Source organism: Streptomyces viridochromogenes (genome assembly GCF_001270495.1).
GTDB lineage: Bacteria > Actinomycetota > Actinomycetes > Streptomycetales > Streptomycetaceae > Streptomyces > Streptomyces viridochromogenes_A.
Genome location: NZ_LGUR01000061.1, coordinates 1 through 55834 on the forward strand (window position 1 = coordinate 1; position 55834 = coordinate 55834).

General features: G+C 71.1%; 55 protein-coding genes and 4 pseudogenes (1 of these 59 cut by a window edge). 36 read left to right on the forward strand and 23 right to left on the reverse strand.

Annotated features, from left to right (window positions below; translation table 11 throughout):
- The 10 genes from ADK36_RS08130 to ADK36_RS08175 form a co-directional block, all read left to right on the forward strand.
- The coding region (locus tag ADK36_RS08130) for a beta-ketoacyl reductase (RefSeq protein ID WP_159391094.1) at positions 1-658 on the forward strand (658 nt) is incomplete at its 5' end.
- Between the two features lie 53 nt (positions 659-711).
- Positions 712-1449, forward strand: coding sequence for an arylamine N-acetyltransferase family protein (locus ADK36_RS08135; RefSeq protein WP_048582763.1), 738 nt, complete (start codon positions 712-714; stop codon positions 1447-1449).
- A 130-nt stretch (positions 1450-1579) separates the two neighbouring features.
- Positions 1580-3160 (forward strand): FAD-dependent oxidoreductase, encoded by a 1581-nt coding sequence (locus ADK36_RS08140; RefSeq protein WP_078942749.1) that lies wholly within the window; start codon positions 1580-1582, stop codon positions 3158-3160.
- A 76-nt stretch (positions 3161-3236) separates the two neighbouring features.
- On the forward strand, positions 3237-5342 hold the full coding sequence (locus ADK36_RS45960; protein WP_078916329.1) for a thiamine pyrophosphate-dependent enzyme: 2106 nt from the start codon (positions 3237-3239) through the stop codon (positions 5340-5342).
- Positions 5342-6322: an alpha-ketoacid dehydrogenase subunit beta gene (locus ADK36_RS08150; protein WP_048582764.1), complete on the forward strand. Its 981-nt coding sequence runs from the start codon at positions 5342-5344 to the stop codon at positions 6320-6322. Before ADK36_RS45960 ends, ADK36_RS08150 begins: the two co-directional genes overlap by 1 nt.
- On the forward strand, positions 6319-6567 hold the full coding sequence (locus tag ADK36_RS08155) for a lipoyl domain-containing protein (RefSeq protein ID WP_048582765.1): 249 nt from the start codon (positions 6319-6321) through the stop codon (positions 6565-6567). Before ADK36_RS08150 ends, ADK36_RS08155 begins: the two co-directional genes overlap by 4 nt.
- A gap of 60 nt (positions 6568-6627) precedes the next feature.
- Positions 6628-6873 carry a phosphopantetheine-binding protein gene (locus tag ADK36_RS08160; protein WP_053196860.1) on the forward strand — a complete coding sequence of 82 codons (246 nt, stop codon included), beginning with the start codon at positions 6628-6630 and terminating at the stop codon, positions 6871-6873.
- Positions 6870-7802, forward strand: a complete 933-nt coding sequence (locus tag ADK36_RS08165) for a 3-oxoacyl-ACP synthase III family protein (protein WP_053196862.1) — start codon at positions 6870-6872, stop codon at positions 7800-7802. The genes ADK36_RS08160 and ADK36_RS08165 overlap by 4 nt, the downstream gene beginning before the upstream one ends.
- A gap of 93 nt (positions 7803-7895) precedes the next feature.
- Positions 7896-9026, forward strand: a complete 1131-nt coding sequence (locus ADK36_RS08170; RefSeq protein ID WP_234329716.1) for a zinc-binding dehydrogenase — start codon at positions 7896-7898, stop codon at positions 9024-9026.
- Between the two features lie 162 nt (positions 9027-9188).
- Positions 9189-9575, forward strand: a complete 387-nt coding sequence (locus ADK36_RS08175; protein WP_048582769.1) for a ribonuclease domain-containing protein — start codon at positions 9189-9191, stop codon at positions 9573-9575.
- Between the two features lie 159 nt (positions 9576-9734).
- On the opposite strand, the gene ADK36_RS08180 is transcribed toward ADK36_RS08175, so the two are convergent.
- Positions 9735-10361 (reverse strand): dihydrofolate reductase family protein, encoded by a 627-nt coding sequence (locus ADK36_RS08180; protein WP_053196864.1) that lies wholly within the window; start codon positions 10359-10361, stop codon positions 9735-9737.
- A gap of 156 nt (positions 10362-10517) precedes the next feature.
- Here ADK36_RS08180 and ADK36_RS08185 point away from each other — a divergent pair, with 156 nt between their 5' ends.
- Positions 10518-11306: an SDR family oxidoreductase gene (locus ADK36_RS08185; protein ID WP_078916331.1), complete on the forward strand. Its 789-nt coding sequence runs from the start codon at positions 10518-10520 to the stop codon at positions 11304-11306.
- Positions 11307-11472: 166 nt separating this feature from the next.
- On the opposite strand, the gene alc is transcribed toward ADK36_RS08185, so the two are convergent.
- Together alc and allB are read right to left on the reverse strand one after the other, a co-directional pair.
- Positions 11473-12588 (reverse strand): allantoicase, encoded by a 1116-nt coding sequence (gene alc, locus ADK36_RS08190; protein ID WP_048582771.1) that lies wholly within the window; start codon positions 12586-12588, stop codon positions 11473-11475.
- 48 nt (positions 12589-12636) lie between these two features.
- Positions 12637-13980 (reverse strand): allantoinase AllB, encoded by a 1344-nt coding sequence (allB, locus tag ADK36_RS08195; RefSeq protein WP_053196865.1) that lies wholly within the window; start codon positions 13978-13980, stop codon positions 12637-12639.
- A gap of 250 nt (positions 13981-14230) precedes the next feature.
- Here allB and ADK36_RS08200 point away from each other — a divergent pair, with 250 nt between their 5' ends.
- Together ADK36_RS08200 and ADK36_RS08205 are read left to right on the forward strand one after the other, a co-directional pair.
- On the forward strand, positions 14231-15031 hold the full coding sequence (locus ADK36_RS08200) for an IclR family transcriptional regulator (RefSeq protein WP_048582773.1): 801 nt from the start codon (positions 14231-14233) through the stop codon (positions 15029-15031).
- A 106-nt stretch (positions 15032-15137) separates the two neighbouring features.
- A complete protein-coding gene (locus ADK36_RS08205; RefSeq protein WP_053196867.1) occupies positions 15138-15446 on the forward strand; it encodes an antibiotic biosynthesis monooxygenase family protein in 309 nt (102 codons plus the stop codon).
- 18 nt (positions 15447-15464) lie between these two features.
- Here ADK36_RS08205 and ADK36_RS08210 read toward each other — a convergent pair whose 3' ends face one another.
- Positions 15465-15752: a DUF5955 family protein gene (locus ADK36_RS08210; protein WP_234329721.1), complete on the reverse strand. Its 288-nt coding sequence runs from the start codon at positions 15750-15752 to the stop codon at positions 15465-15467.
- Between the two features lie 212 nt (positions 15753-15964).
- Here ADK36_RS08210 and ADK36_RS08215 point away from each other — a divergent pair, with 212 nt between their 5' ends.
- Positions 15965-16567: a nucleotidyltransferase family protein gene (locus ADK36_RS08215; RefSeq protein WP_048582776.1), complete on the forward strand. Its 603-nt coding sequence runs from the start codon at positions 15965-15967 to the stop codon at positions 16565-16567.
- Between the two features lie 210 nt (positions 16568-16777).
- A complete protein-coding gene (gene aceB / locus ADK36_RS08220; protein ID WP_048582777.1) occupies positions 16778-18400 on the forward strand; it encodes a malate synthase A in 1623 nt (540 codons plus the stop codon).
- 21 nt (positions 18401-18421) lie between these two features.
- Here the strand turns inward: aceB and ADK36_RS08225 are convergent, their stop codons facing one another.
- The 3 genes from ADK36_RS08225 to ADK36_RS08235 all read right to left on the reverse strand — a co-directional run bounded on the left by ADK36_RS08225 (position 18422) and on the right by ADK36_RS08235 (position 19949).
- Positions 18422-18721, reverse strand: coding sequence for a SelT/SelW/SelH family protein (locus tag ADK36_RS08225; protein WP_048582778.1), 300 nt, complete (start codon positions 18719-18721; stop codon positions 18422-18424).
- Complete coding sequence (locus ADK36_RS08230) at positions 18718-19623, reverse strand: HipA family kinase (RefSeq protein ID WP_048582779.1); 906 nt, start codon at positions 19621-19623, stop codon at positions 18718-18720. The genes ADK36_RS08225 and ADK36_RS08230 overlap by 4 nt, the downstream gene beginning before the upstream one ends.
- 116 nt (positions 19624-19739) lie before the next feature.
- Positions 19740-19949 carry an integrase gene (locus tag ADK36_RS08235; protein WP_234329717.1) on the reverse strand — a complete coding sequence of 70 codons (210 nt, stop codon included), beginning with the start codon at positions 19947-19949 and terminating at the stop codon, positions 19740-19742.
- Between the two features lie 244 nt (positions 19950-20193).
- Between ADK36_RS08235 and ADK36_RS45965 the strand changes: the two are divergent.
- Positions 20194-20466: pseudogene (locus ADK36_RS45965) on the forward strand (Rieske 2Fe-2S domain-containing protein); the annotation flags it as partial.
- A 324-nt stretch (positions 20467-20790) separates the two neighbouring features.
- On the opposite strand, the gene ADK36_RS45970 reads toward ADK36_RS45965, so the two are convergent.
- Together ADK36_RS45970 and ADK36_RS08240 are read right to left on the reverse strand one after the other, a co-directional pair.
- Positions 20791-20991 (reverse strand): hypothetical protein, encoded by a 201-nt coding sequence (locus tag ADK36_RS45970; RefSeq protein WP_078916332.1) that lies wholly within the window; start codon positions 20989-20991, stop codon positions 20791-20793.
- Between the two features lie 52 nt (positions 20992-21043).
- Positions 21044-22108, reverse strand: coding sequence for a TerC family protein (locus tag ADK36_RS08240; RefSeq protein ID WP_048582869.1), 1065 nt, complete (start codon positions 22106-22108; stop codon positions 21044-21046).
- A 409-nt stretch (positions 22109-22517) separates the two neighbouring features.
- Here ADK36_RS08240 and ADK36_RS08245 point away from each other — a divergent pair, with 409 nt between their 5' ends.
- Entirely contained in the window at positions 22518-23504 is a 987-nt protein-coding gene (locus ADK36_RS08245) for an NAD-dependent epimerase/dehydratase family protein (RefSeq protein ID WP_048582780.1), read from the forward strand.
- Positions 23505-23506: 2 nt separating this feature from the next.
- Here the strand turns inward: ADK36_RS08245 and ADK36_RS08250 are convergent, their stop codons facing one another.
- Entirely contained in the window at positions 23507-24619 is a 1113-nt protein-coding gene (locus ADK36_RS08250; protein WP_048582781.1) for a sensor histidine kinase, read from the reverse strand.
- A 2-nt stretch (positions 24620-24621) separates the two neighbouring features.
- The gene (locus tag ADK36_RS08255; protein ID WP_048582782.1) at positions 24622-25347 is read right to left on the reverse strand and encodes a response regulator transcription factor; all 726 of its coding nucleotides are present in this window, start codon (positions 25345-25347) and stop codon (positions 24622-24624) included.
- Positions 25348-25461: 114 nt separating this feature from the next.
- Between ADK36_RS08255 and ADK36_RS08260 the strand changes: the two genes are divergently transcribed.
- Genes ADK36_RS08260 through ADK36_RS08270 form a run of 3 tightly spaced genes read left to right on the forward strand, consistent with a single transcriptional unit; the run spans position 25462 to position 27523 of the window.
- Entirely contained in the window at positions 25462-26160 is a 699-nt protein-coding gene (locus tag ADK36_RS08260; protein WP_048582783.1) for a glycosyltransferase family 2 protein, read from the forward strand.
- Positions 26157-26774 carry a TIGR04282 family arsenosugar biosynthesis glycosyltransferase gene (locus ADK36_RS08265; protein WP_048582784.1) on the forward strand — a complete coding sequence of 206 codons (618 nt, stop codon included), beginning with the start codon at positions 26157-26159 and terminating at the stop codon, positions 26772-26774. Before ADK36_RS08260 ends, ADK36_RS08265 begins: the two co-directional genes overlap by 4 nt.
- Positions 26771-27523 carry a class I SAM-dependent methyltransferase gene (locus tag ADK36_RS08270; protein ID WP_053196869.1) on the forward strand — a complete coding sequence of 251 codons (753 nt, stop codon included), beginning with the start codon at positions 26771-26773 and terminating at the stop codon, positions 27521-27523. Before ADK36_RS08265 ends, ADK36_RS08270 begins: the two co-directional genes overlap by 4 nt.
- Before the next feature lie 316 nt (positions 27524-27839).
- Here ADK36_RS08270 and ADK36_RS08275 read toward each other — a convergent pair whose 3' ends face one another.
- Positions 27840-29114, reverse strand: coding sequence for a molybdopterin-dependent oxidoreductase (locus ADK36_RS08275; protein ID WP_078916333.1), 1275 nt, complete (start codon positions 29112-29114; stop codon positions 27840-27842).
- Positions 29115-29179: 65 nt separating this feature from the next.
- Between ADK36_RS08275 and ADK36_RS08280 the strand changes: the two genes are divergently transcribed.
- Positions 29180-30511 (forward strand): glycosyltransferase family 39 protein, encoded by a 1332-nt coding sequence (locus ADK36_RS08280; RefSeq protein WP_048582787.1) that lies wholly within the window; start codon positions 29180-29182, stop codon positions 30509-30511.
- Between the two features lie 19 nt (positions 30512-30530).
- On the opposite strand, the gene ADK36_RS08285 is transcribed toward ADK36_RS08280, so the two are convergent.
- Complete coding sequence (locus ADK36_RS08285; RefSeq protein WP_053196871.1) at positions 30531-32036, reverse strand: IucA/IucC family protein; 1506 nt, start codon at positions 32034-32036, stop codon at positions 30531-30533.
- A 139-nt stretch (positions 32037-32175) separates the two neighbouring features.
- On the opposite strand from ADK36_RS08285, the gene ADK36_RS08290 reads away from it, so the two are divergent.
- The 3 genes from ADK36_RS08290 (at position 32176) to ADK36_RS08300 (ending at position 35818) form a co-directional block, all read left to right on the forward strand.
- Positions 32176-33681, forward strand: a complete 1506-nt coding sequence (locus tag ADK36_RS08290) for an IucA/IucC family protein (protein ID WP_053196873.1) — start codon at positions 32176-32178, stop codon at positions 33679-33681.
- Between the two features lie 86 nt (positions 33682-33767).
- Positions 33768-35027 carry a VWA domain-containing protein gene (locus tag ADK36_RS08295; protein WP_048582790.1) on the forward strand — a complete coding sequence of 420 codons (1260 nt, stop codon included), beginning with the start codon at positions 33768-33770 and terminating at the stop codon, positions 35025-35027.
- The gene (locus tag ADK36_RS08300) at positions 35027-35818 is read left to right on the forward strand and encodes a hypothetical protein (protein WP_053196875.1); all 792 of its coding nucleotides are present in this window, start codon (positions 35027-35029) and stop codon (positions 35816-35818) included. Before ADK36_RS08295 ends, ADK36_RS08300 begins: the two co-directional genes overlap by 1 nt.
- Positions 35819-35867: 49 nt before the next feature.
- Here the strand turns inward: ADK36_RS08300 and ADK36_RS08305 are convergent, their stop codons facing one another.
- Entirely contained in the window at positions 35868-36494 is a 627-nt protein-coding gene (locus ADK36_RS08305; RefSeq protein WP_048582792.1) for a winged helix-turn-helix transcriptional regulator, read from the reverse strand.
- Between the two features lie 87 nt (positions 36495-36581).
- Between ADK36_RS08305 and ADK36_RS08310 the strand changes: the two genes are divergently transcribed.
- The 6 genes from ADK36_RS08310 (at position 36582) to ADK36_RS08335 (ending at position 42566) form a co-directional block, all read left to right on the forward strand.
- Positions 36582-37790 carry a pyridoxal phosphate-dependent aminotransferase gene (locus tag ADK36_RS08310; RefSeq protein WP_048582793.1) on the forward strand — a complete coding sequence of 403 codons (1209 nt, stop codon included), beginning with the start codon at positions 36582-36584 and terminating at the stop codon, positions 37788-37790.
- A gap of 118 nt (positions 37791-37908) precedes the next feature.
- Positions 37909-40227, forward strand: a complete 2319-nt coding sequence (locus ADK36_RS08315) for a hypothetical protein (RefSeq protein WP_053196877.1) — start codon at positions 37909-37911, stop codon at positions 40225-40227.
- 10 nt (positions 40228-40237) lie between these two features.
- A complete protein-coding gene (locus tag ADK36_RS08320; protein ID WP_048582795.1) occupies positions 40238-40639 on the forward strand; it encodes a DUF5955 family protein in 402 nt (133 codons plus the stop codon).
- A 126-nt stretch (positions 40640-40765) separates the two neighbouring features.
- Positions 40766-41374, forward strand: a complete 609-nt coding sequence (locus ADK36_RS08325; RefSeq protein WP_053196879.1) for a histidine phosphatase family protein — start codon at positions 40766-40768, stop codon at positions 41372-41374.
- An 88-nt stretch (positions 41375-41462) separates the two neighbouring features.
- Positions 41463-42092: a hypothetical protein gene (locus ADK36_RS08330; protein ID WP_048582797.1), complete on the forward strand. Its 630-nt coding sequence runs from the start codon at positions 41463-41465 to the stop codon at positions 42090-42092.
- A gap of 51 nt (positions 42093-42143) precedes the next feature.
- Complete coding sequence (locus ADK36_RS08335) at positions 42144-42566, forward strand: acyl-CoA thioesterase (RefSeq protein ID WP_048582798.1); 423 nt, start codon at positions 42144-42146, stop codon at positions 42564-42566.
- Here ADK36_RS08335 and ADK36_RS50005 read toward each other — a convergent pair.
- Positions 42567-42668: pseudogene (locus ADK36_RS50005) on the reverse strand (winged helix-turn-helix transcriptional regulator); the annotation flags it as partial.
- Here ADK36_RS50005 and ADK36_RS08340 point away from each other — a divergent pair.
- Together ADK36_RS08340 and ADK36_RS08345 are read left to right on the forward strand one after the other, a co-directional pair.
- Positions 42663-43700 (forward strand): annotated as a pseudogene (locus ADK36_RS08340) (MFS transporter); the annotation flags it as partial. The pseudogenes ADK36_RS50005 and ADK36_RS08340 sit on opposite strands and share 6 nt — an antisense overlap.
- A 73-nt stretch (positions 43701-43773) precedes the next feature.
- Positions 43774-44223 (forward strand): hypothetical protein, encoded by a 450-nt coding sequence (locus ADK36_RS08345; protein WP_048582799.1) that lies wholly within the window; start codon positions 43774-43776, stop codon positions 44221-44223.
- 91 nt (positions 44224-44314) lie between these two features.
- On the opposite strand, the pseudogene ADK36_RS08350 reads toward ADK36_RS08345, so the two are convergent.
- A pseudogene (locus ADK36_RS08350) lies at positions 44315-45934 on the reverse strand (serine/threonine-protein kinase).
- A 124-nt stretch (positions 45935-46058) separates the two neighbouring features.
- Here ADK36_RS08350 and ADK36_RS08355 point away from each other — a divergent pair.
- On the forward strand, positions 46059-46664 hold the full coding sequence (locus ADK36_RS08355) for a 3'-5' exoribonuclease domain-containing protein (protein ID WP_053196881.1): 606 nt from the start codon (positions 46059-46061) through the stop codon (positions 46662-46664).
- Here the strand turns inward: ADK36_RS08355 and ADK36_RS08360 are convergent.
- The 7 genes from ADK36_RS08360 to ADK36_RS08390 all read right to left on the reverse strand — a co-directional run bounded on the left by ADK36_RS08360 (position 46627) and on the right by ADK36_RS08390 (position 52472).
- A complete protein-coding gene (locus ADK36_RS08360) occupies positions 46627-48027 on the reverse strand; it encodes a nucleobase:cation symporter-2 family protein (RefSeq protein WP_267887392.1) in 1401 nt (466 codons plus the stop codon). The two genes, ADK36_RS08355 and ADK36_RS08360, sit on opposite strands and share 38 nt — an antisense overlap.
- A 234-nt stretch (positions 48028-48261) precedes the next feature.
- Positions 48262-49641, reverse strand: coding sequence for an 8-oxoguanine deaminase (locus tag ADK36_RS08365; protein WP_048582803.1), 1380 nt, complete (start codon positions 49639-49641; stop codon positions 48262-48264).
- A gap of 138 nt (positions 49642-49779) precedes the next feature.
- The gene (gene pucL, locus ADK36_RS08370) at positions 49780-50703 is read right to left on the reverse strand and encodes a factor-independent urate hydroxylase (protein ID WP_048582804.1); all 924 of its coding nucleotides are present in this window, start codon (positions 50701-50703) and stop codon (positions 49780-49782) included.
- A gap of 7 nt (positions 50704-50710) precedes the next feature.
- Positions 50711-51103: a hydroxyisourate hydrolase gene (gene uraH / locus ADK36_RS08375; RefSeq protein WP_048582805.1), complete on the reverse strand. Its 393-nt coding sequence runs from the start codon at positions 51101-51103 to the stop codon at positions 50711-50713.
- Between the two features lie 7 nt (positions 51104-51110).
- A complete protein-coding gene (gene uraD, locus ADK36_RS08380; protein WP_048582806.1) occupies positions 51111-51620 on the reverse strand; it encodes a 2-oxo-4-hydroxy-4-carboxy-5-ureidoimidazoline decarboxylase in 510 nt (169 codons plus the stop codon).
- 193 nt (positions 51621-51813) lie between these two features.
- Positions 51814-52224 carry a helix-turn-helix domain-containing protein gene (locus ADK36_RS08385; RefSeq protein ID WP_053196885.1) on the reverse strand — a complete coding sequence of 137 codons (411 nt, stop codon included), beginning with the start codon at positions 52222-52224 and terminating at the stop codon, positions 51814-51816.
- The gene (locus ADK36_RS08390; protein ID WP_053196887.1) at positions 52221-52472 is read right to left on the reverse strand and encodes a hypothetical protein; all 252 of its coding nucleotides are present in this window, start codon (positions 52470-52472) and stop codon (positions 52221-52223) included. Before ADK36_RS08390 ends, ADK36_RS08385 begins: the two co-directional genes overlap by 4 nt.
- A 133-nt stretch (positions 52473-52605) precedes the next feature.
- Between ADK36_RS08390 and ADK36_RS08395 the strand changes: the two genes are divergently transcribed.
- The 3 genes from ADK36_RS08395 to ADK36_RS08405 all read left to right on the forward strand — a co-directional run.
- Positions 52606-53445: a TIM barrel protein gene (locus ADK36_RS08395; RefSeq protein ID WP_048582809.1), complete on the forward strand. Its 840-nt coding sequence runs from the start codon at positions 52606-52608 to the stop codon at positions 53443-53445.
- Positions 53446-53589: 144 nt separating this feature from the next.
- On the forward strand, positions 53590-54480 hold the full coding sequence (locus tag ADK36_RS08400) for a 2-hydroxy-3-oxopropionate reductase (protein WP_048582810.1): 891 nt from the start codon (positions 53590-53592) through the stop codon (positions 54478-54480).
- 210 nt (positions 54481-54690) lie between these two features.
- A protein-coding gene (locus ADK36_RS08405) for a catalase (protein WP_048582811.1) crosses the window boundary here: on the forward strand, positions 54691-55834 show its 5' portion. The gene runs 314 nt beyond the window's last position; only the first 1144 of its 1458 coding nucleotides appear in the window; it begins with the start codon at positions 54691-54693; its stop codon lies off the right edge, out of view.

A 55834-nucleotide genomic window follows, 5' to 3' on the forward strand; every position in this document is an offset into this window, starting at 1 on the left:
CAACTACGCCGCCGCCAACGCCTTCCTCGACGCCCTCGCCCACCACCGCCACACCCACCACCAACCCGCCACCTCCCTCGCCTGGGGCTGGTGGGGACAAAACTCCGAGATGACGCAGCATCTGGGCGACGCCGATCTCCAGCGGATCGACCGGCTCGGCATCCTGGCCTTCACAGCGCAGGAGGGCATGGAGCTGTTCGATGTGGCGCTGGGGGCGAAGGATCCGGTGCTGGCGCCGGCGAAGTTCGACTTCGAGGCGATGCGGGCGCAGTTGGAGCCCGGGCACATGCCGCTGATGTTCCGCGGTCTGCTGCGGGTGGCCCGGCCGTCCGCCCATGGCGGCAAGGACGGTGCGAGTCGGCTCATGGAGGATCTGGCGGCCATGTCCGCCGAGGAGCGGGAGGGGACCCTGCTCGACCTGGTGCTGCGTGACGCGGCGGCGGTGCTGGGCTTCGCCGAGGGGGACGAACTGGGCCCGGAGACCGTGCTGTTCGACATCGGGTACGACTCGCTGACCGCGGTGGAGCTGAGGAACCGGCTGTCGGCGCTGACCGGGCTGCGCATCCCGCCGGGGTTCGTCTTCGAGTACCCCACCCCGCAGCTGATCGTCGAGGAGCTGTGCGCCCTCATGGACGGCACCTCGACCGCGGCCGCCTGAGGTCCGCGGTGGTCCGCCGCGGCGGACCGGAACAGAGAAGAAGGAGAGCGAACGTGTTCGACAAAGAGCGGTATCTGGAGCACATCGGGTTCAGCGGCACCCCCGACGCCACTTTGGCGACCCTGCGGGAGCTGCACCGCAAGCACCAGTTGACGCTGTACTACGACAACGGCTACGTCCAGACGACGAACTTCCTGGACTTCGACCTGGACGCGCTGTTCGAGACGATCGTCGTGGGGCGGCGGGGCGGTATCTGCACCGACCTGAACTTCCTGTTCGACCGGCTGCTGAGGGAGCTGGGCTTCGAGGTGAAGCTGCTGGCCGCGGGCATCCTGCTGCCCTCCGGCAAGTGGGGGCCCGATGTCGAGCACGCGGTGATGGTGGTGACCCTGGACGGCGAGGACTGGCTGGTGGACGTCGGCAACGGCGGTGTCTGCATCCTGGATCCGCTGCCCTTCTCGGGGGAGACCGTGGAGCAGGAGGGGATCGGGTTCCGGCTGGTCCGCGAGGGCGAGTACCACATCCTCCAGTACCGGACGCGGAACAAGGACTGGCGGATCGCGTACCGGTTCACGATGCGGGTCCACGAGATGTCCGCGTGGAGCATCCTTTCCGAGCTCAACACCCTTCACAAGGACGTCCTGGTCCGCCGTCGCAGGCGGGTCACGGACCGCGGCCAGATCATGCTCACCGCCAATTACGTCGTGACCATCGAGGACGGCGTGGAGCGTCCGAGCCTGGTCCGCGACCCGGCGGAGCTGGAGAAGCTCGTCGCCGAGCACTGGGGCTGAGGGGGGCGTGCCCGGCATCGGCCGGGCGTGCCGGGTTCCTCGTTGTGACCGGGTTCTCCGACCGGGTTCGTGACCAGGTTTGTGGCCATGTTTGACCAGTTGTGACCATCAGATTAGGGGCTTCAGGGAAATGGTTCAGTCTTCGCGCGGCTCGGTCGTCCAGGACGGCTCCGGCATACCGTCGGCCGTCCCGTCGGTGCCGAAGCCGGGTCCGGTCGAGGTGACCGCGAATGATCCGCGCTACGCCGACTTCCAGATGCGCGGCTACAACCGTCGTTTCATCGGTGCGCCCGAGAGCGTGGTCGTCGTGCACGACACCGGGCAGGTGGTGGACGTCGTGGCCGCCGCGGTCCGGGACGGCCGGCGTATCGCGGTGCGCAGCGGGGGGCACTGCGCGGAGGGTCTCGTCGACGATCCGGCCGTACAGGTCGTCGTCGACCTCTCGCGCCTGGACGCGGTGTACTACGACCCGCGGATGCGGGCCTTCGCGGCGGAGGCCGGGGTGACCCTGGGCCGGCTGTACGAGGTTCTGGACCTGGGCTGGGGGGTCACCCTGCCCGGTGGCACCTGCCCGGAGGTGGGCCTGGGCGGCCATGTGACAGGGGGTGGCAACGGTGTGCTGTCCCGGCTGTACGGCCATATCTCCGACCATCTGTTCGCCGTCGAGGTCGTGGTCGTCGACGAGGACGGTACGGCCCGGTCCGTGATCGCGACGCGGGAGGAGGACGATCCGCACCGCGATCTGTGGTGGGCGCACACCGGGGGCGGCGGGGGGAACTTCGGCGTCGTCACCCGGTTCTGGTTCCGTGACCCGGACGCCGAGGGCGACGACCCCGCGGCGCTGCTGCCGCGACGGCCGACCCGCTATGTGGCCGCCCAGGTGGGGTGGGAGTGGTCGAAGTTCGACGAGGAGTCCTTCTCCCTGTTCCTGCGGAACTTCATGGGCTGGTGCGAGCGCAACAGCGCGCCGGGCACGCCGACGGCCGCGCTGCACGGGGAGATCGCGGTGCTTCAGCAGTCGGCCGGAACCATGATCCTGATGGGCCGTCTGGACCCCTCGCTGCCCGGCAGCGAGGAGGTGCTGGAGGCGTACCTGAGCGAGGTGACGGCCGGCCTGCCGGAGCCGTCGTTCACGGTCAGGCAGGACGAGCCCTGGCTGTACAAGGTGGTGAACGTGCCGGACGCCGCCGAGGCGTTCGGCCTGGAGTCGTCGAAGCTGCGCACGAAGATCAAGGCCGCGTATCTGCGCAGGCCGTTGCGTGACGAGCAGCTGAAGACGGTCTTCCGGTGCCTGACGGACGGGTCGTACGGCCATCCCGCCTCCGGGATCATGATCACCACCTGGGGTGGCCGGATGAACGTGCCGGACCCCTCGGACACCGCGCTCCCGCAGCGGGACTCCGTGATGCAGATGTCGGTGGTCACCTCCTGGAACGACCCGGCGGAGGACGACAAGCACCTGGCGTGGATCCGGGCGTTCTACGCCGACCTGTTCGCCGGGACGGGCGGGGTGCCGGTGTCCGACGAGTGGACCGACGGGTCGTACATCAACTGGCCCGACCCCGATCTCGCCGACCCGGCCCTGAACACCTCCGGTGTGCCCTGGTCGACTCTCTACTACGGCGACAACTACGCCCGGTTGCAGCGGATCAAGGCGCACTGGGATCCGCGGAACGTCTTCTCGCACGCGCTCTCCATCGAGCGGCCGTAACCAGGACCCGGAGGCCGCCGCGGCGCTTTTCCCGCGCGGCGGCCCGGCACGGACGAGGGCAGGGGAATCGGGAGTGATGAACGCATCCGTGGACGCGGAGCCGGTGGCGGGCCGGGAGGCGGGGCAGCCGGTCCTGCCGTCCCCGCGCGCCCGCGACGCCGCACGGGACCGCGGGACGGCGCCGGCCGTCGTCGCCGCGGAGTGCGAGTCGCTGCGTCGCCGTACGGCGGCCGTGGCCCGCGGGGAGGCGCTCCTGGTCCTGGCGGGCGGCCACGTCCCGGAGCCCCTGGCCGAGGCGTCGGTCACCGACCGGCTGGCCGTGCTGTCACGGATGGCGCTCGTGCTGGGCTACGCCGCCGGGCTGCCGGTCGTCAAGGTCGGCTGGACGGTGGGGGGTTCGGCGGGGCAGGCCGGGTCCGGGGGCGGTCCGGGCGGGCCCGGGGCGCGGGCGGCTCGCGAGCGGGCGGCGGTGGCGATGAATCTCGTACGCGCCTGCTCGGCGGGCGAGTTCACGGACGGGCATCAGGTGCGGGCCTGGCTGCGAGAGGTCGCCGGCGAGCCGGGGGGCGGGGCGCGGCGTGCGCTGGCGGCCGAGATCGACCGTGCTCTCGCTTTCCTGGGGGCGTGCGGGGTCGACACCCGCGGGCTCGGGGCAGGCGACTGCTTCGTGGCGTACGAGGCCGGTGTCCCGGAGGGTGCGGCGTCCCGTTCCGCGGCGGGTCGCCTGTGCCGTTCGTATGCGGCCGACGGGCATCTGCTGTGGGCGGGCGGGGTGCCGGACGGGCGTCTCGCCCGGGTCGGCAACTCGCTGGCGGTCGCTATCGATCCGGTCGCCGACCTCGACCGGGTGCCGGGGCTGCTGGACCGCCTCGACCCACGCCGTGAGCCCGGACGGCTGACGTTGGTGGTGCGGTCGGGTGCGGACCGGATCCACGACACCCTGCCGGCGCTGGTGGAGAAGGTCGCGGCCGAGGGCGCGGACGTGTGCTGGGTGAGTGACCCGCCGGCCGACGGCGGCCGTCCGGGGCCGCGCTCGCGGGTGCACGACGAGGTGAGCGGCTTCGTGGCGGTCCATCGGGCGCTGGGCACCCACCCGGGCGGCGTCCGTGTCGACGTCGGCGCCGTCGGCGCCGCCCGCTGTCTCGAAGTGGCGTTCGCGCTGGCCGACGCCTACCGCGGGCACCCGCCGCCGGTTCCCCGACGGGACCCGACCGCGGGGCCCGTCGTCATCGAGCACCGGAACAACTCGCAACGTACGAAGGGAAACGGGGGCGAACACATGCCGAAGACGGAGTCGGGGCGGGCAGTCACCGACGACACGAAACGGTCCCTGCTGCGCCACATGCTGGTGGCCAGAGGGGTCGACGAGGAGGCGCGTCAGCTCCAGAAGCAGGGTGCGCTCGATCTGTGGCTGTCGTGCCAGGGCCAGGAGGCGGCGCAGGTGGGGTCCGCCCTGGCGGTGGGGGCCGGTCCCGCGATCTTCCCCAGTTACCGTGAGCACGCCGTCGCCCTGGTCCGGGGCGTGGCACCGGAGGAGCTGCTCGCGCAGTGGGCCGGCCGGACGTACTGCGGCTGGGATCCATGGCTGCGGGGGTTCTTCCCCTACACGTTGGTGCTGGCGGCCCAGACGCTGCACGGCGTCGGCTACTCGATCGGGCGGCGGCTGCGGGGCCAGGACGATTTCGTCGTGGTGTACGTCGGCGACGGCGCGACCAGTGAGGGCGACATGTCGGAGGCCATGAACCTGGCCGCCGTCGAGTCCGCCGCCGTGCTGTTCATCTGCCAGAACAACGGCTGGGCGATCTCCAAGCCCGCCGCCGAGCAGATGCGCACCTCGGTGGCCGAGCGGGCCCGCGGCTTCGGCATCGAGGCGTCGCTGATCCCAGGTCAGGACCCCGACCTGGTCTACGCCGAGTGCGCACGGGCCGCCGCTCAGGTGCGCGAGGCGAAGGCGCCGTACCTGATCGAGATGAAGGTGGGGCGCGTCAACGGCCATTCGACGTCGGACGCCCAGGAGCTGTACCGCGGCCGCGAGGACATCGAGCGGACCGCGGCGGCCGACCCGGTGGTGGCCTACGTGGAACGGCTGACGGGGGCGGGCGTGGTGGATTCCGAGTGGCTTCGCACGGTCGACGCGGACGTGCGGGAGATACGGCAGCAGCTGATGAAGAGGTACACGTGATGAGCCCGGGACGGCCCGCGAGCCTTGCGGAGACGATCAACGCGACCCTTGCCGATCTGCTGGAGCACGACCCGAGGGTGGTCCTGATCGGGGAGGACATCGGGCGTCTGGGGGGCGTGTTCCGGGTCACCCGGGGCCTCCAGCAGCGCTTCGGCAAGGACCGGGTGCGCGACTCGGTGCTGGCGGAGTCCACGATCATCGGCCAGGCCGTCGGCATGGCCATCAGCGGTCTGGTTCCCGTCTGCGAGATCCAGTTCGACGGCTTCGTCTATCCGGCGGTCAACCAGTTGGTGACGCAGGCGGCCCGGATCGGCCATCGCTGGAACGGGCAGGTCGAGCCGAGCCTGGTGGTGCGGATTCCGTCCGGCGGCGGGGTCCGCGGGGTCGAGCACCACAGCGAGTCCAACGAGGCGCTGTTCGCCCGGGCGCCGGGCATCTCGGTCGCGTGCCCGTCCACGGGCGACGACGCGGACCAGATCCTGCGGCACGCGATGGGACTCGGTTCCCCCGTGGTGATGTACGAGCCCATCCGGCTGTACTGGCGGCGGAACCTGCCCGCGAGGAGCACCGAGCCGGCGTCGGCGCCGACCGCGGCCCGGGTCGTGCGGCGGGGCTCGGACGTGACCGTGGCCACCTTCGGGGCCGTCACCAACGAGGTGCTGGAGGCCGCGCAGGCGCTCAGCCCCGACGTGGACGTCGAGGTGGTGGACCTGCGCTGGGTGGCTCCCTTCGATCTGGACACGGTGCTGACGTCCGTCGCCCGCACCGGGCGGCTGCTGATCGTGCACGAGGCCGCGAAGTACGCGGGCATCGGCGGGGAGGTGGCGGCATCGGTGGCCGAGGACGGATTCCACCTGCTCAAGGGCCCGGTCCGGCGGCTGGCCCCGGACCGCCGCGCCTATCCGCCGGCCGACTTCGAGGACGACTACCTGATCAGCGTGCGACAGATCATGAACGAGGTTCTGGAGATGACGAAATGAGCGCCGAGCACGTCGACATGCACGTTCCCTCCTTCGGACACGGGCTCGGTGAGGCGTTGCTCGTCGAGTGGGTCGCCGGTGTCGGTGACCGTGTCGAACGGGGAGATGTGATCGCCGTCGTCGAGACCGACAAGGCGAGCACGGAGATCGTGGCCGAGCGCGACGGCCGTATCGCCGAGCGGTCGGCGGCCACCGGCACGATCCTCAAGTCCGGTGACGTTCTCTACCGGTTGACGGCCGACTAGGGCCCGTCCGCGCACCCCTCCACAAGCCACCCCGGATCCGGGAAGTACAGGAAGAGAGACATGAACGACATCGAACGCCGCATCACCGACGTCATGCTGGCCAAGCTCCAGGTGCGCGACCCGTCGCTGACCCGCGAGGACCTCGACCGGCCGGTGGCCGACCTCGATCTCGACTCGCTGGACGTCGTCGAGCTGACCCAGCTGCTGGAGCGGGAGCTGCGCGTCAAGGCCGACCTGAAGGAGACGGCGGGCTTCGCCTTCCTGCACGAGTTCAGCGCCTACTTCGTCACCCTGGCGAAGGCATGAGCGCGGGCATAGTCGGCCTCCACGCCGCCAAGTCGGGCGATGTGGTGGACAATTCACACTTCGAGTCGATCGGCCTGACCGACGAGTGGATCAGGCGGCGCAGCGGTATCGCCTCGCGCACCTGGTTCCCGGACGGGGCGGAGCTCGCCGACGTGGCGGCCGAGGCTTGCGCGCCGCTCGTCGGCCGGGCCGGTGACCCGTCGGCCATCGGTGCCCTGATCGTCGTCAGCACCTCCGTGCGGCAGCGCGTCCCGGCGATCGCCCAGAAGGTGGCGGAACTCGCCGGTCTGCCGTCCTCGGTGCTGGCGTTCGACATGAACGCGGCCTGCTGCGGCTTCGTCTACGGGCTCGTCAACGGGCTGTCCCTGATCGACGCCGGGCAGACGAGGTCGGCCCTGGTGTGCACGGTCGAGGCCATGTCGAGGATGGTGGACCGCTCGGACCGGCAGACCGCGTGTCTGTTCGCGGACGGCGCCGCAGCGGTCCTGCTGGAGGACCGCGCGGAGTTCCCTCGGTTCGTGCACGTCGCCGGGGGCGACGGCGGCCGGGAACAGCTCATGCGGGAGACCGACGCCGGCGGCATCCATCTCGACGGGGCGCAGGTGTACGACCGCGCGGTGCGCCGTATGTCGGACACGGCGCGGCAGCTGTTCGCCCATGATCCGGCGCCTTCCGTCCTGGTCGGCCATCAGGCGAACGGACGCATCCTGGAGCAGATCCGGACCTTCACCTCGGAGCTCGGGGTGCCGTTCGTGAACCGGATCGAGCATTTCGGCAACACCTCGTCCGCCTCGATCCCGCTGGCCCTCGCCGACGAGCTGAGCACGGGATCACTGTCCGCCGAGGGCCGTCTGGGGGCCGTCGCCTACGGCGCCGGCGAGGCGTGGGGCGGTGTCTCGGTGAGCTACCGGATACCGGCCGCCGCCTGACCGGCCGGCGGCACAGCAGCACAGCAAGATCGCACATGACCACAGGAGGTTGTCATCTACTCGCCAGACGCCTGGGTGCTTCACTCTGGTTCGGTGGCCGGCGCGCAGGCCGGCCAGGCGGCCGCACTGCGACGTGGCCCGTTCACCTTCGGCCCGCTGGAGGAGGGTGAGGCCCTGGTGGAGCCGATCCTCGGCTCCTGGGAGGCCAACATCGACCACGCGCTGGCACGTTCGCCCATCGACGTGTGCAGCAGCCGCGGCGAGGACGCCGTGGTCCTCGGCAACCTGGGCGTGGTGCGCGTTCTCCAGGTCAACACCGCCGGCCGGGATGCCGCGGTCCGCGAGGGCGACCTGTGCCTGCTCCTGCCGTTCGGCCTGCTCGACCGCTACGGCTACGCCGAGCTGGCGTACGCCTACGACGCCCCGCACACCATCGGGCTGCTGGCGAAGCGGTCGAAGATGGACGTGCGCCTGCTGCTGCCGATCCCGGCGGACACGTCCTACACGCTGCCCCAGTGGGCCACGTACGGCAGGTATTTCACGGCCTGGGACAACTGGCACAAGGCGCTCGGCTGCTGGCGGACCCAGGTGGGCGACGACGATCCCGCCGAGCACCTGGTGTTCGGCTGGGGCGGGGGCGTGGCGTTCGCCGAGCTGCTGCTGGCCAAACGCGCGGGGTTCCGGGTGGCGATGACCGCGGGCTCCGACGAACGTCTCGCGTTCCTGCGGGAGAACGGCATCGAGCCCGTGGACCGCCGTCTCTTCCCCGACCTCTCCCTGTCCCCACGGCAGGCGGGCGCGGACCGCGAACGTCTCGCCCGCCACCGCGGCTCCCTCGCCGACTTCCTCAAACTGACCGACGAGCTCAGCGACGGCCGCGGGGTCGCGATCTTCGTGGACAACATCGGCGAGCCCCTGTACGAGGCGACCGTGAAGTCCCTCGCCCGCGAAGGCGTCATCACCACCTGCGGCTGGAAGGCGGGCATGCGCCTGTCCCACCTGCGAGGCGCCGAGTGCATCAGCCGCCACATCCACGTCAACACCCATGTCTGGCGGCTGCCCGACTCCGCGGAGATCCGGGACTTCCAGGAGGCCAGCGGCTGGATGGCCCCGAACGGTTCGACCACGCTGTACGACTTCGATCAGGTGCCGCAGCTGGCCGAGGACTACGCGCAGGGGAGGATCGGATCGTACTTCCCGCTGTATAGCGTCAATCCGCTCTAGGGGCAGGGTGCCGGTGAGTCCTGGTGCGGTCACCCCGGACGTGCAGTCCTCATGGAGCTGTCGCGCACCAGGTTAACTTCCCGAAAACTCATCGGACTTGACGGGAAAATCTGCGAGGTTGTCATTGACATGCCAGCGTCTACGCGCGTCATCATGGGGGGCATGAGATTCCCCCCACGAATCACCCGTATCGGCGCCGCAGCCGCCGTCCTGTCCGCCCTCCTCGTCGGCGGCACCGTCACCGCCACGCCGGCGGCCGCCGCGGTCGGCAGCATCTGCTACAGCGATCTGCCCTCCCAGGCACACGACACGCTCGACCTGATCGAGCAGGGCGGCCCCTTCCCGTTCGAGCAGGACGGCACGGTCTTCCAGAACCGGGAAGGCATCCTGCCCGGCCAGTCGTCCGGGTACTACCACGAGTACACGGTCATCACGCCTGGTTCCGACACGCGCGGAGCTCGCCGCATCGTCACCGGCGAGGAGAACCAGGAGGACTACTACACGGCCGACCACTACGAGTCCTTCGACCTGGTCAACTACGGCTGCTGAGTCCCCGACCCGAGGTCGCCACCACGGAACGGCGCGACCAGCTGGAGGTCCGGTCCACGTTCAGCCGGACCTCCGGCTCCCGGCTCCTCGCCCCGCGTACCCCCCACAGATCTCGGACGCGGGGTGAGGCGAATTACGCGCGCAACGCCGAACGGCTGGTCAGGCATCTTCCGGGAGTGCGAACGAGCCGTACTGGGGGCTGCCCGCCAGGTCGTACGAGTTGATGGCGACGCCGGTGCTGGTGACGCTGCCGCCGGTGTGCCGGAACGCGGTGGGCGCGGCCCCCTCCGTGAACAGCCGGTGGCCCGTGCCGAGCACGACCGGGAAGGTCAGCAGGTGCAGGGTGTCGACGAGGCCGAGGTCCAGCAGCGACCTGACGAGGGCGCCGCTGCCGTGCACCTGGAGCTCGCCGTCGGTGCGCTCCTTGAGGGCCGTGACCTCCTTGGCCAGATCGCCGCCGAGCACGGTGGTGCCGGCCCACTCGGGGTCCGCCAGGGTCGAGGAGGGGACGTACTTCGGCAACGCGTTCAGCTTCGAGGCGACCGGGTCCCCGGGGTCGGTCACCTTGGGCCAGTACGCCGCGAAGATGTCGTACGTACGGCGTCCGAGGAGGAAGGCGCCCGGGCGCCCGAAGACGTCGTTGATGAACTGGCCGAAGTCGTCGTCGGCGTACGGAAAGCTCCAGCCGCCGTGCTCGAAGCCGCCGCGGGTGTCCTCCTCCGGACCGCCGGGCGCCTGGTAGACACCGTCGAGCGTGACGAAGAGGGTGGAGACGAGCTTGCCCATGAGAGGTGCCTCTTTTCCGGGGTGGGTCTGTTGTCATCACCTCAGACCCCACCGGCACCCGCAACTCATCGCCGGGACTTCCGCCGGGTTGCACCCTCGGATCTCGGTGTCCGTCCGCCGCCAGCACTTCCGCTCGCGCGGCGCTGGGATGGACGCATGACAACCACTTACGGACCCACGACAGGCACTGCCGCAAGCACGACTGACACGCGCGGACCCCTGCACGGCAAGGTGGCCCTGGTCACCGGTGGCAGTCGCGGCATCGGCGCGGCGACGGCACTGCGGCTCGCGCGGGAGGGCGCGGACGTCGCCGTGACCCACGTGAACGGCAAGGAGGCGGCCGAGGAGGTCGTACGGGCCGTGGAGGCGCTGGGCCGGCGGGCCGTGGCCCTGCGGGCGGACTCCGCGGACGCGGACGAGGCGGCAGGCGCGGTGGAACGTACCGCGGAGGCGCTCGGCGGCCTGGACGTGCTGGTGAACAACGCCGGTATCGGCGTTCTGGGCCCGTTGGACGGCCTGACGCTCGGGGACGTGGACCGCGTCCTCGCGGTGAACGTCCGGGGCGTCTTCCTGGCCTCCCAGGCGGCGGCCTCCCGGATGACCGAGGGCGGCAGGATCATCACGATCGGCAGCTGCATGGCCCAGCGGGTGCCGGGCCCCGGCGGAACCCTCTACGCGACCAGCAAGTCGGCCCTGACCGGCCTGACGAAGGCCCTGGCGCGTGAACTGGGCCCGCGCGGCATCACGGCGAACATCGTCCACCCCGGCCCCGTCGACACCGACATGAACCCGGCGGACGGCCCGTACGCGGCCGGTCAGGCGGCGATGACCGCGCTGGGGCGCTTCGGTACGGCCGACGAGGTGGCGTCGACGGTCGCGTACCTGGCCGTGGCGGACTACGTCACGGGCGCCGAGTTCGCGGTGGACGGCGGGCACGCCGCGTAGGCCTCCGGCGGTCGAGCCGACTCACGGTGCGGGTACCTGGGAGTGACCGTCCCTGGGGCTACCGGTCCCAGGCCCCCGCTTCGGCCCTGAAGGGGCCGTGCCCCTCAAACGCCGGACAGGCTGAATGATGCCGACCGGCGTTTGAGGGGCACGGCCCCTTCCGCTCTCAGCCGCCCAGCTCCTGATGCCGTGCCGCCAGAGCCGCCGCTCCCTGCTCCGTCAGCGAGCCGTGCAGCCGCAGGCGGGAGATGCCGCCGTCCGGGAAGATGTCCACGCGTGCGTGCGTGCCCACCGCAGGGGTCGGCAGGACGAAGCGGTGGTTGGTGTCGGGCTGCAGGCGGGTGCGCGGGAGGATCTCGGTCCACTCGCCGTCCTCGCCGTCCTTCACCGACACCGACGCCCAGCCCGCGCTGTTGCCCTTGAGGTACGCCGTGTCGATCTCGACCGCCCGGATCTGGGACTGCGCCACCAGCTGGTAGCGGATCCAGTCGTTGCCCTGGTCCCGGCGTCGACGCGTCTCCCAGCCGTCGTCCATCTTGCGGGAGCGGCCCGGCTGGATGGTGTTCGTGGCGGGCGAGTAGAAGAGGTTGGAGGCGTCCTCGGCCCGGCCGCCGTTCTCCAGGGCGACCACGTCGAAGGTGCCCAGCACCGACAGCCACGCGGGGTCGGGTACGACCTCGCCGTACACGCGCAGGCGCGCGATGCCGCCGTCGGGGTGCTGGTTGACCCGCAGGTGGGTGAAGCGCTGCTCGACGGCGATGGCGAAACCATTCGCCGCATGCCCGCCGACCGGCGTGCGCGGCACCAACGTCGTCCACTTCACGTCGTCCGCGAGCAGTTCCTCCGGCGACGGAGAGCCCGGCACGGACGCGCCCTCGACGGACACGGCCTGCGGGTAGTTGCCTCGGAAGTGGGCCGTGTCGACGACGATCCCGCGGATCACCCCGGGCGCGCCGAGGCGGACCAGCGCCCAGTCGTGGTCCTCGGCCGTCGGCCACGGGTGCTCGGCGGAGGCACCGCGCCGCCGGCGCGTCTCCCAGCCGTCCATGATCTTGCCCTTGTGCCCGAAGTGCTCGGGGTCGAACTCGGCCGGCTCGGGCACCAGCAGGTTCTCGCGCTGGGCGAAGAACTCGTCGTTGGCGGCGATGACACCGGCGCCCAGCCGACGGTCGGCGAGGTTGGCGTACTGGGTGAAGGGGAAGTCGGCGGTGCGGTAGTCCGCGTACGGGTCGCCGCCTCCATAGGGGTTCGCGTCGCCGGTGAAGCTCGGTATCGCCGTCACGGTGGTGGTTCTGCCTTTCTGGAGTCGGCCGGTGCGGGTGCGGGTGGGTCAGTGGGCGGCGCGGGTGAGCAGCTGCCCCTTCGGGTCGGTGAACTCGCCGGCCGCGACGATGCGTTGGCCGCGCAGCCAGGTGGACTTCACGACGCCGTGCAGGGTCTTGCCCGCGTACGCCGTCACGCGGTTGCGGTGCTGGAGCGCGGCCGGGTCCACGGTGAAGGTCTCGTCGGGCGCGAGGACGGCGAAGTCGGCGTCCCGGCCCGCCGCGATGGCGCCCTTGCGGTCGTCGAGCCCGACCAGTTCGGCCGTCCGCGCGGACATCCAGCGGACCACGTCCTCCAGGCCGTGCCCGCGCTTGCGGGCCTCCGTCCACACGGCCGCGAGGCTCAGCTGGAGTCCGGAGATGCCGCCCCAGGCCGTGGCGAAGTCGTCGGTCTTCAGGTCGGCCGTGGACGGCGAGTGGTCGGTCACCACGCAGTCGATCGTGCCGTCGGCCAGCGCCTGCCACAGCAGGTCCTGGTTGGCGGACTCGCGGATCGGCGGGCAGCACTTGAACTCGCTGGCGCCGTCGGGGACTTCCTCGGCGGTGAGCGTCAGATAGTGCGGGCAGGTCTCGACGGTGATCCGTACGCCTTCCCGCTTGGCCTCGGCGATCAGCGGCAGCGCGTCGCTGGACGAGAGGTGCAGGACGTGCACGCGCGCGTGGAGGCGTTTCGCCTGGGCGATCAACTGGGCGATCGCCGTGTCCTCCGCGTCGCGCGGGCGCGAGGCCAGGAAGTCGGCGTACTTGGGGCCGCCCTGTTGCGGGGCGGCGTCGAGGTGGTGGGGGTCCTCGGCGTGCACGATCAGCAGTCCGCCGAAGGAGGTGATCTCGGCCAGGGACTGGGCGAGCCGGTCCTGGTCGAGGTGCGGGAACTCGTCCACGCCGGACGGCGACAGGAAGGCCTTGAAGCCGAAGACGCCGGACTCGTGCAGCGGGCGCAGGTCCTTGACGTTGTCGGGCAGGGCGCCGCCCCAGAAGCCGACGTCGATGTGGGCCTTCTCGCGGGCCACGTCCTGCTTGGTACGCAGGTTGTCGACCGTCGTGGTGGGCGGGAGGGAGTTGAGCGGCATGTCGACGAGGGTGGTGATGCCGCCGGCCGCCGCGGCGCGGGTGGCGGTCCAGAAGCCCTCCCACTCGGTGCGGCCCGGGTCGTTGACGTGCACGTGCGTGTCGACCAGGCCGGGCAGCAGGACGTCGTCGCCGAGGTCCTCCAGCCGGGCGCCGGACGGGACTTCGGCGTCGTGGCCGAGTACGGCCGTGATCCTTCCGGCGGAGACCAGGACCGAGGCGGCCCGTGTCCCCTCCGGGGTGATGACTCGCGTCGAGCGCAGCACCAGTTCAGCGTCGGACACCCGGACCCCTCTCTGCCGCCCTTGACTTCCGTGGAGCGGAATTCAACTTTCTGTTGAAGGAGTCTTCACTCCCGTTCGTGCGCCGTCAAGGGCACACTTCTCCACAGTGCACCCACCCCATACTCTCTGTACGTTTCCACAAAGTGGAATTACAATTTCGGCAAGCAGAACGTAGCTACGCACAAGCGGGGAGTCAACCGACTGGCGGGTAGGCTTCTGCCCTTCCCACCGGTCCCGAAAGGAACGCGCCGTGCCGACGTCCAACGCCAGCACCACCGACCCCGCCAAAGCCAGCAACGGTGGCGGTGTCCAGTCCCTCGAGCGCGCCTTCGACCTGCTGGAGCGGATGGCGGACGCAGGCGGCGAGGTCGGCCTGAGCGAGCTGTCCGCGAGCAGCGGGCTGCCGCTGCCCACCATCCACCGCCTCATGCGGACGCTCGTGGTGTGCGGATACGTACGCCAGCAGCCCAACCGCCGCTACGCCCTCGGCCCGCGCCTGATCCGCCTCGGCGAGTCCGCGTCCCGGCTGCTGGGCACCTGGGCCCGTCCCTACCTGGCCCGGCTGGTCGAGGAGACCGGCGAGACCGCGAACATGGCGCTGCTCGACGGCGACGAGATCGTCTACGTCGCCCAGGTGCCGTCCAAGCACTCGATGCGCATGTTCACCGAGGTGGGCCGGCGGGTGCTCCCGCACTCCACGGGGGTCGGCAAGGCGCTGCTCGCGAACACCCCGGACCACGAGGTGCGCGCGCTGCTGTCCCGCACCGGCATGCCCGCCGCGACGGAGAAGACGATCACCACGCCGGAGGGCTTCCTGGCCGCCCTGGAGGACGTGCGCCGGGCCGGCTACGCGGTCGACGACAACGAGCAGGAGATCGGCGTCCGCTGCCTCGCCGTCTCGGTGCCCGACTCCCCCACCGCCGCCGCCATCTCGATCTCGGGCCCCGCGGGCCGCGTCACGGAGGCCGCGACGGACAAGATCGTGCCCGTCCTCCAGCAGGTGGCCTCGGAGCTGTCGGAGGCACTGGCGAGCTCGGGGCCGGCGGCCTAGGCCTGCCGTCCCGGCGAGACCCGGGCCGGTCCGCACCGGACGCGATGCGGACCCGCCGGGCCTAGCCTGGGAGCAGGGGGACCGGTAGCGGATCGAGGTGTCCACCATGCTGCAGGAGAGCAAGCACTGGTCCTCGGGGAAGTGGCAGGTCAAAGAGGGCAAGGCCGACGAGTTCGTCGACCGTTGGCGGGAGTTCCTCACCTGGACCAAGGAGGCGAACGAGGGGTTCCTCGGGGCGCGTCTGATCCGGGACCTCCGGAACCCGGACTCCTTCGTGTCCTTCGCCGCCTGGCGGGACCTCGACTCGATGCGGGCCTGGCAGGGTTCCGCCGAGTTCGGCAAACGCTTCGACGCCGTCCACGCCCTGTGCGAGGACATGCAGAGCGGCGGCTACGAACTGGTCGCCGACATCTGACCGGGCCCGGACGGCGAGTCAGCGGCCCGGTGGTTCCCCGAACAGGTCCACCGCGTTGCGTACGTCCGACAGTCCCCGGGCCAGCGCGCTCACGGACCCGATCGCCCCGGCGATCAACAGCAACGACCGGCGCAGACGCGGGACTTCGGGGGCGCCGTCGATCGTCATCGCGGCGAGCGCGGCGAGTTCGTCCTCGGCGATTCCGCGGTCGGAGAACTCGGCCGGATGCGCGGCGAGTTCGCGGCGCAGGCGGGCCACCGCCGTCCGCAGTTCCACCACCCTCACGTCCTCGTCGCTGCCCGTCACCGGCCTCTGCCCCAAGCTCCGCAACAAAGCACTCCCCCTCGCACGCCGTTGTGCGCCAGCAGTACGTATCCCCCCGCGAGCCCCCCTGACGGTGGTCGGGCGCCGGGGACGCGGGTCAGTAAACGCCACCGATGCCGGGCGCGCCACCGTGCGGACCGAAATTCAGCCCAAGGAGACCGGGCGTCCTTGCGGGCGTCAGGTATGCAGTACCCATGACGGAGAAACAAGCCCCCCTCGTCGCCGGTCTGCTGCTCGCCGCCGGAGGTGGACGACGGCTCGGCGGACGCCCCAAGGCACTGCTCCGGCATCGCGGCCGGCCCCTCGTCGAGCACGCCGTCGGGGTGCTGCGCACGGCCGGCTGCACCCGCGTGCACGTGGTGCTGGGCGCGCGGGCCGCCGCCGTACGGGAGCGGGCCGAGCTCGGTGACTGCGTCCTGGTGGAGAACCCGGACTGGGCCGAGGGGATGGGCTCCTCGCTGCGCGCCGGACTCGACTCGCTCGCCGGTACGGGGGCGAGGGCGGCGCTCGTCTCGCTCGTCGACCAGCCCGGCATCGGACCGGAGGCGGTCGCACGCGTCCTCGCCGCCTACGAGGACGAGACGTCGCTCGTCGCGGCCGCCTACGACGGCGTACGCGGCCATCCCGTGCTCTTCGGCGCCGCCCACTGGGCGGGCATCGCGGCGACTGCGACCGGCGATCGAGGGGCACGCGCCTATCTGAAGGAGCGGGAGGAGGCGATCAGGCTCGTCGAATGCGGGGACGTGGCACGGCCGTACGACATCGACACGGAGGCCGATCTCGCCCACCTTGAGTAAGTGCGGTGGCACCCAGAGCCACGTTGCCTCGACTCAGAGAATCTCGATATCAACAAACGATTGAACTTCCACCATGAGGAAACTAGTATCCACTGTTCAGAAGCGCCCGCCTGCTCCGCGGGCGCCGCTAGCCGTATCCGGGAAGACTGGCACCCGGTGCCAGAAGCTCGACAGCTCGTCCACGTAGCTCGCTGAAGGAAGTGACAGCTCATGTCCGCACCAGCGCCGTCCCCGCTGGCCATCGTCGACGCCGAGCCCCTGCCCCGGCAGGAGGAGGTCCTCACGGACGCGGCCCTCGCCTTCGTGGCCGAGCTGCACCGCCGGTTCACGCCCCGGCGTGACGAACTCCTCGCCCGCCGTGCGGAGCGCCGCGCCGAGATCGCCCGCACCTCCACCCTCGACTTCCTCCCGGAGACCGCCGCGATCCGCGCGGACGACTCCTGGCGGGTGGCCCCGTGCCCGCCCGCGCTCCAGGACCGCCGGGTCGAGATCACCGGCCCCACCGACCGCAAGATGACCATCAACGCCCTCAACTCGGGCGCGAAGATCTGGCTCGCGGACTTCGAGGACGCCTCGGCGCCGACCTGGGAGAACGTCGTCCTGGGTCAGGTCAACCTGGCCGACGCCTACACCCGCAACATCGACTTCACCGACCCGAAGTCCGGCAAGTCGTACGCGCTCAAGGCCGACGAGGAGCTCGCCACGGTCGTCATGCGCCCGCGCGGCTGGCACCTCGACGAGCGTCACCTCCAGGTCGACGGCCGGCCGGTGCCGGGCGCCTTCGTCGACTTCGGCCTGTACTTCTTCCACAACGCCCAGCGCCTGCTCGACCTCGGCAAGGGCCCGTACTTCTACCTCCCGAAGACGGAGTCGCACCTGGAGGCCCGCCTCTGGAACGACGTGTTCGTCTTCGCGCAGGACTACGTCGGCATCCCGCAGGGCACCGTCCGGGCGACCGTCCTGATCGAGACGATCACGGCGGCGTACGAGATGGAGGAGATCCTCTACGAACTCCGCGACCACGCCTCCGGGTTGAACGCCGGCCGCTGGGACTACCTGTTCTCCATCGTCAAGAACTTCCGTGACGGCGGCGCCAAGTTCGTCCTGCCGGACCGCAACGCGGTGACGATGACGGCCCCGTTCATGCGCGCGTACACCGAACTCCTCGTCCGCACCTGCCACAAGCGCGGAGCGCACGCGATCGGCGGCATGGCGGCCTTCATCCCGTCCCGCCGCGACGCCGAGGTCAACAAGGTGGCCTTCGAGAAGGTCCGCGCCGACAAGGACCGCGAGGCGAACGACGGCTTCGACGGCTCCTGGGTCGCCCACCCCGACCTGGTCCCGATCGCCATGGAGTCCTTCGACAAGGTCCTCGGCGACAAGCCGAACCAGAAGGACCGCCTCCGCGAGGACGTCCACGTCGAGGCGGCCGACCTGATCGCCGTCGACTCGCTGGACGCCAAGCCGACGTACCCGGGCCTGGTCAACGCCGTCCAGGTCGGCATCCGCTACATCGAGGCCTGGCTGCGCGGCCTCGGCGCGGTCGCCATCTTCAACCTCATGGAGGACGCGGCCACCGCCGAGATCTCCCGCTCCCAGATCTGGCAGTGGATCAACGCGGGCGTCGAGTTCGAGAACGGCGAGAAGGCCACCCCGGAGCTGGCCCGCAAGGTCGCCGCCGAGGAACTGGCGAACATCCGCGCCGAGATCGGCGAGGACGCCTTCGCGGCCGGCCACTGGCAGCAGGCCCACGACCTGCTCCTGGAGGTCTCCCTCGACGAGAACTACGCGGACTTCCTGACGCTGCCGGCGTACGAGCAGCTCAAGGGCTGAGCCCGCAGAGCCGACAGGCTCTCAGGAAGCCGGTGTGTCCGAGTGGCCCAGGGGCTTTCCCGGGGCCACTCGGTCGCGTACGACCCTCTTCACCGCCGTGGGCTCGGGGAAACCCTGCTCACGGCGGTCCCATACGACCTCGTCGTCGACGCGGACGACGAAGACGCCGCCCTTGCCGGGCTTCAGCGCCAGCTCGGTCAGCTCCGCCTCGAAGGTCGTGAGCAGTTCCTGTGCCAGCCAGGCCGCGCGGGGCAGCCAGCGGCACTGGGTGCAGTACTCGATCTCGACCCGGCCCGACCCGCCCGAAGAAGCCTCCGTCATTGCAGGTGCACCGACCAATCCTGTTCCGCGGCCGGCTTGCCGTGCAGGTCGGGGACCCGCTGCAGCCACTTGGGCCGGCCTTGCTGTGTCCTCGCCGCCCGGAGGGCCTCCTCGGCGGCGAGTTCCTCCCGGCTGGGGAAGTCCGTGGGCAGCCACTGCCGCGAGGCGCGCACGCGCGCGTGGAGGTAGGTCACGTAGGCCGCACGTGCCTCGCCGGGCGAGTCGAAGTCGGTGAGCCAGGCGTCCGGCACCTCCGCGAGGATCTCGCGCAGCAGTTCCTCCGTCACCTTGGGCGCCAGTTCCGCGTCGGCGGCGCGCACGTCGGGCCCGTAGTGGCCGAGGGCGTGGTGGCGGAAGTCGTACGCCTTCTGCGGATCCGAGCCGTCCCAGCGGTGATGGAAGACGAGCGCGGCCCCGTGGTCGATCAGCCACAGGCGGGGCGGCACGGTGCCGAGCGTCGGCCAGACCATCAGGTTGGAGCTGTGGACCGTACGGTCGACGTTCGCGGTCAGGGCGTCCAGCCAGACGATCCGGCCGGCCTCCAGCGGGTCCACCCGGAAGACCTTGGCGACCTCCGGGGTGAAGTCCCGCGCGCCCGGCAGATAGTCCATGCCGAGATTGACCCCGGCGCTGGACGCGTGCAGGTCCCGCACCTCCTGGTGGGGCTCGCCGTCCGCGATCGCCGGGTCGAAGTGGACCAGGACCAGCTCGGGGAAGCGCAGCCCGAGAGCGCGGGCCAGCTCCCCGACGATCACCTCGGCGACCAGCGCCTTGCGGCCCTGCGCGGAGCCGGTGAACTTGACGACATAGGTGCCCAGGTCGTCGGCCTCGACGACGCCGGGGACGGAGCCGCCGGAGCGCAGGGGCTCGATGTAGCGGGTTGCGGCAACCTCTCTCAGCATTTCCTCAGGCCATCCACTTCATTGACCTTGCAATCCATGGCCGGCCTCGGGAGCACGGGGGAACCGCCCGTCATCAGCCCAGGGGAGAATCTGGGGAGTTCCGACTGACATACAGATCACCCTGCCTTCCCCAGCAGTCCGTCGATGGCCGTCCACCCCTTGCTTCCGGCCTCCGGCATGAAGTGTGCATAGTAACCGGGGGTGATCGCCGGCGAGGAGTGCCCAAGCCACCGCGCCACGGGCACTACGGACTCTCCCGCCTTGAGCGTGATCGAGCCATAGGCGTGCCGCAGCACGTGGAAGCCGTCCTTCGGAACCGCCCTCACCCCTCCCCGAGTCAGCCGCTTCCCTGCTGAACTACTGGCTGTTCCCCGGACGCCGGGCGGGCCAGCCCTTCCGCCCCGACCACCTTCCGCACTCCTCAACGAGATCGGCGCGCCCGGCGGCGCAGCCTGACGAGCGTCAGCCCCGACACGCACAGCGCGTTGGCGTAGATCCTCGCGCACTCCATCGGCCCGAGGCTGCTTTCTGTTCAGCGAGAACGGCTCCCGCGGCAAGTACCACCAATTCATCCGGCGTGCTCCAGGGAGGCGGCGCCTTCCGGTGCCGTCCGCGACCTGGTATCCGGTCGCACTGTCCAGGAGCGTACGCGGCAAGCGAGTGTTCGCGACCGCCTTCGCCGGAGAGCGCATCGCGCTCTACCACGGGGAGAGCGGTACCGTCCACGCACTGGAGGACCGGTGTGCCCAGCGTCAATTGCCGCTGAGCATGGCGGCCGTGGAGGGCCAGACCCTGCGCTGCGGCTATCACGCGTGGGTCTGTCGCGGCGACGGCCGCCTCTCCGTCCCCAGGCTGCCGTGTGCGGTATCCCCCAGGGCGGCCACGCGCCGGCACCCGGCCAACACTCCGCGGGACCGGCCACCCCCGATGACCCGAACGCCTCCGCAGCGCCTCCGCGCGGGTGAATGGGCTCCAGCGAGTCCCATTCATTGTGCGAATTCACCGGCGAAACGACAGACTCGGCAGCCTCGCGAGTGGTGGTCGATGACGCCGACATCACACAGAACCCAGGGCCTGGGGATGGGCGTCGCGGTCTGCGCCCGCCACGCGTGTGCGCTTCTGCCGTGCGGCCGTGCATCAGTCCATGAGTCGGCCCTGGGTGTGAAGTCAGTGCTTCTGAGGGATCTTGTGTTCTGGCGCGGCCAGACACGCGGAGCAGTCGGGGTTGTGGCAGGGGCCGGGGCCCCACACGGGCACGAAGATCCCGAGGGTCTTGTGCCGCCCTTTGATGATCATGTCCACGCTGCGCTTGCAGACCGGGCAGGCAAGCGTCCGTCGTGGGCTCGTCTCATGCTCGGTTTTACTCATTCTTTAACAATAGGCTGCTTTGCGTTAAAAAGGAGCTGTCTGCCCAATTTCGTCACGGTGTGGCACGGCCGGGGGGATCGCCCCGCCGTTCTGACCCGGCCTGTGGATCGCCGTCGGGTCGCGGCCCACTGGCCGCCGTATCCGGCAGCGGGGCCGGCTTCTCCTCCTGGGGGACGGGAGGAAGCGGGGCGGGGCGCCGCAGGCTGAGTACGACAGATGCGGCCAGGACGACGACGATGACCGCGAGGCTGACCGGCGAGGGGATTTCCGGGATGTCGTGGCTGATCATCTTGTGCGACGCCTGGAGGATGAGCTTAAGGCCGATGAAGGCCAGGATGATCGCGAGGCCCCTGTTCAGGTAGTGGAAGCGGTCCAGCAAGCCCGCCAGCATGAAGTACAGGGCGCGCAGGCCCAGGATGGCGAACGCGTTGCTGGTGTAGACGATGAATGCGTCGTCGCTGACGGCCAGGACAGCGGGCACGCTGTCGACAGCGAAGATCAGGTCGGCTGCCTCGATCGCCGCCACCACCGCCAGGAGTGGGGTGGCCACGCGCTTGCCGGCCTCCTTGACGAAGAACTTCATGCCTGCGTACTCGTCCCGGACGGGGACGAACTTGCGGAGCAGGCGCAGGGCGAGGCTCTTGCCCGGGTCGAAGGTCTCCTCGTCGCCCTTGAGGAGTTTGTAGGTGCTGTAGAAGAGGATCGCGGCGAAGGCGAACAGCACCGCGGTGAAGCGGCTGACGACGGCGACACCGAGGGAGAGGAAGATCCCGCGGAAGACCAGGGCGCCCATCACGCCGAAGAACAGGACCCGGTGCTGGTAGGCGCGGGGCACCTTGAAGTAGGCGAAGATCACCGCGAAGACGAAGAGGTTGTCCACCGACAGACTCTTCTCCAGCAGCCACGCGGTGGTGTACTCGGTGCCGGCCGTCGTGCCGAGAACGAGGAAGACGACAAAGGCGAAAACCAGAGCGAGACCCACCCACAAGCCGCTCCAGGCAGCGGCCTCCTTGAAGCCGATGACGTGCGCGGTGCGGTGGGCCAGCAAGTCGACCGCCAGCGACACCACCACGGTCGCGGCGAACGCTCCCCACAGCCAGAGCGGGGCCTCAGGCACACCCGTCACCCTCTCCGCGTCCCACGCCGAATCCGCAGACCCTTACAGAGAAGTCTCCGGCATCTCACCGCACTGAGCGACCCAGGACGTTCAGCACGGCGACCGGGAGCCCGACGTTCCCCCGCGACCCGAGCCCCTTGGCCCTGCCGAAGTCGCCCCGGGCTCGGGCTGCCGCTACTGGGCCGTTCCGTTCGGCTCGCCTTGCTGACCGGATGACGATGACGCCGCGGTGATCCAAAAGAGGCACCCTACGCGTCGTACCCAGGTCGTCGGCCTACACGACGCCGGGGCGAGGACCCCCGCAGCGCAGGGGTCCGATCCAGCAACCACGCCCTGACGGTCTTACGGAGTGATGACGTACCGGGCGGGCCACAGGGGCCCGGCGCCGTCGCGGATCTAGCGTGGCCGTATGCGTGTACTGGTCACCGGCGGTGCCGGATTCATCGGGTCCCATGTCGTCGAGGCGCTCACGGCCCACGGGCACGAGCCGGTCGTGTACGACGTCCGGGCGGACCCCGGCGCCGATGTGCGGGACCCGGCGGCGGTCGCCCGCGCGCTGGCCGGTGTCGACGCCGTGTGCCACCAGGCGGCGATGGTCGGGCTCGGCAACGGGGTCGCCGACGCGGCGGAGTACGTCTCGCACAACGACCTGGGCACCGCCGTGCTGCTCGCCGCGATGGCGGAGGCGGGCGTTCGGTGTCTTGTGCTGGCCGGGTCGATGGTCGTGTACGGGGAGGGGCGGTACACGTGCGGGCGGCACGGGGTGGTGCGGCCGGGGCCGCGGGCCGCCCGCGACCTGGAGGCCGGCCGGTTCGAGCCGGCGTGCCCGGTGTGCGGGCAGGAGCTGTCCCCCGGGCTGGTCGGGGAGGACGCCCCCGCCGATCCACGGAACGTGTACGCGACGACCAAGCTCGCACAGGAGCACCTGGCCGCCGCCTGGGCCCGGTCGACGGGCGGCTCGGCGGTGTCGCTGCGCTACCACAACGTGTACGGGCCCCACATGCCCCGCGACACCCCGTACGCCGGTGTCGCGTCCTTCTTCCGGTCCGCGCTCGCCCGGGGCGAGGCTCCGCGCGTCTTCGAGGACGGCCGTCAGCGCCGGGACTTCGTGCATGTGCGGGACGTGGCCGCCGCCAACGTGGCCGCGCTGGAGGCCGGGACGTCGGACGGGGTGCTGACGGCGTACAACACCGGCAGCGGTGAGCCGCACACCGTGGGCGAGATGGCCCGTGCGCTGGCCGCGGCCTGCGGGGGTCCCGAGCCCGTCGTCACCGGCGAGTACCGGCTGGGAGACGTCCGGCACATCACCGCGGACTCGGCCCGGCTGCGGGCCGAGTTCGGCTGGCGGCCCCAGGTCGGGTTCGAGGAGGGCATGCGGGAGTTCGCCGAGGAGTGACCTCACGCCCGGGCCGTGGGCAGGATCACCTCGAAGCGGCAGCCGCCGGGAATGTTGCGTACGGTGGCCCGCCCGTGGTGGGCCTCCACGATGCCCCGCACGATGGCGAGGCCGAGCCCCGCGCCCGCCGGGGGCGTACGGGCGTGCGTGCCTCGCCAGCCGGTGTCGAAGACCCGCGGCAGGTCCTCCTCGGGGATGCCGCCGCAGCCGTCGGTCACGGACACGACCACGCCGTCGGGCGAGCGCTCGGCGGCAACCGCGACCGTGCCGTCGGCCGGGGTGCGGCGGATGGCGTTGACCAGGAGGTTGCCCAGGACGCGGCTCATCTCCTTGCCGTCGACCTCGACCGGGACGGCGTCCACGTCGTCGCCGACCAGTCGTACGCCGTGCTCGCGGGCGAGCGGGTCCGCGCCCGCGAGGGCGTCGCCGACCAGGTCGTACAGGGAGATCCTGGCGGGGTTGAGGGGCAGGGTTCCGGCGTGGATGCGGGAGAGTTCGAAGAGGTCGCCGACCATGTCGTTGAGGCGTTCGACCTCGGTGCGGATCTGCCTCAGATAGCGGTCGGGGTCGGCGGCGACCCCGTCCTCCAGCGCCTCGGACATGGCGCGCAGGCCGGCCAGCGGGGTGCGCAGGTCGTGGGAGATCCAGGCGACCAGTTCGCGTCGGGAGGTCTCCAACGCGCGTTCACGGTCGCGGGATTCGGCGAGCTTCGCGCTGGTGGCCGCCAGCTCCCGGCTGAGCGACTCCAGCTCGGCGGTGGCCGGGCCGTCGGGCGCGGAGAAGTCGCCGCCGTCGCCGAACGAGCGGGCGGCGAGGGCAAGTTCGTGGCTGCGGGCGACGACCCAGCGGCCCAGCAGCAGCGCGGTGGCGAGCGAGACCACGGCCGCCATCGCCACCACGGTCGTCACGACGGTGAGGTCGTGCGGCGACAGGAACATCGCCCAGGCGACGGCTAGGGTGCCCGCGAGCACTCCGACCACGCCGACCGCGGCGACCACGGTGAGCGATGCGGTGAGCGAGCGGCGCCGCAGCAGGCGCAGCGCACCGGCTCCGGCCAGGCCGGTGGCGGCGGCACCGGCGAAGGCGTACAGGGCGATGAGGAGGGTGTCGCGCACGGTCAGTCCTCCTCCCCGGCGTCGGTTTCGAAGCGGTAGCCCACGCCCCACACTGTCTGGATGAGCCGCGGCCGGGCCGGGTCGTCCTCGACCTTGCCGCGCAGCCGGCGGACGTGGACGGTGACGGTGGACAGGTCGCCGAAGTCCCAGCCCCACACCTCGCGCATCAGGTCCTCGCGGCCGTACGCCCGTCCCTGATTGCGCAGGAAGAAGGCGAGGAGGTCGAACTCCCGGATGGTGAGGGCGAGTTCGGTGCCGTTCTTGGTGGCGCGGCGGGCGGCGGGGTCGACGGTCAGACCGGCCGCGCTCAGCATCCGCGTACCCGCTTCGGGCCGTGCGCGGCGCAGCACCGACTCCACCCTGAGGACGAGTTCGCGCGGGCTGAACGGCTTGGTGACGTAGTCGTCGGCGCCGACCTCCAGGCCGAGGATGCGGTCGTCCTCGTCGCCTCGCGCGGTGAGCATGATGACGGGCACGGGTCCGTGGCCGCGCATCCTCCGGCACACCTCCAGACCGTCCATGCCGGGCAGCATCAGGTCCAGCACCACCAGGTCCGGCCAGTGTGCGGCGGCCCGGGTGAGAGCCCCCGGACCGTCGTCGGCCCGGTCGACGACATATCCGGCCCGGTCCAGGTAGCCGGCGACGACCTCCGCGACCGTGGGGTCGTCGTCGACGACCAGGACCCGGCCGCGGGCGCCCGCTCCACCCGCTCTGTTCGACTGCTGCATGCCCCCAGCCTCGCACCGGGCCCGCCCCCGTGCGGCCTCCGTCGGCTCCCGGCGCTCCGACGTCCGCGTTTCGTAAGGAGCGAAGGACCGATATGCCCGATTCCCGTTCGTAGGGTGAGAGCCGTGACCACCGACGCGGATGTAGATGTCGTGCTCCCCTGCCTGAACGAGGCCGAGGCCCTTCCCTGGGTGCTGGCTCGGATTCCGGCCGGCTGGCGGGCCCTGGTCGTGGACAACGGCTCCACGGACGGTTCGGCGGATGTCGCCCGATCGCTCGGGGCGACCGTCGTGCACGAGCCCAGGCGGGGTTTCGGCGCGGCCTGCCACGCGGGGCTGACCGCGGCCACCGCCGAGTTCGTGTGCTTCTGTGACTGCGACGCCTCCCTCGACCCGGGCCGGCTGGAACCCTTCGTTCGCGAGGTCCGCTCCGACGCGGCCGACCTGGTGCTCGGCCGCAGACGACCGCAGGCCCGCGGCGCATGGCCGGCCCACGCCAGGGCCGGCAACCTCGCGCTCGCCCGGCTGCTGCGCCGCCGCACCGGTCTGCGCCTGCACGACCTCGGACCGCTGCGCGCGGCCCGCCGCGAGCCCTTGCTCGCCCTCGGGCTCACCGACCGGCGCAGCGGCTACCCGCTCCAGATGGTGGTGCGCGCCGCCGACGCGGGCTGGCGCATCACCGAGCACGACGTGCCCTACCTGCCCCGCACCGGCGCCTCGAAGGTGACGGGCACCTGGCGCGGCACCTGGCAGGCGGTACGGGACATGAGCCGGGTGCTGAACGAAGCACCCGTCGGCGAGGGGGCGGCCCGGTGACCACCCTCCTCGTCATCGCCAAGGAGCCCGTGCCGGGCCGGGTCAAGACCCGGCTCACCCCGCCGTTCACGCCGTCGGAAGCGGCGGCGCTCGCGGAGGCCGCGCTCGCCGACACCCTGCGCGCCGTGGCGGCCACGCCCGCCTCCCGCCGCCTCCTCGTACTGGACGGCGCTCCGGGCCCCTGGCTCCCGCCCGGTTTCGACGTCGTACGGCAGTGCGCGGGCGGCCTGGACGAACGGCTCGCGGCCGCCTTCGCCGGATGCGACGGCCCCGCCCTGCTGATCGGCATGGACACCCCGCAGGTGACGCCGGAGCTGCTCGACGTCGACTTCGCGGACGGCGACGCGTACTTCGGTCCGGCCGAGGACGGCGGCTTCTGGGCCCTCGGGCTGGCCGAGCCCGATCCCGCCCTGCTCCGGGGCGTGCCCATGTCGACGCCGGTCACCGGCGCGGTACAGCGGGAGCGGCTGGTGCGCGCGGGGTTGCGTGTGCGGGATCTGCCCCGGCTGCGGGACGTCGACACGGCCGCCGACGCCCACGCGGTCGCCGCGCTCGCCCCGCAGGGAAAGTTCGCGGCACGGCTGGCCCGGTGCCGGGCGGTGACGCGCCCATGACCACGACGCCTTCCGCCTGGGCCGTTGCCGACCCGTACGCCACCGCCCTGCGCGCCGGTCGTGGCCCGCTGTTCCTGCGGCGCGCCGACGGCTGGCTGCTGCCACTCGACGTCGAGCGCTGGTGCGCGCACGCCGACCCGGTCGACCTGGACGTACTGGACCGGTGCGAGGGCGCCGTGCTGGACGTCGGCTGCGGACCCGGGCGGCTCGTCGCGGAACTCGCCGCGCGTGGCCGGACCGCCCTCGGTATCGACGTCAGCGAGACCGCCGTCCACCACGCCGTACGGCTCGGGGGCCAGGCGTTGCGGCGCTCCGTCTTCGACTCCCTGCCCGGCGAGGGCCGCTGGGGCACCGTCCTGCTCATGGACGGCAACGTCGGCATCGGCGGCGATCCGCGCGCCCTGCTGGACCGGGTGGCCGGACTCCTCTCCCCCGGCGGTCTGTTGATCGCCGAGACCGCGCCGGTGGACATCGACGAGCGTGTCGAGGTGCAGGTCGTCGACGTCGTCCACGGATGCGGACCGGACGGTGCGTTCCCCTGGGCGCGGCTCGGCACCTCGGCCTTGCTGCGGCACGCGCGCGGCGCCGGATGGCGGGCTGTCGGTCAGTGGACGGCCGGGGGGCGCTGCTTCGTCGCCCTGCGCAGCCGCAGCGCCAGCAACAGGGCCGAGGCGCCGAAGAGCACGGCGGTGATCAGCAGCCAGCGGGCGAGGAAGCCGTCCGGGGACAGTCCCGTGCCCAGGCGGTAGCGCCGGTCCACCATTCCGCTGATCAACGGGAACCACACCAGCAGGAGCAGGCCGGACAGCGCCGCCGGGACACGGACGTACCGCACCCACTCCCTGTGCCCTGCCGCGCCGAGCCCCCTTACGACGGCCCGGTCCGCCGCCGCGTACAGCGGCAGCAGGACGAGGTCGTGCAACAGCGCCGCCCCCACGAACCACACCGCCACCCCGAACCAGTCGTCGGCGAGGAGGCGAACCCCGGCGTAGCCGGCGAGGGCGAACGAGGCGGCGAGCAGCAGAAGCTGGAACGGACTTCCGACAGGGATCAGCGGTCGGCGCATCAGAGGTCTCCGAAGGTCATACGGGCCACCCACTTGGTGTTGAGCACGCCGGGCGCCGCGGGCACGATGATCCGCGCCGGGAAGCCGTGGTCGGGGGACAGGTCCTCGCCGTTGACGTACAGGGCGAGCAGGGAGCGCGGGTCGGCGACCTGGTTGGCCCGCAGCGCGGCACGGCGGAAGGCGCCGCGCCGCTGGAGGGACTCGACGAGCACGTCCGGCGGATCGTCGTCGTACCCGACGAGCGCGGCGAGGTCGCGCAGCCGCACCCCGCGCCACCACTGGTCGGACGTCGACCAGCCCTCGACACAGGCGATGGGCAACGCCGCGCTGTGCAGGGGGAGTCGGGCCAGCTGGGCACGGCTCAGGCGAACGGTGCCGGTGCGTCCGGTCACGACGAGGCGCCAGGCGTCCTCGGCCGTCTCCGCCGCGTGGATTCCGGCGTATGCGGCCGTCTTGTTGATCTGGAAGCCGCTCGGGCCGCCACCCGGGTCGGCTCCGCCGTGCGGGGCCAGCAGGGCGGTGCGCCGCAGCAGCCCGTCGAAGCTCTGCCCGGCCGTGGTCGCGAACAGCAGCAGCGAGCCGCCCCCGACGAACCACAGGGCACCCCGCCGGGAGACGGTCGGCGGATCCGGGCGCGGGGAGACCAGGTCGGACGGTTCCTCGTCACGCAACCGGCGCAGGTTCCGTAGAGCCGCGGGAGTCTTCAGTACTGCGTGGGCGACGAACGCGGCGAAGAACACCCATGCCCCGTAGAAGTGCAGGGTGTAGAAAGACCCCGGGAAGACGTAGTCCAGCTGGATGTTGAGCACGCCCGTCACGAACTCGAACAGCGCGCCGCCGACCAGCAACAGCAGCGAGATCCGCTCCAGGGCGTGCGCGAGCGAGCGGGCCGGGGGCAGCGCGAACAGCCTCGGGATCACCGACCACAGCTTGGCCAGCAGCACGGGGATCAGCGTGATGCCCAGCGTGACGTGAAGACCCTGGTTCAGCCGGTACAGCCAGTGCGGGTCGGTCGGCCAGGGGAACAGGTAGAAGCCCAGGATCCCCTTGTCCGGGGTCTTGTCGTTCACCGGCGACAGGTTCGGGTTGTAGGCGGCGTAGGACACCAGTCCCGTCACGAACAACACTGTGATCCCGCCGAGCAGGACGACCCCCAGCGCCGAGGTCAGCCAAGCGCCGCGCAGGGGACTGCGCCAGAAGCCCGGCGAGGAAGGAGACCGTGTCATGGCTCGACCGTAGGTCCGGCACACCCCCGAAACGGCCCCGCGACCCATGACGAAACGCTGACATCCGGCCCGGACGGAGGTACTTCCCCCACGGCCCGGCCTAGCGTGCGGATGTGACCCGCCCCCTCCTCCGCGATCTGTACGCCGTCCTGGCCGCCGCCCTCCTCGTCACGGCGGCCGTACTGGTCGGCCGGCACATCCAGCACTCCCACCACACCCTGTTCGTCAACTGGCCTCCGCTACTTGGTACTTGGAGCCCACACGTCGGCCCCGGCACCCCGGCCGCCGTCCTCGTGGCGGCGGCCGGGGTGGCGTACGGGCCCGCCCTCGCCGCCCGACTGCCCTGGCGGGCCCTGCTCGCGACGGCATGGGCGACGGCAACGGCGTGGACCGTCTCCCTCGCCCTGATCGACGGCTGGCAGCGGGGCATCGCCGGCCGGCTCACCACCCCGCACGAATACCTCCGGGTCGTCGACCGCTTCGACGACATCCCGGCCACCCTGCGGGACTTCACCCACCACATCCTCATCGACTCCCCCGACAACTGGCCCGCCCATGTCGCCGGACACCCGCCGGGCGCGACGCTGACCTTCGTCCTCCTCGACCGGATCGGCCTGCGGGGCGGGGGCTGGGCCGGGGTGTGGTGCATCGCCGTCGGCGCCACGGCATGCGTGGCTGTGCTGGTCGCGGTGCGGGCACTGGCCGGTGAGAGCCTCGCCCGCCGAGCGGCGCCCTTCCTGGTCCTGGCCCCGGCCGCGGTGTGGATGGGCACGTCGGCCGACGCGTACTTCGCGGCGGTCGCGGCGTGGGCCGTGGCGCTGCTGGCACTCGCGGTCAGCGGACGGTCATGGGGGTGGGCGGCAGCGGCCGGGCTCCTCTTCGGGCTCACCTGCTACCTCTCGTACGGCCTCACACTCGTCGCGCTGATCGGCGCGGCGGTACTGCTGCTCGGCCGACGGCGCGTCCGGGAACGGCCCGTGCTGCTCGTGCCGCTGCTCGCCGGCCTGGCCGTGGTGCCGGCGGCCTTCACCCTCGCCGGGTTCGACTGGTGGGAGGCGTACCGCCTCCTGGTCACGCGCTACCACCAGGGCGTGGGCGGCATCCGCCCCTACGGCTACTGGGTGTGGGCGAACCTCGCCTGCGCGGTCCTGATCACGGGCCTGGCCACGGCGCCGGGGCTGCGGCGAACGGGGGCGGTGCTGGTCCGGCGGCGCACCGAACACCCCGACCGGGTCGGCCTCGCCCTTCTCGTGTCCGCCGCTCTCCTCGCCCTCCTGATCGCCGACCTGTCCGGCATGAGCAAGGCCGAGACGGAACGCATCTGGCTCCCCTTCGCGGTGTGGCTGCTGCCTGCCTGCGCGTTCCTCACCCGGCCCCGCGCCTGGCTTGCCGCTCAGGCGCTACTCGCGCTGCTGCTCAACCATGTGCTGCGCACCGGATGGTGAGCGAGTGGCGACCTACCGGTCATGCACCGGCCAGCGGGTTCGGAAGAGGCAGGTAGCGGGCGTCGGCGCCGTCCGCGCCCGTCCAGCGCAGCAGCAGGTTGGTCTTGCCGGGGAGGGTGGGGGCGGAGAGCAGGTCCGGGATCTCGGGGAGGTCGTGGCGGGCCAGTTCGCGGCGGACGGCGGGCCAGGGGTCCAGGGTCGGACGGCGTTCGACGAGGGCGCCGGCGATCTCGACGAGGTGGTTGACGACCAGGCAGTACACCAGCCGCTCCCAGCCCGCCGCCCGTGACACGTCCGGCAGCAGCTTCACGCCCTCGGCGTCCCGGAAGAGGGCCTGCACGGGGATGCCGTCGGTGTCGACGGCGACCAGCGTGTTCTGCAGATGCGCTTCGAGTACGACGCCGTGCTCGGCGAAGGCCGCGAGGGCGGGCGGGACCACCTGGGCCAGGTACGCCTCCCACCACGCCGCCGGGTCCACGGCGTCGGCGAGCGGGCTGCCCTCGAAGCCCTCGACGAGCCCGGCGGCGAGCAGGGGCGTCGCGCCGGGCAGCAGGCCGCCCCGCAGGCCGTCGCGGACCAGGACCGCGAGTTCCTCGAAGGCGAAGCCGGCGGTGCGGTAGCCGCGGTCGCCGAGCCAGGCGGCGGGGCCGTCGCACGCGCCGAGCGCGGTGGCCGCCGCCGTGTCGGTGGGGCGGAGCTTGAGCAGGTCGTGGCGCCACAGCCGGCGGATGTCGTTGGTGATGCGCACGTCGAGGCTGAACTTCAGGAAGAGATCGCGCTCGGGGGCGTACAGCGTGCGGATCGCGGCCGTCGGCCAGGCGTCGAACCCGGTCGTGCCCAGCCGCACGAGCCTGCCGTCCGCGAACGCCTCCGCGAGGTCCGGGCCGACCAGGTCGAGCTGCCAGGGGTGCGCGGGCAGCAGCCGGTAGCCGGGCGGGGCCTCGCCGAGAGCGTCCAGGGCGGAGGTGTCGCCCTCCTCGACGACCACGTCCTCGCGCAGGCCGAGCAGCGTCAGCGGGAAGCGGGCGTGCGCCTCGGGGGCGTACGGCAGCCAGGCCGCGACCGGGCCGCCGCCCCGCGCCTTGGGGGCGGGGTGGTGGGGGTGGCCGGTGAGGAGGCACTGCTCGGAGCGGAGGTAGAGGTCGTCGGGCGGCGTCGCACGCGCGCGTGCCGTGAGCAACGCGGCCACGGCGTCCCGGCTGTCGATCATCTCGGCGGGCAGTTCGTGGTTGGACAGTCCGGTGTGGCGGCGCAGTTCGTCGGCCACGAGCTTGACGAGCTCGGTGTGCCCGATGCGCCGCCAGGTGCCGTCCGTGCGCACCTCGGGCTCGGCGGGCCGCCGTTCACCGAGGACCCGCAGCAGGCGGTCCGAGCCGGGCAGCCGGTACACGCGCCGTCCGCCGGACTCTCCGTGTGGTTCGGCCACCTCGCGCAGCAGGCAGTTCAGCAGGGGCGCGACCGCGTGGACGTCGGCGCGTTCCGCGACGTCGGCGGCGGGTGGAGGGTTGAGGTGCACGCGATCCACTCGTTCTCTACGGTCCGTTCAGGACGGTCACTATGGCCCGTTCAGGAGGTCACTGCGGTCCGTTCAGGCGGGAAGACGATCAGTATGTCTGTCGTCGGCGCCTGGCCCGACGTCCTACTCGTACCCGAGGAGCCCGCCCGTGCACCGTCCCCCCAGCGCCGAGGCCGAGGTGGCCGCCGAACTGGCCGACGTACGCCCCGAACTCGCGTCGCGGTACGCCGCCGGGCTCCCCGCCGCACGAGCGGCCGTACTGACCCGGCTGTGGCGTGCCCTCGCGTACGAGCCCCTCCCTTGGGTCGCCCGACGTGAGCCCGGCCGGGAGGGCCTCACCCTGCGTCTTTCGGACGGCCGCCGACTGCACGGACCGCACGCGGACCCGTACGCCACCGCCGCGTACGTCACCGCCGTACGGCTCGACCGGACGTCGTACGACGACCCGGTCCGGCTGCTGACCGACCTCTCCGTACCGCACGGCACCGCGTTCGCCACCGAAGTCGGCCACAGTGTCGCTTCGTTGGCGCTGTCACGGGCGGGACAGGACGCCCACTCGAAGGAGTGGCCCGGGCAGGACTGGGAGTGGGAGCAGCGGGTGGTCGACGGCCATCCGTTTCACCCCAACTGCCGTTCCCGGCCCGGCTTCTCGGTCGCCGAGCAGTTCGCGTACGGGCCGGAGCACCGGCCGGTCGTGAGGTTGGGGCTGGTGCCGGTGCGGGCGGACGAGAGCCTGGTGACGGGTGGGTGGCCGCAGGACATGCGGGACGGGGGACGGCTGCTGGTCCCGGTGCATCCGTGGCAGGCCGAGCATGTGCTCAAGCGCCCCTGCGATCCCTCCGGCGACGGCATCGCCGCGCATCCGCTGATGTCCCTGCGCACGCTCGCCCTGTCCGACGGACCGCACGTCAAGACCGCGCTGAGCGCCCGGCTGACGTCCTCGGTACGGGACATCTCGGTGTACTCGATCACCCTGTCCGCCACCCTGTCCGACTTCGCGGAGACGCTCGCCGCACGCACGGACGGGCTGCTGCACGTCACCCGCACCCTGGGGGCCGCCACCGCCCACTCGCCGGATCTGGCGGCGGTGGTGCGTCAGTCGCCGCGCGAGTACGCGGGGCCCGGCGAGCGGGTCGTGCCGGTGGCCGCGCTCGCCACCACCGCGCTGCCCGAATCCCCCGCGTGGCTGGCCGACTTCACGCGTCTCGCGCTCACCGTGGGGCTGCGGCTGCTGGAGCTGGGGGTGGCGCTGGAGGCACACGGCCAGAACCTGCTCGTGGTGCTGTCCGCCGACGGCGCCCCGGTGCGCCTGGTCTACCGCGACCTCGCCGACATCCGCGTCAGCCCGGCCCGGCTGACCCGGCACGGGATTCCGGTGCCGGAACTGACCGGCCGGATCGTCACGGACGACGTGCCGACGCTGCGCCGCAAACTGTTCGGGTCACTGGTGGCCGGGGCGCTGGCGGGCACGGCGGGGTCGGGCGCGGCGTTGCGCGGGGCGCTGGGGGCGGTCGTACGGGATCTGCCTCAGACCGTGGATCTGGCCGCGCTGCGCGGGAAGCAGCTGCCCACGAAGGCGTTGACGCTGATGCGGCTGTCGCCGGGGACGCCCGGGGACCAGTGGGCGGAGCTGCCCAATCCGCTGGTCACGTAGGTGTTCTGACCGGTGGCCGGGATGTGTTCCGACCGGCGTTCCGACCTCGTTTGGAGCGGGACACCTCTGATCAATAGGATCCGCCGATGATCAGAACACAACGGCTGGCGGCCGGGGTCTGCGCCCTGCTCGCCACGCTCACGGCCGGGATAGCCTTCCCGGCCGGGGCGAACGCCGACGAGACCACCGCCACCGCTCCGAAAGTCGATCTCGTGATCGACGTCAGCGGTTCGATGCGGGCGAAGGACATCGACGGCCAGTCGCGGATGGCCGCGGCGAAGCAGGCCTTCAACGAGGTGCTGGACGCGACGCCCGAAGAGGTCCAGCTCGGCATCCGCACCCTCGGCGCCGACTACCCGGGCGATGACCGCAGGACGGGCTGCAAGGACACCGCGCAGCTCTACCCGGTCGGCCCGCTGGACCGCACCGAGGCCAAGACGGCGGTGGCGACCCTGACGCCCACCGGCTGGACGCCGATCGGTCCCGCCCTGCTGAAGGCGGCCGAGGACCTGGACGGCGGCGAGGGCTCCAAGCGCATCGTGCTGATCAGCGACGGCGAGGACACCTGTGCCCCGCTCGACCCCTGCGAGGTGGCCCGCGAGATCGCCGCCAAGGGCATCGGCCTGACGATCGACACGCTGGGTCTGGTGCCCAACGCCAAGATGCGGGCGCAGCTCAGCTGTATCGCGGAGGCGACGGGCGGTACGTACACCTCGGTCGAGCACACCGAGGAACTCGCCGACAAGGTGAACCAGTTGGTGGACCGGGCGGCCGACCCGGTGGTGACGCCGGTGGCCGTCGAGGGCGCGTCCTCCTGCACGAAGGCGCCGACGCTGAAGGCCGGTCTGTACACGGACCGCGAGGAGTTCGGCCAGGAGCGCTGGTACCGGGTGGACGTCGAGCCCGGCCAGGAGCTGCGGGCCTCGGTGAGCGTGGCCTCGGACCGGGCGATGAACCCGGACTACGGCGTCCTGCTGCGCGCGCTCACGACGCACGGCCGGGAGATCGTGCGCGGTGAGGCCGCGGGCAACGGCCGTACGGACGTGATATCCACGGGGCTGCGCTACCCGAAGCAGGAGAGCGACGACGAGGCGCCGGCCGAGACGGTGTGCCTGCTGGTCACGAACTCCTTCTCCGCGGCCTCCGGGGTGAAGACCACGCCGGGCATGCCGGTCGAGCTGATCGTGGACGTGGTCGACGGCCCGTCGCAGGCCGACGACGTGGCCTCCTTCGGCCTGGGGCGCGGCTGGTGGCTGCTGGGCGCCCTGGTGCTGTTCGGCTTCCTGGCGGGTCTGATCTGGGGCTGGCTGTCGCGCTGGCGCGTCGCGGTGTGGAGGACCAACTGATGAGGATCACACGCGCGTTGGGCGCTGCCCTGCTGACGCTGGGCCTGGCTGCGGCTCCGGCCGCGGCCGACTCGTCCCCCTCCCCCGGTGCTTCCGAGGAGGCTCCCACGTCGGCGGGTACGTCGTTCCGTACGGCGGCGGAGATCGAGCAGGGCCAGACCGCCACGGCGAGCGCCTCCACCGGCGACTACCTGTACTGGTCGTTCCCGGCGGACGCCGGCCGGCGGCCCACGGTGAAGGCGACGGTGAAGCTGCCCGAGGCCCACGCGGGCCAGACCTGGCAGATCGACGTCTACGACGGTCTGCGCCGCCGTCAGGCCTGCCAGTACGGCGCCCAGACCCGCACCGCCGCCCAGGACGCGGCCTCGGTCGAGCTGGTCTGTGTACTGCGGACCGTGCGCGCCTGGTCGGAGACCTGGGCCAACGACCCGCTGCCCGGTACCTACTACGTCCGGCTGACGGCCGTCGGCGTGCGGACCGCCGACCTGGGGCAGCCGGTGGCCGCCGAGGTCCGGGTGGACTCCGAGGACGTGGGCGGCGCGGCGGCGGTGGACGGCCGGCTGGCCGAACCGCTGGTACCCGGTGTCTCCACCACGAAGGACCAGGAGGAGGACAACGCCTCCGCCGTCCTGTCCGACATCCGGCCCGACGACGGCTGGTCGTCCGGCTGGTGGTCCGACCGCTGGGCGTGGACCGGGATCGGGGCGGCCCTGGCCGCGCTCGCCGGGATCGGCGGGTACACGCTGACGCGCGGCTCGGGCCGGCCTTCCCGGGTGCCGCCGGGAGCCTGACACGCTGCCAAAAGGGGCTCGCCGCACGGACGGCGGGCCCCTCGGCCGTTCACGCCTCCCGGAGCGTCTTCGCGAGCGTCCCCTCCCCGGTCACCTCGATACGGCCGTCCCGCACGGCGTCCGGCACGCCCAACTCGCCCCGCGCGACCGCCTCGCACGTGACGGAGTCCAGCACCAGCCGCGCATCGGGCTCACGGGGAGCGGGCCCGTCGCCGTAGACCGGCCCGTCCTCCGCGCCGAGGTACACATGGAAGTCCCCTTCCTCCAGCCGGACTTCGACCAGGCCCTCCCCCTCCAGCGCCCGTGTCAGCGGCAGCGCGAACCAGTGCGCCCGCACGGCGTCGGTCGGCCGCCGCTCGCCCAGCTCGGCCTGTCCCCACTCCCCCAGCGCCTGGAGGACCGGCAGCAACTCCCGCCCGCGTGAGGTGAGTTCGTAGACATACGCCGCGCCGGGGGGCGGCAGCCGGCGGCGGGTGCTGATGCCGTCCCGTTCCATGTCCTTCAGCCGCGACGCGAGTACGTCCGTGCTGACGCCCGGAAGATCGGCGTGCAGGTCGGTGTAACGCCGCGGACCGGCCAGCAGCTCCCGGACGATGAGCAGGGTCCAGCGGTCGCCGACGACGTCGAGCGCGCGGGCGGCGGAGCAGTACTGGTCGTAGCTTCGGCGAGGTGACATGCGACGCAGTCTAGACATGTTGTTGGACTTTCCAAGCTCGAACTTGGTAAAACCAAGTAACACACGAAACCGGAGGGGCGAGCGCGCATGGAGTTCCGGCAGTCGAGCAAGCTGAGCGAGGTCTGTTACGAGATCCGCGGCCCGGTGATCGAGCACGCGAACGCACTGGAGGAGGCCGGCCACAGCGTGCTGCGCCTGAACACGGGCAACCCCGCGCTCTTCGGCTTCGAGGCGCCGGAGGAGATCCTCCAGGACATGATCCGGATGCTCCCCCAGGCGCACGGCTACACCGACTCGCGCGGCATCCTCTCCGCCCGCCGGGCCGTGGCCCAGCGCTACCAGACGCTCGGCCTGGAGGTCGGCGTCGACGACGTCTTCCTCGGCAACGGCGTGTCCGAGCTGGTCTCCATGGCCGTACAGGCCCTGGTCGAGGACGGCGACGAGATCCTCATCCCCGCCCCGGACTTCCCCCTCTGGACGGCGGTGACGACCCTCGCCGGTGGCAAGGCGGTCCACTACCTCTGCGACGAGCAGGCCGACTGGTACCCGGACCTGGACGACATGGCGTCGAAGATCACGGACCGCACGCGCGCCGTGGTCATCATCAACCCGAACAACCCGACCGGCGCGGTCTACCCCAAGGAGATCCTGGAGGGCATCCTCGACCTCGCCCGCCGTCACGGCCTCATGGTCTTCGCCGACGAGATCTACGACCAGATCCTGTACGACGACGCCGTGCACCACTCGGTCGCGACCCTCGCCCCCGACCTGGTGGTCCTCACCTTCTGCGGCCTGTCGAAGACATACCGGGTGGCGGGCTTCCGCTCCGGCTGGATGGTCGTCACCGGCCCGCGGCAGCACGCCAAGGACTACCTGGAGGGCCTGACGATGCTGGCCTCCATGCGCCTGTGCGCCAACGCGCCCGCCCAGTACGCCATCCAGGCCGCCCTCGGCGGCCGCCAGTCCATCCGCGATCTGACCAGTCCGGGCGGGCGCCTGCACGAACAGCGCAACGTGGCCTGGGAGAAGCTCAACGAGATCCCCGGGGTGTCGTGCGTGAAGCCGAAGGGCTCGCTGTACGCGTTCCCGCGCCTCGACCCCAAGGTGCACAAGATCCACGACGACGAGAAGTTCGTCCTGGACCTGCTGCTCCGGGAGAAGATCCAGGTCGTGCAGGGCACCGGCTTCAACTGGCCGACCCCTGACCACTTCCGGATCCTGACCCTGCCGTACGCGGACGACCTGGAGGCGGCGATCGGGCGGATCGGGCGGTTCCTCAGCGGGTATCGGCAGTAACGGCCGGGGCGATCGAGCCGGATTTGCCGATGTTCGCTGATTCGCGGTCACAGAGGACGGGGGGATGCCTTAGAGTGCGGCCACTGATCTCTGGGGTCAGGGATGGGGGAACCGGCAGGTGTTCTTGTCTCGGAGTGGGTCCGACTCGCCATCGTTCTTACGCGGCCGTATCGCCCTGCTGCTCCTGCTCGTCGCCGTCGGGGGCAGCCCGTGGGCGCAGCAGCCGGTCTGGGACTTCTACGTCGAGAAGTTCTACATAGAGCTCTCCGGCGACGAGACCCTGCGCACGCTCACCGAAGCGGCCCTCGTCCCCGGATGGGGGTACTCCCTCGACCGGTACGGCAGCGTGACCTTCCTGGTCATCGACAACGTCTGCGTCGTGGCGCTGCTGGCGGGCCTCGCCCTCTTCGCATCGCGACTGCTGCGCCACGAGGCGGGCTGGATCCGCTGTCTGGCCGTGGGTGTGCTGGCGGCCGAAGTCGAGGCCCTGCTGCGGGTGGGCCTGCTCAAGACCTTCGGCTCGGATGTGCCGGTGTCACCGACGGACACCCTGCTGAAGGACCTGACGCTCTCGGCCCTCGTCTTCGGCCTGGCGCTCGGCGTACTGCTGGCGCTGCTGACCGCCCGGCCACCCGGCACCCGCGCCCCGAGGTCCGTCGCCGCCCAGAGGACGGCACCGGCCAGGAGGAGAAAGGGAGGGTTCGGCATGACCACCCCACAGGTACGCATGCCGGTCGGGAGCACACCGGGTGATGTCACCCGCTATCTGTGCACCGCGGCCTACGTGGACGAACGCTTCGCCGACCGGGTGGTGGAAGAGGTTCTGGCCGACGAGGCCAGTGCCGTGGCCCCCTCGCCCGATGTCGACCTGGTGTCCGTGGCACGCCACTGCCTGACAGCACAGGAGCTGCGTCACCAGCGCGATCTGCGCCTGGCGGGAGCGTTCGCCGTCGTGGCGCTGCTCGCACCACTGTGGCTGGTGTACGTCGCGATGCTCCTGTCGACCACCCGGCGCCCCGGCGCCCAGCCGAGCCTGGCCACCCGCGGCCACCACCAGCCCGGCAGCAAGGCGCTGGTGGCCGGCGCCATCACGGCCGGGGTGGTGTCGCTGCTCGCCTTCTACTTCGCTTCCCTCGTCTCGTCGCTGCCCGTGCCGGGCTTCGCCGGCTGGCTGCTCGGCGCCTACCTGGGCGGCGTACCGGCCGTCCTGGCGTCCATCGGGGCGGTGGTGTTCGCACACATGACGGTCGTGGACCACGACCGGGACATCGACCAGCTGCTACGTACCACCATGACCCGCGACACGTTCGCCCAGCAGCCCCGCCCCACCGTCCCCCGGCGGCAGTGGATGGCCGAGCGGTTCGCGGCCCTCCGGCAGGCCCAGGTCGGCAACGTCACGGTGTACAGCGGGTACACCCCGTTCGTCGGCTACTCGGAGACCAGGTCCAAGTGGTCGCTCGCGGTCCCGCTCCTGCCCGCCGACGACAAGGTCGGCATGACCGCACGCCCCGCCGGGCCGGAGCCCTTCACGGTCGCCGAACTCGTCGACCACGTCCGCGCACGACTGCGCGCGGTCGCCGAGCGCGGCGTCACCGAGGGAGCGGCGGAAGCCGGCGAGGAGGCGCTCGGATCCCTCGTCATCGAGGACCGCGTCTTCGTGAACGGCACGACCATCGGTGACGACGAGAGGTTCATCGAGGCGGAGCGCAGCATCACCCCGACCGTCCGGCTGTCCCCCGAAGAGGTCGAGCGGATCATGCTGCGTCCGACCGGGACCGTCCGCCACTATCTGGCGGTGCACGTCCCGATGTGGGGCGGGGACGTGGTGCCGAGCGTGTTCCTGCACTTCTCGACCGCCGGCAGAACGCTGCACCTGCACTGCGACAACCACGTGCTCGGCCCGGTGGCGGCGGACTACCACGTCGTGGACCGCCTGCGCGGCCCGCTCGGCCCCGAGGGCAGGCGTGGCCTGCTGCTGGCCTCCCTCGCCCGCACCGGCGGCGCGTTCTTCGCCGCGCCGTACCGAGCATGGCGCCACGCCCGCTTCGAGACCCGGCGCACCAGGCGCATGGTGGACGAGCTGAAGGCCATGGAGCAGGACCCGGTCTTCGACTACGGCGCCCGGGTGAGCATCCGGGAGATGGCGCTGAGCCCCGAATACCACAACTACTTCCAGGTCGTGGACTCCGGCCGGATCGTCTCCCTCGTGGAACGCCACACCCTCGCCGCCATCCGGGAGTTCCTCGACGCGCACGGCTACGACATCACCGACTTCCGCACCCAGCAGCAGACGATCCTCAACCAGGGGCTCATCCAGCAGGGCGGGATGAGCATCATCGGCAACCAGGCGATCGGCGCGGGCGCGACCGCCACCCAGAACATCCCGCAGCAGTCCGGCGCCTCCGCCCTCAGCGCCGCCGGCGGCTCCGACAAGTAGGGGACTTCTCATGCGACACGACGACGGGCGCCAGGGCCCTCCCGTCAACAAGGGCGTCATGATCAGCGGCGGCACCCAGTACGTGGGCAACCAGGCCGTGGGAGACGGCGCCCAGGCGTCCTCCGGCGCCGTCTCCTTCCAGACGCAGGACCCGGAGCAGGCCGCTCGCACCGCCCAACTCCTGGCCGTCGTCGAGCGGTTGCTGGAGGAGCACCGCACCGCGCTCGCCGACCCCGACGCCACCAGCAGGGAGCTGCGCCGGCTGCGCGAGGAACTCCAGGAGGAGGAGCCACAGCCGACCGTCCTGCGGCGGGCCCTCCACCGGCTGAACGAGTTCGTCCAGCCGGTGGCCCCGCTCGTCGTCGCGGTCGGACAGCTCGCGCAGTCGGTGCAGAGCCTGCCGGGGGTCTGAACCGGACGTGAGGTACGACGACGGCCGTCCGGGCGGGCCTGACGCAGGCCGTCCGGACCAATCCGCCCTGCGGCCGTCGGCAGCACTGTGGCACGGTGCTGGGAGGCGAGCGGGAAGGGCGCGCACGTGGGTGATCTCCTTCTGGTCCGGCACGGCGAGACCGAGTGGTCACGGTCCGGGCGGCACACCGGCTGGACGGACGTGCCGCTGACCGAGCACGGGCGCGAGGAGGCGCGGCGGCTGATGCCGTTGATCCGTTCGCACCGCATCGGGGCCGCCTTCGTCAGCCCGTTGCGGCGGGCCCGGGAGACCGCCGAGCTCATCGGGCTGCACGAGGTGCCGGACGTGGCGGTCGACACCGATCTGCGGGAGTGGGACTACGGCGGCTACGAGGGGGTCACGACGGTCGAGATCCAGCGGGAGCGGCCGGGCTGGTTCCTGTTCACGGACGGGGTCGCCCCCGGGCCGCCCGACCACCCCGGGGAGAGTCCGGAGCAGGTAGGGCGGCGCGCGGACCGGATGCTGGCCAAGGCGGACGCCGCGCTCGCCCAGACGGAGGGGGCCGTGGTGCTCGTGGCGCACGGGCACTTCCTGCGGGTGCTCACGGCCCGGTGGCTCGGGCTGCCGGCGGCGGACGGGGCGCTGTTCCAGCTGGCGACGGGGGCGGTGTGCCGACTGGGCACGGAGCACGGGCGGCCGGTGATCGCCGGGTGGAATGTCAGACCCGGGCCGTAGCCTTCCCAGCAGATGGGGCATCCGCGACGGCCCGGCAGGGGGTCGGCGCAGCCGCGGTCCGGGCCCCTTGCCCAGGGAGGAGCACGCCGTGACGCGACCGCCGACCGCCGCCCAGCGGCGTCTCATCGATGCCGCCGATCCCGTCACCGGGCGACTCAGGGGCACGGAGGCGCAGCTCGCGGCGCTGGTGAAGCGGGGGCTCGCCTTCCGGCACCCGCGGCCGCCGCACGATCACTTTCTGACGCCGGCGGGGCACCGGATACGGGAGGCGGAGCCGCCGGTACCTCCCAAAGCCGAGGTTCCCGCGTCCGGCGGTGTGTTCGCCGCGCGGATCGGCGGCGAGGAGGACCCGCCGAAGCAGGGGCCGGCCCGCGTGCGGGAGGTGCACAGCGCCTGGCAGGGGCTGCTGGAGCTGCGCCGGATGACCAACCCGGACGGGGCGACGGACCGGCCGTGCGGGTGGGAGCGTACGCATCTGGTGCAGGCCGCCGCGCTCGCTCTGGAGGCCGCCGGGCACCTTCCGGCCGGGCCGGAATCCGAGGGGGGTTACCGGGTGCGGGCCACGCCTCAGCCGGAGGCGGTCGCCGTGCACGACCCGGACGGCGGGCGTCTGCGGGCCTGCGCCGCCACACTGGAGAAGGCGGGGTGGCAGGTCGGCGAGCACACCGAGCCTCGTACAAGAGCGCGATATCTGCTGGCATCCCCGCGCCGGGCATGACGGGCATGCCAAGATCGATGCCCAGGGCATCGAAGGCGAGAAGGGGAAGCAGTGAGCGAGCCGTTTTCCGTCCGGGTCACCGTCCGCGGCTACGAGACGGATGTGCAGGGGCACGTCAACCAGAGTGTGTACATCAACTACGCGGAGCACGCCCGCTGGTCGTTGCTCCAGGCGGCGGGCATCAGCCAGTCGGGCCTGATAGGCAAGGGCGTGGGTCCCGTCGCGCTGGAGACGACCATCCGCTACCAGCGGGAGCTCCTCGCCGGTGACGAGGTCGATGTGACCTGTGCCTTCGAGTGGTCGGGCGGCAAGACGTTCCGTATCCTGCAGACCGTTCGCAAGGCGGACGGCACCGTGGCCGCCGAACTCACGGCGGTCGGCGGCCTGCTGGACCTCAAGGAGCGCAGGATGGTCGCCAATCCGCAGGACTACTTCAAGGAACTGGCCACGGATCCGAGCCTCTTCGGGCTCTAGTCAGACCAACTCCGGCGTGTGCTCCTCGTCGTAGGCCGCGCGCGACTCGGCGATGTAGACCCTGTTCCGCTCGGCCCAGTCGGTCAGGCGTTGCAGGGTCTCTTGGTCGCCCCGTTCCCGGAGCCGCGCGAACAGGCCCGTGCCATCGCGGTGTTCAGCGCGGTCGGCGCGGCGGGCGGGGCGCTCGGCACTTTCCTCGGCGGGGCGCTGACCGAGGCCCTGAACTGGCACTGGATCTTCCTTATCAACCTGCCGATCGGCGTGGTGGCATGGCTCGCGGCCCTGCGCGTCCTGGAGGCCGACCGTGGCGCCGGGCTCGGCAGGGGCGCCGACTACCCGGGGGCGGCGCTGGTCACCGGCGCGCTGATGCTCACGGTGTACGTCATCGTCGGCGCCGGCGACCGCGACCTCAGCGCCACCCTGCTGCTGGCGGCCCTGGCCCTCGCCCTGTTCGTGGCGTTCACGCTCCGTCAGGCACGGGCCGCGCGTCCGCTGCTGCGGCTACGACTGTTCGGCTCCCGGCTGCTGAGCGGCGCGAACGCCGTCCAGATGCTGACGATCGCGACGATGTACGGCTTCCAGTTCATCGGCGCGCTCTACCTGCAACGCGTGCTGGGGTACGGCGAGTTGCTGACCGGGACGGCGTTCCTGCCGGCGCCGGTCGCGATCGGGGTCCTGATGCTGGGCCTGTCGGCCCGTACCGTCGGCCGGTTCGGCGCGTACCGGGTGCTGTTGGCCGGGCTGGCGCTCGTCGTCGCGGGCATGGCCCTGCTGAGCCGCGCTCCGGTCGACGGCTCGTACCTCACCGACGTACTCCCGCCGCTGCTTCTGCTCGCCACCGGGTTCGCCGCCGCGATGCCCGCGCTGACCGGGCTCGCGATGTCGGGGGCGCGCGAGGAGGACGCGGGGCTGGCGTCGGGAGTCTTCAACACCACGCAGGTGGTGGGTGGTTCGCTGGGTCTGGCGGTGCTGTCGGTCCTGGCGGCGAGCCACACCGACGGACTGCTCGCCGACGGCGCCGATCCGGTGGCGGCTACAGCGGCGGGATACCAACTGTCGTTCCAGGTAGGCACGTTGATCGCGGCGGGGGCGCTGGTGCTGGCGGCGGCGGTGTTGAGGAAGCGTCAGAACTGAGTACAACCATTCGCCTACCCCGAGGGTCACATCATGCAGGAGCAACCATCTCCAATGGATACCAGGGGGAAATATGCGATACGCGCGTTCTATCCTGTCCGCTGCCGCGCTGGCGGCCCTGACGGTGGGGTCCACGGCCGCCCTGACGGCGCCCGCCTCCGCCGCGCCCAACACCACCCCGCAGAAGGTCTGCGGAAGCGGCTACAAGACGGTGAACTCGGCGGCCGTCGGCTCGCTGGGCACCATCTACCTGACGTACAACGCCTCCAACGGCGAGAACTGTGTGGCGACCATCCGCAACAACCCGGGGACCGCCGCTGACATGTCGGCGTGGATCTACGTGTCCGACACCGAGGAGTACGACGAGGACTACGGGCAGTACACCTCGTACGCCGGACCGACCTACGTGTACGGCAAGGGGCACTGCGTCGACTGGGGCGGTCACATCAAGAACGTGTACGTGCAGGTGACGGGCTCCAACTGTGGCTCCCTGAAGGAGAACCGGGTGACCTTCACCCGCTGACCCACCGCAGGGACACCACTACGGTGACACCGCTCGCCCCGGCAGGACTCCCGGAGTTCTGCCGGGGCGAGCGCGTGTCGCCGCGGGGCGGCTAGGCCGCGTTCTTCCAGACCGTCATGTCCAGGCTCAAGAAGCCGAGCTCCGGGAGCGCCGTCGACTTCGTCTGGACCACGAGCAGCGCGATGTCCCCGGAGGGGTGCTTGACGCAGATCTCGGTGCCGGCCGCGACCGAGGCCAGCGTCCAGCGGTGGCGGTCGGCACCACCGAGCATGAGACGGCATTCGTCGAGGGTGGTACCCGACTTGCCCATCATCTGGAGGAACACGCTGGTGTCGCTCTCGATCGCGCAGCTGGCGTCCTCGCAGTCGAAGCGGATGTCGCCCTTGCGGTCCTCGCGCCAGAGCGGCTCCTCGAAGCTCAGTGACGTCTCCGCGTTCAGCAGCACGGGGGCTTGAGTGAGGACTCGCGGTGCCGCGGACGTGGTCGCGGAGGGCTTCGACGCCTCCGGTGTCCGGCCATCGGTTCTTGAACCTCCGGAACCCTTCTCCGACGTCGGCGCGGATGCGGATGACGACGCCGACCCCGAACCCGACGACGTCGAGGACTTCCCCGGGCCTGGTGTGACCGTTGTGCCCGCGACCCAGTCGCGGAACCTGTCCCCCGCGTCAGAGACCGTCCACGCGAAGCCCGCCAGTAGCAGGGCCCCGGCCGTCACCGCCGCGGTCGTGATCAGCGCGGTACGCCGTCTACGCGCACGCCGCTCCTCCGGCCCCGCCGGGTGTGACGACCAGCGGCCGCGTGTGCAGCACCCGGGTCGGGTCGGGCACCGGGGCCGGAACCGTCATCTCCGGGCCCATGACGTCCCGCCAGACGGTCGGCCCCGCGTCGGCGTCCGCGCCGAGCCGTCGTCGGCACCACTCGACGATCTCCGCCAGGGTGGCGCGCTCCTCCGGGGCGGCGGCCAGGCAGCGGGCGATCAGCGGACGGAGTTGCTCGGGCAGCACGGACAGGTCGGGTTCGTCGTGCACGATCCGGTACAGCACGCCGACCGCGGAGCCCTCCCCGTACAACGGCCGGCCCAGTGCCGCGAACGCCGTCGTCTGGCCCAGCGCGAACACGTCGGTCGCGGCCGTGACCTCACCCCCGGACGCCTGCTCGGGAGCCATGAAGTGGGGCGTGCCGGCGGTGGAGCCGGTGGCGGTGTGGGAGCTGAGGTCGGCGGCCAGCGAGATGCCGAAGTCGATCACCCGGGGCCCGTCGGAGGCCAGCAGCACGTTCGACGGCTTCAGGTCCCGGTGCACTATGCCCGCGCCATGGACGGCCTGGAGCGCTTCGGCCACCCCCGCCATCAGCCACAGCACCGCGGGCACCGGAAGCGGGCGACGGCCTCCGTCAGAGAGGGGCCCGGCACGTACAGCGTGGCCAGCCAGGGCGGTACGCCGTCCGCGTCGGCGTCGATCAACTCGGCGGTGTACGCGCCGCGGACCCGCCGGGCCGCCTCCACCTCCCGGCGGAACCGCCGCCGGAAGGCCGGGTCGTCGGCCAGCTCCGGCCGTACCACCTTGATCGCCACCGGTCGGCCGCCCTGCGTGTGCGACAGATAGACCCGGCCCATGCCACCCGCGCCGAGCCGGGCGGCGAGTCGGTATCCGGCCACGACGGGCGGATCGTCCGCCTGGAGTGGCTGGAACACCTCGGTAGCGTTGCTCATCGGCCCGCTTCCCCCCTCATCCCCTGAACCCCTGAACCCCCGGTCAACCGAGAGTTGACCGAGGCAGAAGCCTAAGCGGAATTCGGATGCGGAAGGCGCCGCCCACCTGGGAAGCTCCCACTCCATGGCCGCACGACGTATCAAACCCAGCCTCTACATCTCGATCGACATCGAGGCCGACGGCCCGATTCCCGGCCCGTACTCGATGCTGAGCCTCGGTGCCGCGGTCGCCGGTGTGCAGGACGCCGACGGATTCACGACGGCCGACCCGGAGAGGCGCACCTTCTACCGTGAACTGCGCCCGATCAGCGTGGAGTTCGTGCCGGAGGCACTGGCCGTGAGCGGGCTCGACCGTGAGCGCCTCGGCAGGGAGGGCCTCGACCCCGCCCTGGCGCTCGGGCAGTTCACGCGCTGGGTACGCGAGGTGAGCGCCGACGCCCAGCCGGTGATGTGCGGCTACCCGGCGTCGTACGACTGGACGTTCCTTTACTGGTACCTGATCCGCTTCACCGGGGAGAGTCCCTTCGGGCACTCCGGCTGCCTGGACATGAAGACGCTGTTCGCCACCAAGGCCGGGCTGCCGCTGCGGGCCGTGGCCAAGGGCACGATGCCGCGTGACCTGCTGTCGAGGCGCCGTCACACACACCATGCGCTGGACGACGCCATCGAGCAGGCCGAGTTGTTCGCCAACCTCATGGAGTGGCAGGGGCCCGGGTCGTCGTCCCCGTGATCTCCTCTCCCGCCTCCATCGGGTGGGTCACGTCCTGGGCGTCCCGGCCGCCCCTGCCGAGGTGGTTGAAGACCAGGTTGAGCACGACCGCCGCCACACAGCCCGTCGAGATACCGGAGTCGAGGACGATCCGCGCCGTCTCCGGGAAGGCGTGGTAGAACTCCGGCGCCGTGATCGGGACGATGCCTACGGCGAGCGAGACGGCGACGATCAGGACGTTGTTGTCCTTGTCGAGGCCGGCCCGGACGAGGGTCTGGATGCCGCTCGCGGCGACCGAGCCGAAGAGGACGACGCCCGCGCCGCCGAGCACCGGGCGGGGTACGACCGCGATGAGCGAGGCCGCCATCGGGCACAGGCCCATCAGCACCAGGAAGCCACCGCCGACGGCGACGACGTACCGGCTGCGGATCTTCGTCATCGCGACCAGGCCGATGTTCTGCGCGAAGGCGCTGCACATGAAGCCGTTGAACAGTGGGCTGATCGCCGAGCCGAGGGTGTCGGCGCGCAGGCCGGCCGCGATGGTCTTCTCGTCGGCCGGGCGGTCGACTATCTCGCCCAGCGCCAGCATGTCGGCCGTCGATTCGGTCATCGAGACCACCATCACCACGCACAGCGAGATGATCGCGGCGAGCTGGAACTGCGGGGCACCGAAGTGGAACGGGGTCGGGAAGCCGATGACGTCCGCGTCCACGACGGGACCGAAGTCCGTGACGCCGAACGGGATCGCGATCAGTGTGCCGACGACCAGGCCGAGCAGCACGGCGATCTGCTTGACGAAGCCCTTGGTGAAGCGGCGCAGGAGCAGGACGACGAGCAGGGTCCCGGCGGCCAGGCCCAGGTTCGTCCCCGAGCCGTAGTCGTTCGCGGCCGGGTCGGGCCCTTGCGCCCAGTTGAAGGCGACCGGCAGCAGCGAGATGCCGATCAGGGTGATGACCGTCCCCGTCACCACCGGTGGGAAGAAGCGGACCGCCTTGCTGAAGAAGGGGGCCGCCAGGAAGCCGAGGAGGCCGGCGACGATGACCGCGCCGAAGATGATCGGCAGGGCGTCGGACTTGTCCTCGGTGGAGGCGACGACCGCGGTCATGGGGGCGACGCCGGCGAAGGTGACGCCGTTGACGAACGGCAGCCGGGCACCGACCTTCCAGATGCCGAGGGTCTGCAGGAAGGTGGCGAGGCCCGCGGTGAACAGGCAGGCGCCGGTCAGGAAGGTCAGGTCGGTGGCGGACAGGCCTATGGCCGCGCCGACTATCAGGGGTGGGGCGACGACTCCCGCATACATGGCGGCCACGTGTTGCAGACCGGTGGTCGCCATTTTCAGGGCGGGGAGTTTCTCGTCGACTGGGTGAACGGACTGAGCGGACACTGCGGCTCTCCTCCGGTCGGTTAAACGCGTCGGCTCTGACGCGGGTTCAAGGAGGTGGTACGCGGTCGTGCGGGACCGGGGACGGGCCCGTTCTGGGGGAAACGGAGACCGTTCCGGGGCGCACGCGTGTCACGCACGCCCCGGAGACGGCCGCCATGGACCCCGCTCGGGTCCACGGCCACCGGTCGGGAGCCGTCCCTCTCGACCGGAGATCTTCAACTGGTCAGGCCTGCGTCAGGCCTGCGCGGCGATCCTCGCCAGGCGCTGGGCCTCTTCCCGCGTCGAGCGGGCGATCGCGTCCTCGTCGACCGTGAGCAGCCGCCCGTCCTCCACGATCTGCCGGCCGTTCACGAAGGACGCCGTGACCGGGGCCGCCGCGCCGAAGACCAGCGCGGTCACCGGGTCGGCGATGGAGGCGTGGGCGAGGGTGTCCAGCTTCCACAGCACGAGGTCGGCCAGCTTGCCCGGCTCCAGCGAGCCGATCTCCCCCGCGCGGCCGAGGACCTGGGCACCGCCGTACGTCCCGAGCCGCAGCGCCTGCCGGGCGTTCAGGGCGGCCTCGCGGTGGGCGCCGAGGCGGTTGATGAGCAGGGCGTTGCGCAGTTCGGTGTGCAGCTCGCCGGACTCGTTGGAGGCGGTGCCGTCGACACCGAGGCCGACCGGGACGCCGGCCGCGAGCATGTCGGGGACGCGGGCGATGCCGGCCGCGAGGCGGGCGTTGGAGGACGGGCAGTGGGCGACGCCCGTCTTCGTCCGGGCGAAGGCGGCGATGTCGGAGTCGTTCATGTGGACGCAGTGCGCCATCCACACGTCCTCACCGAGCCAGCCGGTGGACTCGAAGTAGTCGGTCGGGCCCATGCCGAACAGCTCGTGGCAGAACTTCTCCTCCTCCACGGTCTCCGAGCCGTGGGTGTGCATGCGCACGCCGAGGCGGCGGGCCAGCTCGGCACCCTGCTTGAGGAGCTCGGTGGAGATGGAGAAGGGGGAGCAGGGGGCGACGGCGACCTGGGTCATCGCGTCGAAGGAGGCGTCGTGGTGCCGCTTGACGGTCTCCTCGGTGCCGGCCAGGGCGCCTTCGAGGGTCTCGACGGCGAAGTCCGGCGGCAGTCCGCCGTCCTTCTCGCTGCGGTCCATGGAGCCGCGGGCGAGGGTGAAGCGGACGCCCATGTCACGGGCGGCGCCGATGATGGCGCCGGAGAGGTCGCCGGAGCCCTGCGGGTAGACGTAGTGGTGGTCCATGGCGGTGGTCACGCCACCGCGGGCCATCATTGCCAGCGAGCCCTGCGCGGCCGCGCGCACCATCCGCTCGTCGATGCGCGCCCAGGTCGGGTAGAGGGCGACGAGCCAGTTGAAGAGGTTGTGGTCCGTGGCCAGGCCGCGGGTGATCCACTGGTAGAAGTGGTGGTGGGTGTTGACCAGGCCGGGGGTGACCAGGTGCCCGGTGGCGTCGATGCGGCGTACGACGTTCTCCAGGCCCTCGGGAGCCTTGCCCGCGCCGAGCGACTCGATGCGGTTGCCGGCGATGACGACGTGCCCGGTCGCGTACTCGGTGTCGTGTGCGTCGACGGTCGCGATCGAACAGTTCTCGATGACGATGCGCTGGGCTGCTGCCATGGTTCGCCCCTTTTTCACGGGTGTTGTGCTGAATCGGAGAGGGCACGGCAGGACCCCGGGAATTTTGAGTGCCGTGACCGGGGAGCCGAGTCCGCGGGGAGGCGGGTTCCCCGGTCACGGGTGCCGAAAGGGGGTGGATCAGAGGTTGGTGAGGTCCATCGGGATCTTCGCCTCGCAGCCGTCCCGCAGGATGGTGGCCTCGATCAGGCCGTAGGGGCGGTCGGCGGCGAAGTACACCTCGTTGTCGTTCTTCAGCCCGAACGGCTCCAGGTCCACCAGGAAGTGGTGCTTGTTCGGGAGGGAGAAGCGGACCTCGTCTATCTCGCTGCGGTTGTTGATGATGCGCGAGCCCATTTGGTACAGGGTCTGCTGGAGGGAGAGCGAGTACGTCTCGGCGAACGCCTGGAGCATGTGCTTCTTGGTCTGCTCGTAGGACTTCTCCCAGTTGGGCATCCGCTGCTCGTCGTCGGTCCAGTTGAACCGCCAGCGGCCGGAGACCTGGGTGGCCAGGATGCGGTCGTACGCCTCCTTGAGCGTCGTGTACTTGTCCTTGACGTAGCCCCAGAACTCGGAGTTGGTCGAGTTCATCACGACGAGGTCCTTGAGGCCGGAGACGACCTCCCACTTCTCACCGTCGTACGTGATCTGCGTGACCCGCGTCTCCTGGCCCTTGCGGACGAAGGAGTGCTTGACCTCGTCGGCGCCGATGAACTGCGAGTTGGCGTCGGAGGCGTCGATCCGCTCCCAGGCGTACTCCTCGATACGGATCCGGGCCTGGTGGATCGGCTCCTGCGAGGTGACGAAATGGCGGGCGAGGTGGATGCCGAACTGCTCGGCGGACTCGATGCCGTACTCCTTGGCGAACGCGTACACCGTGTTCTTGGTGGTGTCGGTCGGCAGGACGTTGGCGTTCGAGCCGGAGTAGTGGACCTCGTCCATGTCGCCGGAGAGCGCGACGGAGACGTTCAGGTCCTTGATGTGGTGGGTGGCGCCGTCCCGCGTGATCTTTACGACTCGGTTCTCGGCCTTGCCGTACTGGTTCTGTCCCAGGATCGTGGGCATGTGTCTGCTAGCTCCCTCGGTAAACGGAGTAGCCGAACGGGTTGAGCAGCAGCGGCACGTGGTAGTGCTCCCCGGGCTGGACGGCGAAGGTGATCGCCACCTCGGGGAAGAACACGGCACCGCTGTCCCGATTCGCGGGGGCGTCCTGCTGCGCATCGGCTTGCTTCTTCTCGAAATACGGCTCCACCGCGAAGTCGAGCCGTACGTGTGTGGTCCCCTCCGGCAGCGCCGGGAGGTCCTTGCACCGCCCGTCCGCATCGGTCGCGGAGCCACCGAGCGCCTGCCACGCAGCGTCCCGGCCGCTACGGGCCGCGAGCTGGATGGCGACGCCCTCGGCGGGCCGGCCGATGCTGGTGTCCAGGATGTGCGTGGACACCGAGGCGGTGGTGCTGGTGCTCATGGCTTGGTCAGTCCTCTTCGACGAGTCGGGCGAGCCGGATACGGTTGATCTTGCCCAGCTCGGTGCGGACGATCTCCCGCTCCTGCTCCGGCGAGTTGCCGATCCGTTCCTTGACCGCGTCGCGCATCTGCTCGCCGGTCCGGCCGGTGGCGCAGATCAGGAAGACATGGCCGAACCTGTCCTGGTAGGCGAGGTTGAGTTCGAGCATCTCCGCCTTGAGCTCCTCGGAGGCGCCGGCCATGCCGCGCTGCTCCCGGGCCGAGGTCGGATCGCCCGGCTTGGGCCGGCCGATCGGCGGGTGCCCGGCCATCGCCTCCTGGAGGTCCTCGGCGGTCAGCTCGGCCATGGCGGCGTCACTGGCTGTGTAGAGGTCGTCGACGGCAGCGTAGGGGCGGGCGGCGAGCAGCCGCTTCGCCCACGCCGTGGAGGCGCACGCCTCGTGGAGAGCGGCGTAGGCCGCGTGCTCCTCCAGGGCGTTGAACCGGGCCAGGCCCGGGGGCGTGGATTTCGACGTCACGGGAGCCTCCGTGGCCGCGAAGGGCCTTCGTACTGAACGGGCGTGCCGATAGCTAACGCCCTACGACGACGAGACGTCAACACTTTGTTGAAAATTCGCGGTGTCGAAACCGGACGACCGTCTCAGGCGTTCTTGTCCCGGTTCAGATAGTTGTAGACGCAGAAGCGGACTGGCACCGAGCGACCACAGACGGTCATTTCTGGTCGCCACCGGCCTGCGTCTTGCGCCGCTTGACCCTCTTCTCCTCTTGGGAGTTGATGTAGTTGTAGACCGTGAAGCGGCTCACCCCGAGCGCGCTCGCCACGGTCTCCACGCCGTGCCGCACGGAGAAGGCGCCCCGCGCTTCCAGTATCCGCACGACCTCCTGCTTGGCCTTGCGGTCCAGGTCGGCCAGCGGCTGGCCCTTCCTGCGCTCCATGGCGGCCAGGATGTGATCAAGGGAGTCGGCGAGCTGGGGCAGGCGTACGGCGACGACGTCGGCGCCCCCCCAGGAGAGCACGACGTCCTCGGGGCCGGCCTCGTCGGGCGGGAGTATCTCGCCGCCCATGGCGTCGACCAGCGGCTTCACGGCCGCGATGAAGGGCTCGTCCCCGGTGCCGGTCACTCCCCACCCTCCCCGACCACGTTCACCTGGAGCGAGATCCGGGTGGCACCGGCCTCCAGGCTCTTGCGGAGCAGGGCGTCCACGGCCGTGAGCACGGTGTCGACACCGCCTTCCGCCGTATTGCCGAACGGGCCGACGTCCACCGCGTCGAGCTCGGCCGCCTCGATGACCTCGCGGGCCGCCAGCGCGTGCGCGGGCGCCTCGTCGAGGTCGAAAGGCTCGGTCGTGAACTCCACTCTCAATCGCACGCGGTCAACCTAACGCGCGGCGCCGCCTTCCGCCGAGCCCTCTTGACAACCTTGGACACACGACGGCAATCTTCCAATACGCAGAAACTAACTTCCGCAATACGGAATCTCGACACGGAAGGGAGCGCCGGCGATGGGATTCGCAGAGCAGCGCTTCAACGTCAACCTGTCGATCCTCTTCACGGAACTCCCGCTCCTGGAGCGCCCCGCGGCCGCCGCCGCGGCCGGCTTCACCGCGGTCGAGCTGTGGTGGCCCTGGATCGACTCCCCCACCCCTGAGCAGTCCGAGCTCGACGCCCTGAAGAAGGCGATCGAGGACGCGGGCGTCCAGCTCACCGGGCTGAACTTCTACGCAGGTCAGCTGCCCGGTCCCGACCGCGGCGCCCTGTCGGTCCCGGGCGAGGAGTCGGAGAGGTTCCGCGCCAACATCGACGTGGCGGCGGACTTCGCGGCCTCGCTCGGCTGCAAAGCGCTCAACGCCCTGTACGGCAACCGCGTCGAGGGCGTGGACCCGGCCGAGCAGGACGCGCTCGCCCTGGAGAACCTGGTCCTCGCGGCCCGGGCGGCCGACCGGATCGGCGCGATTCTCCTCGTCGAGGCGCTGAACCAGCCCGAGTCGCCGCTGTACCCGCTGGTGTCCGCACCGGCCGCCGTCGGCATCGTCGACAAGGTCAACGAGGCGACCGGGCTCGGCAACGCCAAGTTCCTGATGGACCTGTACCACCTGTCCATGAACGGCGAGGACCTGCCGGCGGTGATCGAGCGGTTCGCCGCGAAGACCGGCCACGTGCAGATCGCCGACAACCCGGGGCGCGGCGCGCCGGGCACGGGGGCGCTGCCGCTGGAGGAGCTGCTCGACCAGCTGAAGAAGGCGGGCTACGAGGGCTGGGTCGGCCTGGAGTACAAGCCGGGCGACCGCCCGAGCGCGGAGGCGTTCGGCTGGCTGCCGGTGGAGCAGCGCGCCGCCCGCTGACGGCACCGCCCCTGGGCGGCTCCCGCCCCCCGGACCCCCGCTTCGGCCCCGAAAGGGCCTCGTCCTCAAACGCCGGACGGCTGATTGTCGCTGACCGGCACCCACACGTAGACGTACCAAAGCAGTGCAGAGAGGTACCCCATCATGAGCAACCTCCCCAAGATCGCCTGGATAGGCCTCGGCATCATGGGCTCCCCCATGTCCGAGAACCTGATCAAGGCGGGCTACGACGTCACCGGCTTCACCCTGGAGCAGGACAAGCTGGACCGCCTGGCCGCCGCGGGCGGCACCGTGGCCGGTTCGATCGCCGAGGCCGTGCGGGACGCCGATGTCGTCATCACGATGGTGCCGGCCTCCCCGCAGGTCGAGGCCATCTCCTACGGCCCCGACGGCATCCTGGAGAACGCGAGGTCCGGCGCGCTGCTGATCGACATGTCCTCGATCACCCCGCAGACCTCGGTCGACCTGGCGAAGGCCGCCAAGGACAAGGGCATCCGCGTCCTGGACGCCCCCGTGTCCGGCGGCGAGGCCGGCGCCATCGAGGCCGTACTGTCGATCATGGTCGGCGGCGAGCAGGCGGACTTCGACGCCGCGAAGCCGATCCTTGAGGCGCTCGGCAAGACGATCGTGCTGTGCGGTCCGCACGGCTCCGGTCAGACCGTGAAGGCGGCCAACCAGCTGATCGTCGCCGTGAACATCCAGGCGTGCGCCGAGGCCGTGGTCTTCCTGGAGAAGTCCGGCGTGGACCTGACGGCCGCCCTGGACGTCCTCAACGGCGGCCTGGCGGGTTCGACCGTGCTGACGCGGAAGAAGGACAACTTCCTGAACCGGGACTTCAAGCCCGGCTTCCGGATCGATCTGCACCACAAGGACATGGGCATCGTCACGGACGCCGCCCGCAACGTCGGCGCCGCCCTTCCGGTCGGTGCCGTGGTCGCCCAGCTGGTCGCGTCCCTGCGTGCGCAGGGCGACGGCGGCCTGGACCACTCGGCCCTGCTGCGGGCGGTGGAGCGCCTCTCCGGCGCCCAGGTCTGACCCGGGCCCGACCCACCCCGAGACTTCCGGGCGGCGCCTTCGCTGACACCTGTCCTGTCGCGCCCAGGCGGGGCGTCGCCCGGAATCAACCGCCGCAAACAACTTCAACAAACTGTTGACGCTCAGATTCTCCCACTTCTAGGCTCCATCAAGCGGAAAGAGTTTTCCGCTGCCACCCGCACGGAAGTGCTACCGCACGGAAGGTCCACGATGTCGAAGCGCGTGCTCACCACCGAGTCCGGCGCCCCGGTCGCCGACAACCAGAACTCCGCCTCCGCCGGCGTCGGCGGCCCGCTCCTGCTCCAGGACCAGCACCTCCTGGAGAAGCTGGCGCGCTTCAACCGCGAGCGCATTCCGGAGCGCGTGGTGCACGCCCGGGGCTCCGGCGCCTACGGCCACTTCGAGGTGACCGACGACGTCACCGGCTTCACCCACGCCGACTTCCTCAGCGCGGTCGGCAAGCGCACCGAGGTGTTCCTGCGCTTCTCGACCGTGGCCGACAGCCTCGGCGGCGCGGACGCGGTCCGTGACCCGCGCGGTTTCGCGGTCAAGTTCTATACGGCGGAAGGCAATTACGACCTCGTCGGGAACAACACCCCGGTGTTCTTCATCAAGGACCCGATCAAGTTCCCCGACTTCATCCACTCACAGAAGCGCGACCCGTTCACCGGCCGCCAGGAGCCGGACAACGTCTGGGACTTCTGGGCACACGCCCCCGAGGCCACGCACCAGGTGACCTGGCTGATGGGCGACCGCGGCATCCCCGCGTCGTACCGCCACATGAACGGCTACGGCTCGCACACCTACCAGTGGACGAACGCCGACGGCGAGGCCTTCTTCGTCAAGTACCACTTCAAGACCAACCAGGGCATCCGCTGCCTGAGCGCCGAGCAGGGCGCCGAACTCGCGGGCAAGGACCCCAACTCGCACCAGACGGACCTGCTCCAGGCCATCGAGCGGGGCGTGCACCCGTCCTGGACGCTCTACGTCCAGCTGATGCCGGCGGCCGAGGCGGCCGACTACCGCTTCAACCCGTTCGACCTCACCAAGGTCTGGCCGCACAAGGACTACCCGCTCCAGCGCGTGGGCCGGCTGGTCCTGGACCGCAACCCGGACAACGTCTTCGCCGAGGTCGAGCAGGCCGCGTTCTCCCCGAACAACTTCGTGCCCGGCATCGGCCCCTCCCCCGACAAGATGCTCCAGGGCCGCCTGTTCGCCTACGCGGACGCCCACCGCTACCGCCTGGGCGTCAACCACACCCAGCTGGCCGTCAACGCGCCCAAGGCGACTGCGGCCGACAACTACGGCCGGGACGGTCTCATGGCGACCAACTCCCAGGGCCGCGGGGCGAAGA

What these genes read in the sequence shown, in the direction of transcription:
- ADK36_RS08140 (WP_078942749.1), top strand. Translation starts at nt 1,580, where the DNA reads ATGGTTCAGTCTTCGCGCGGCTCGGTCGTCCAGGACGGCTCCGGCATA.
- ADK36_RS45960 (WP_078916329.1), top strand. Translation starts at nt 3,237, where the DNA reads ATGAACGCATCCGTGGACGCGGAGCCGGTGGCGGGCCGGGAGGCGGGG.
- ADK36_RS08150 (WP_048582764.1), top strand. Translation starts at nt 5,342, where the DNA reads ATGAGCCCGGGACGGCCCGCGAGCCTTGCGGAGACGATCAACGCGACC.
- ADK36_RS08155 (WP_048582765.1), top strand. Translation starts at nt 6,319, where the DNA reads ATGAGCGCCGAGCACGTCGACATGCACGTTCCCTCCTTCGGACACGGG.
- ADK36_RS08160 (WP_053196860.1), top strand. Translation starts at nt 6,628, where the DNA reads ATGAACGACATCGAACGCCGCATCACCGACGTCATGCTGGCCAAGCTC.
- ADK36_RS08165 (WP_053196862.1), top strand. Translation starts at nt 6,870, where the DNA reads ATGAGCGCGGGCATAGTCGGCCTCCACGCCGCCAAGTCGGGCGATGTG.
- ADK36_RS08175 (WP_048582769.1), top strand. Translation starts at nt 9,189, where the DNA reads ATGAGATTCCCCCCACGAATCACCCGTATCGGCGCCGCAGCCGCCGTC.
- ADK36_RS08180 (WP_053196864.1), bottom strand. Translation starts at nt 10,361, where the DNA reads ATGGGCAAGCTCGTCTCCACCCTCTTCGTCACGCTCGACGGTGTCTAC.
- ADK36_RS08185 (WP_078916331.1), top strand. Translation starts at nt 10,518, where the DNA reads ATGACAACCACTTACGGACCCACGACAGGCACTGCCGCAAGCACGACT.
- ADK36_RS08205 (WP_053196867.1), top strand. Translation starts at nt 15,138, where the DNA reads ATGCTGCAGGAGAGCAAGCACTGGTCCTCGGGGAAGTGGCAGGTCAAA.
- ADK36_RS08215 (WP_048582776.1), top strand. Translation starts at nt 15,965, where the DNA reads ATGACGGAGAAACAAGCCCCCCTCGTCGCCGGTCTGCTGCTCGCCGCC.
- aceB (WP_048582777.1), top strand. Translation starts at nt 16,778, where the DNA reads ATGTCCGCACCAGCGCCGTCCCCGCTGGCCATCGTCGACGCCGAGCCC.
- ADK36_RS08225 (WP_048582778.1), bottom strand. Translation starts at nt 18,721, where the DNA reads ATGACGGAGGCTTCTTCGGGCGGGTCGGGCCGGGTCGAGATCGAGTAC.
- ADK36_RS08230 (WP_048582779.1), bottom strand. Translation starts at nt 19,623, where the DNA reads ATGCTGAGAGAGGTTGCCGCAACCCGCTACATCGAGCCCCTGCGCTCC.
- ADK36_RS45970 (WP_078916332.1), bottom strand. Translation starts at nt 20,991, where the DNA reads ATGAGTAAAACCGAGCATGAGACGAGCCCACGACGGACGCTTGCCTGC.
- ADK36_RS08245 (WP_048582780.1), top strand. Translation starts at nt 22,518, where the DNA reads ATGCGTGTACTGGTCACCGGCGGTGCCGGATTCATCGGGTCCCATGTC.
- ADK36_RS08255 (WP_048582782.1), bottom strand. Translation starts at nt 25,347, where the DNA reads ATGCAGCAGTCGAACAGAGCGGGTGGAGCGGGCGCCCGCGGCCGGGTC.
- ADK36_RS08270 (WP_053196869.1), top strand. Translation starts at nt 26,771, where the DNA reads ATGACCACGACGCCTTCCGCCTGGGCCGTTGCCGACCCGTACGCCACC.
- ADK36_RS08275 (WP_078916333.1), bottom strand. Translation starts at nt 29,114, where the DNA reads ATGGGTCGCGGGGCCGTTTCGGGGGTGTGCCGGACCTACGGTCGAGCC.
- ADK36_RS08295 (WP_048582790.1), top strand. Translation starts at nt 33,768, where the DNA reads ATGATCAGAACACAACGGCTGGCGGCCGGGGTCTGCGCCCTGCTCGCC.
- ADK36_RS08300 (WP_053196875.1), top strand. Translation starts at nt 35,027, where the DNA reads ATGAGGATCACACGCGCGTTGGGCGCTGCCCTGCTGACGCTGGGCCTG.
- ADK36_RS08305 (WP_048582792.1), bottom strand. Translation starts at nt 36,494, where the DNA reads ATGTCACCTCGCCGAAGCTACGACCAGTACTGCTCCGCCGCCCGCGCG.
- ADK36_RS08310 (WP_048582793.1), top strand. Translation starts at nt 36,582, where the DNA reads ATGGAGTTCCGGCAGTCGAGCAAGCTGAGCGAGGTCTGTTACGAGATC.
- ADK36_RS08320 (WP_048582795.1), top strand. Translation starts at nt 40,238, where the DNA reads ATGCGACACGACGACGGGCGCCAGGGCCCTCCCGTCAACAAGGGCGTC.
- ADK36_RS08345 (WP_048582799.1), top strand. Translation starts at nt 43,774, where the DNA reads ATGCGATACGCGCGTTCTATCCTGTCCGCTGCCGCGCTGGCGGCCCTG.
- ADK36_RS08355 (WP_053196881.1), top strand. Translation starts at nt 46,059, where the DNA reads ATGGCCGCACGACGTATCAAACCCAGCCTCTACATCTCGATCGACATC.
- ADK36_RS08365 (WP_048582803.1), bottom strand. Translation starts at nt 49,641, where the DNA reads ATGGCAGCAGCCCAGCGCATCGTCATCGAGAACTGTTCGATCGCGACC.
- pucL (WP_048582804.1), bottom strand. Translation starts at nt 50,703, where the DNA reads ATGCCCACGATCCTGGGACAGAACCAGTACGGCAAGGCCGAGAACCGA.
- uraH (WP_048582805.1), bottom strand. Translation starts at nt 51,103, where the DNA reads ATGAGCACCAGCACCACCGCCTCGGTGTCCACGCACATCCTGGACACC.
- ADK36_RS08395 (WP_048582809.1), top strand. Translation starts at nt 52,606, where the DNA reads ATGGGATTCGCAGAGCAGCGCTTCAACGTCAACCTGTCGATCCTCTTC.
- ADK36_RS08400 (WP_048582810.1), top strand. Translation starts at nt 53,590, where the DNA reads ATGAGCAACCTCCCCAAGATCGCCTGGATAGGCCTCGGCATCATGGGC.